Source organism: [Flexibacter] sp. ATCC 35208 (genome assembly GCF_001975825.1).
GTDB lineage: Bacteria > Bacteroidota > Bacteroidia > Chitinophagales > Chitinophagaceae > Chitinophaga.
The window spans coordinates 1-47,463 of record NZ_MTKN01000066.1; the positions used below are offsets into that span (position 1 = coordinate 1).

At 40.6% G+C, this 47,463-nt stretch carries 29 protein-coding genes, 1 tRNA gene and 1 pseudogene; 19 read left to right on the plus strand and 12 right to left on the minus strand.

Features of this window, described 5'->3' with window-relative positions:
* Nucleotides 1–18: 18 nt before the first annotated feature.
* From BW716_RS28825 to BW716_RS28850, 6 genes and pseudogenes are all read left to right on the plus strand, one after another.
* Complete coding sequence (locus tag BW716_RS28825; RefSeq protein WP_255373911.1) at nt 19–456, plus strand: PDDEXK nuclease domain-containing protein; 438 nt, start codon at nt 19–21, stop codon at nt 454–456.
* Between the two features lie 173 nt (nt 457–629).
* The gene (locus BW716_RS28830) at nt 630–1,739 is read left to right on the plus strand and encodes an HNH endonuclease (protein ID WP_220388858.1); all 1,110 of its coding nucleotides are present in this window, start codon (nt 630–632) and stop codon (nt 1,737–1,739) included.
* Between the two features lie 641 nt (nt 1,740–2,380).
* The gene (locus BW716_RS28835; protein WP_083729535.1) at nt 2,381–2,662 is read left to right on the plus strand and encodes a helix-turn-helix domain-containing protein; all 282 of its coding nucleotides are present in this window, start codon (nt 2,381–2,383) and stop codon (nt 2,660–2,662) included.
* Between the two features lie 80 nt (nt 2,663–2,742).
* Nucleotides 2,743–3,869: pseudogene (locus tag BW716_RS28840) on the plus strand (IS3 family transposase).
* 221 nt (nt 3,870–4,090) lie between these two features.
* Nucleotides 4,091–5,365: an AAA family ATPase gene (locus BW716_RS28845; RefSeq protein ID WP_083729536.1), complete on the plus strand. Its 1,275-nt coding sequence runs from the start codon at nt 4,091–4,093 to the stop codon at nt 5,363–5,365.
* 5 nt (nt 5,366–5,370) lie between these two features.
* The gene (locus tag BW716_RS28850; protein WP_083729537.1) at nt 5,371–6,051 is read left to right on the plus strand and encodes an HNH endonuclease; all 681 of its coding nucleotides are present in this window, start codon (nt 5,371–5,373) and stop codon (nt 6,049–6,051) included.
* A gap of 175 nt (nt 6,052–6,226) precedes the next feature.
* Here the strand turns inward: BW716_RS28850 and BW716_RS28855 are convergent.
* Together BW716_RS28855 and BW716_RS28860 are read right to left on the minus strand one after the other, a co-directional pair.
* A tRNA-Asp gene (locus BW716_RS28855) sits at nt 6,227–6,300 on the minus strand.
* 444 nt (nt 6,301–6,744) lie between these two features.
* Complete coding sequence (locus BW716_RS28860; RefSeq protein ID WP_083729538.1) at nt 6,745–7,002, minus strand: hypothetical protein; 258 nt, start codon at nt 7,000–7,002, stop codon at nt 6,745–6,747.
* Between the two features lie 595 nt (nt 7,003–7,597).
* On the opposite strand from BW716_RS28860, the gene BW716_RS28865 reads away from it, so the two are divergent.
* Both BW716_RS28865 and BW716_RS28870 read left to right on the plus strand, forming a co-directional pair.
* Nucleotides 7,598–8,149 (plus strand): hypothetical protein, encoded by a 552-nt coding sequence (locus tag BW716_RS28865; RefSeq protein WP_083729539.1) that lies wholly within the window; start codon nt 7,598–7,600, stop codon nt 8,147–8,149.
* A gap of 464 nt (nt 8,150–8,613) precedes the next feature.
* Nucleotides 8,614–9,510: a hypothetical protein gene (locus tag BW716_RS28870; protein WP_083729540.1), complete on the plus strand. Its 897-nt coding sequence runs from the start codon at nt 8,614–8,616 to the stop codon at nt 9,508–9,510.
* 47 nt (nt 9,511–9,557) lie between these two features.
* Here BW716_RS28870 and BW716_RS28875 read toward each other — a convergent pair whose 3' ends face one another.
* From BW716_RS28875 to modA, 3 genes are read right to left on the minus strand one after another with little or no spacing between them, the layout of a single operon-like run.
* Nucleotides 9,558–10,487 (minus strand): ABC transporter ATP-binding protein, encoded by a 930-nt coding sequence (locus tag BW716_RS28875; RefSeq protein WP_083729541.1) that lies wholly within the window; start codon nt 10,485–10,487, stop codon nt 9,558–9,560.
* Nucleotides 10,488–10,541: 54 nt separating this feature from the next.
* Nucleotides 10,542–11,204: a molybdate ABC transporter permease subunit gene (gene modB, locus BW716_RS28880; protein WP_083729542.1), complete on the minus strand. Its 663-nt coding sequence runs from the start codon at nt 11,202–11,204 to the stop codon at nt 10,542–10,544.
* Nucleotides 11,201–11,938 (minus strand): molybdate ABC transporter substrate-binding protein, encoded by a 738-nt coding sequence (gene modA / locus BW716_RS28885; protein ID WP_083729543.1) that lies wholly within the window; start codon nt 11,936–11,938, stop codon nt 11,201–11,203. Before modA ends, modB begins: the two co-directional genes overlap by 4 nt.
* Before the next feature lie 116 nt (nt 11,939–12,054).
* Between modA and BW716_RS28890 the strand changes: the two genes are divergently transcribed.
* The 4 genes from BW716_RS28890 (at nt 12,055) to BW716_RS28905 (ending at nt 17,542) form a co-directional block, all read left to right on the plus strand.
* Nucleotides 12,055–12,342: a putative quinol monooxygenase gene (locus tag BW716_RS28890; RefSeq protein WP_083729544.1), complete on the plus strand. Its 288-nt coding sequence runs from the start codon at nt 12,055–12,057 to the stop codon at nt 12,340–12,342.
* Between the two features lie 227 nt (nt 12,343–12,569).
* Nucleotides 12,570–13,187, plus strand: a complete 618-nt coding sequence (locus BW716_RS28895; protein WP_179091315.1) for a CPBP family intramembrane glutamic endopeptidase — start codon at nt 12,570–12,572, stop codon at nt 13,185–13,187.
* A 225-nt stretch (nt 13,188–13,412) separates the two neighbouring features.
* Complete coding sequence (locus BW716_RS28900; RefSeq protein WP_083729546.1) at nt 13,413–14,006, plus strand: pentapeptide repeat-containing protein; 594 nt, start codon at nt 13,413–13,415, stop codon at nt 14,004–14,006.
* A 407-nt stretch (nt 14,007–14,413) separates the two neighbouring features.
* Nucleotides 14,414–17,542, plus strand: coding sequence for an RICIN domain-containing protein (locus tag BW716_RS28905; RefSeq protein ID WP_083729547.1), 3,129 nt, complete (start codon nt 14,414–14,416; stop codon nt 17,540–17,542).
* Between the two features lie 64 nt (nt 17,543–17,606).
* Here BW716_RS28905 and BW716_RS28910 read toward each other — a convergent pair whose 3' ends face one another.
* The 7 genes from BW716_RS28910 to BW716_RS28945 form a co-directional block, all read right to left on the minus strand.
* Complete coding sequence (locus BW716_RS28910) at nt 17,607–18,518, minus strand: AraC family transcriptional regulator (RefSeq protein ID WP_083729548.1); 912 nt, start codon at nt 18,516–18,518, stop codon at nt 17,607–17,609.
* Between the two features lie 4 nt (nt 18,519–18,522).
* Nucleotides 18,523–19,434 carry an alpha/beta hydrolase gene (locus BW716_RS28915; protein ID WP_083729549.1) on the minus strand — a complete coding sequence of 304 codons (912 nt, stop codon included), beginning with the start codon at nt 19,432–19,434 and terminating at the stop codon, nt 18,523–18,525.
* 479 nt (nt 19,435–19,913) lie between these two features.
* Complete coding sequence (locus tag BW716_RS28925) at nt 19,914–20,726, minus strand: glutaminyl-peptide cyclotransferase (protein ID WP_083729551.1); 813 nt, start codon at nt 20,724–20,726, stop codon at nt 19,914–19,916.
* A gap of 186 nt (nt 20,727–20,912) precedes the next feature.
* On the minus strand, nt 20,913–32,858 hold the full coding sequence (locus BW716_RS28930; protein WP_083729552.1) for a LysM peptidoglycan-binding domain-containing protein: 11,946 nt from the start codon (nt 32,856–32,858) through the stop codon (nt 20,913–20,915).
* A 40-nt stretch (nt 32,859–32,898) separates the two neighbouring features.
* The gene (locus BW716_RS28935; RefSeq protein ID WP_083729553.1) at nt 32,899–36,414 is read right to left on the minus strand and encodes a hypothetical protein; all 3,516 of its coding nucleotides are present in this window, start codon (nt 36,412–36,414) and stop codon (nt 32,899–32,901) included.
* Between the two features lie 155 nt (nt 36,415–36,569).
* A complete protein-coding gene (locus BW716_RS28940) occupies nt 36,570–37,295 on the minus strand; it encodes a hypothetical protein (RefSeq protein WP_083729554.1) in 726 nt (241 codons plus the stop codon).
* 33 nt (nt 37,296–37,328) lie between these two features.
* Complete coding sequence (locus BW716_RS28945; protein ID WP_143709095.1) at nt 37,329–38,060, minus strand: hypothetical protein; 732 nt, start codon at nt 38,058–38,060, stop codon at nt 37,329–37,331.
* Nucleotides 38,061–39,233: 1,173 nt separating this feature from the next.
* Here BW716_RS28945 and BW716_RS37105 point away from each other — a divergent pair.
* The 7 genes from BW716_RS37105 (at nt 39,234) to BW716_RS28975 (ending at nt 46,896) form a co-directional block, all read left to right on the plus strand.
* Nucleotides 39,234–39,386, plus strand: a complete 153-nt coding sequence (locus BW716_RS37105) for a hypothetical protein (RefSeq protein ID WP_179091316.1) — start codon at nt 39,234–39,236, stop codon at nt 39,384–39,386.
* The gene (locus BW716_RS28950; protein ID WP_179091317.1) at nt 39,364–40,749 is read left to right on the plus strand and encodes an outer membrane beta-barrel protein; all 1,386 of its coding nucleotides are present in this window, start codon (nt 39,364–39,366) and stop codon (nt 40,747–40,749) included. The genes BW716_RS37105 and BW716_RS28950 overlap by 23 nt, the downstream gene beginning before the upstream one ends.
* Before the next feature lie 727 nt (nt 40,750–41,476).
* Complete coding sequence (locus BW716_RS28955) at nt 41,477–42,007, plus strand: hypothetical protein (RefSeq protein WP_083729557.1); 531 nt, start codon at nt 41,477–41,479, stop codon at nt 42,005–42,007.
* Between the two features lie 11 nt (nt 42,008–42,018).
* The gene (locus tag BW716_RS28960; RefSeq protein ID WP_083729558.1) at nt 42,019–42,318 is read left to right on the plus strand and encodes a helix-turn-helix transcriptional regulator; all 300 of its coding nucleotides are present in this window, start codon (nt 42,019–42,021) and stop codon (nt 42,316–42,318) included.
* A 308-nt stretch (nt 42,319–42,626) separates the two neighbouring features.
* A complete protein-coding gene (locus BW716_RS28965; protein WP_083729559.1) occupies nt 42,627–44,330 on the plus strand; it encodes an NERD domain-containing protein in 1,704 nt (567 codons plus the stop codon).
* A gap of 695 nt (nt 44,331–45,025) precedes the next feature.
* Entirely contained in the window at nt 45,026–46,273 is a 1,248-nt protein-coding gene (locus tag BW716_RS28970) for an AAA family ATPase (protein WP_179091318.1), read from the plus strand.
* Entirely contained in the window at nt 46,273–46,896 is a 624-nt protein-coding gene (locus BW716_RS28975) for a DUF4276 family protein (RefSeq protein ID WP_083729561.1), read from the plus strand. The genes BW716_RS28970 and BW716_RS28975 overlap by 1 nt, the downstream gene beginning before the upstream one ends.
* The last annotated feature ends 567 nt before the right edge of the window (nt 46,897–47,463 follow it).

Sequence of the window (47,463 nt, forward strand, 5' to 3'; positions counted from 1 at the left end):
TTTTAAACATGTTCTAAAATTGAAACTGCACTTATTAGCCATCTGCAACAATTTCTAATGGAGCTTGGTAAGGGATTTGCATTTGTGGCTCGGCAACAGCATATTGTTACTGATACTTCTGATTTTTACATTGATCTGGTTTTCTATAATTATTATTTGAAATGCTTTGTATTACTTGAGTTAAAAACGCATAAACTTACTCATGAGGTCATTGGTCAGATGGATATGTATGTGAGGATGTATAACGATTTGAAAAAGCGGGATGATGATAATCCTACGATTGGTATCATTCTTTGCACAGAGAAGGATGAAACGATTGTTAAATATTCAGTAATGGCAGAGAATGAAAAGTTGTTTGCCAGTAAATATCGTCTTTATCTTCCCGATGAGAATGAGTTAAGACAAATAATTGAAGAAGATAGGATTAAGTTTGAATTAGATAGAAATAGAGAATAGCGTTTTATTGATGTGTTTTTAGATCGGCATTGGGACTCTATGCCATATTACCTTTTTTTATGACAATGATTTCAAGCTTAGCGTTTAATAAGGCGATCAAAGCGATAGCCTGTTGGGATTGGTAATTGTGGTGGATTGCGGGACCAGGATATGTAAAAAATAAAAAAGCTATAATGAAAATCCCTACAACATTAATTCCGCTTGCGTACAAGATTTCCAGGGATGTGTATGATGGCAAATTGAAGAAATCTGAGGGTGCGAAATTGCTTTCTAAAAATGAGCAGATGAATATAAATTCTGCGCAGGATTATATTTCCAATTTTAGATGTTTAATGAATGGAGAACTATTTTATAGAACACTGAATACTGCTTCTATGGAATATTTTTTTTCCAATATGTTGAAAGATTATGGCGAAGCATATCTTCGTAAACCACTATTTGCTTTGATGCAGCATATTCAATACTATGAAGGGCCGCAACAAGTAAATATGCTTGCAATGCGGGATATCTATGATCGATATACTCAAAAAGCGAGTTATCTTTTGCTTATTAATAACCTTGAACAGTTGATAGTTAATATACAGACAGTTGAAAGTTATCTGGCAGGAGATAATGAAAGACAGAAAACACTTGATCTTATTCAAAAAGGTATTTGTTTTGTGGCATATAATTTTGGGGGTAAGTTGAAATTTGCCCCAAGCAGATTCATTGGTTATATCAACAACAACCTGGAACTGCATGCTAACAATCAAATTGACGGAAGGGAGACTAATCCCGCAATCAGTAGGCTTTTGGGTAACGACCCAGTTGCAGATACATTGCTTGATGAAAAATATCAGGAATATTGTGCTTCATTAAATATTAATTCCCGTTCAACAGGTTCTTTTGGTGTTGAACGAAAATTCTGGATATTAAATTTTGAAGAAGGTGATAGCCAGATTGAATTAACGAGAGATTTTCCGGAGGGGGTAATGATAGAAAGGCTTCACAAAGTGAGGGAGCGAGATCCCTGGCTTGTAGAACTGGCGAAGAGCAATTTTAAAGCCCAACATGGAAAATTGATCTGCCAGATCTGTTCATTTGATTTTGAAGAGCATTATGGTGATTGTGGAAAGGACTTTATTGAAGGGCATCATACGAAGCCAGTGAGTGAGATGGTACCCGGGTATAAGAGCAAACCTGAGGAAATAGCGTTGCTTTGCTCTAATTGTCATCGGATGGTGCATAGGAAGAGGCCATGGTTAACAATGGCGAAGCTGGCTGAGGTGCTTAGGAAGAAGTGATAGAGATAATTCAAGCATAACTATGTAGTTTGGATAGGAACTCAGATTGATCTGTTACTGGACAGGAATCATTTCGGTATTAGTATCTGGGATATGAAGCTTTTAACTTAGGAATTCTCTATAGATATAAAACTATTCTATAGATTTGCAAAACAGCCCAATTCTATCTCCACCCCCCAAACGCCAAAAGGCTTCAGATTATTAATCTAAAAGCCTTTAATATTTTGCTAAACCATCCAGTTTTTTAGCTGGTTATTAGGAAGAAGTTTTGAACTATCTAAGTGTATATAATTCAATCTTTTAAATGCTAAGGTTAATATCTGCGGGAAATAAAAAACATCTCCAAGATATTGACTTGAAGATGTTTACATTACTTGCGGCCCCAGGTATCGGAACCTCGAACCAAATTATGCAGGATTGGATGGATTTAGGGGGTGGTTAGGTTAAAAGGAGCGAATATAGTATGCGAAAGGTTCGAGGTTGGTACAGCTAGAGAATGAAATGGACATACTTACTTACTGCTTGTATTAACCTTTTTTTGGCAAGGTTTTCAAAAAATGGCAATATGTATACAATATTATAACTATTATAATATACATATTATAAGAAGTTAACTACACATCAGATATGTCAATTGCAATATGGAAAAAGGCAAAAAGAAAGCTGAGAGGAAAAGAGCTGCACTTGGTCATTTTGATCATGATGGTTTCTTAGAGCAAATAAGTAAGCGCATAAAAAAGGTTCGTAAAGCCAAGGGCTTCAAGTCGTATGAACTGTTTGCTTATGACATTGAAATATCAAGGGCTGGAATGTCCAAATATGAAGCTGGTAATTTTGATGACATCAGAATGCGGACTCTATTAAAAATAATAGACGGGTTGGAGATGTCCCCTAGAGAATTTTTCTCCGAAGGTTTTGATTAATAATATGATAAATTATAATTGACCCCGAAAAAAGGACCGGCAGTTAAGATAAAAAATTTTAATCTTAAATTGCCTACAGAATGACAAAAAAGAGCAGACGTAAATTTAGTGGAGACTTCAAAGCGAAGGTCGTGTTAGAAGCCCTTAAGGAGCGCAGCACTATGGAAGAGCTGGCGCGTAAGTATGAGTTGCATCCTACTCAAATCAATACATGGAAAAGAGAAGTGGCTGCGAAACTGGCTAGTGCATTTGAAACCGATGGAGCCTTCTCCAATACAGAACAACAAGAAGACCAGCTGGAAAAGCTTTATGCCCAGATCGGTCAATTAAAGGTAGAGAATGATTTTTTGAAAAAAAGTTGCGTTGAAATCAGTATCGTTACGTAGAGATATGATTGATCCTGGTCATTCAGGGTTAAGTATGCGTCAACAATGTCGTTTATTAGGCATACATCGTAGCGGGTTGTATTATAAGCCTGTAACAGAAACGGCAGAGAACCTGGTAATCATGCGTCTACTTGATGAGCAATATTACAAAACTTCATTTTACGGTGTAAGGCGCTTAACGGCCTTTTTAGAAGAAATGGGCTATCATGTTAACCGGAAACGTGTAAAGAGCTTAATGGAGCTGATAGGGTGGGAAGCGCTATACCAGGAACCCAATACGAGTGCGCCCAATGTAGCACATAAGATTTATCCATATTTACTAAAAGGATTAAAAATAACAAAGGCGAATCAGGTTTGGGCTACGGATATCACTTATTTCCCAATGCGGAAAGGCTTTATGTATTTGTGTGCAGTAATAGATTTATATACCCGTTGTGTTTTGAATTGGGGTATAAGTAAATCCAATGACAGCCGAATGGTGTAAATATGTTGTTGAAGAGGCTATAAGGCTAAACGGGCAACCTGAAATCTTTAATACGGATCAAGGAAGCCAGTTCACAAGTGAAGTTTTTACAGGGCCACTCAAAGGTCACGAAATACAGATCAGTATGGATGGAAGAGGACGTGCCCTCGACAACATTTTTGTGGAAAGATTGTGGCGGAGTGTGAAATATGAAAATATTTATTTGAATGTTTATGAAGACGGAGTAAGTTTGTATAAAGGCTTGAGCGAGTATTTCAATTTTTATAACAAAGAGCTATTACATCAATCGCTGGGATATAAAACTCCTGAAATGCTTTACACGCAGATCGCCGCCTGATCCCCTGCCGGGGGCTTGTACCAATTGCTTAGATGAGTAAACTCATCCAATCAATTGGCACCTCTCAAAGCGAAGAAATACCAACTGCTGGTCCTAACAATTGGGTACACCATAAATTGACAATGCTCTGAAAAGACAAATGTACATGGAATATGATATTATTTTTTAATATTTAATGCTTGTATTAAGGTTTATCAAAATAACAGAAAGACGCTGATGTTATGAATATAAAGAATTTAAGGATAAAGAATTTCAGATGCTTCCCCGAGAAAAATTGGGATCTGAATGGCCATTTTAATGTTTTAATCGGCAATAATGCAACTGGCAAAACTGCAGTACTGGATGCCATTTCAATTGGTATAGGAAGTTTTTTTTTAGGAATCGATGATGTATATGCTAAGACTATTTTATATAAAGATGTAAGAAGAAATACTTTTGCAGAGAGCCGAGAGTATCAATTACCTTGTGAAATTGAATTGAGTGCATCAATAGGAGAAGATGAGGAAATTCTAACTTGGCAGAGAAGTGTCTTAAGTATGAGAGGGAATACAAGGAGGGATAAAGACACTAATAAGCTTGTTAACATTGCCGCATCTCTTCAAAATGAAGCAAGGCAAGGAGCGAAAATTAGCTTGCCGGTATTTAATTATTATGGTACGGGAAGATTGTGGACGGAAAAGCGTAAAGTTGTTAAAACAATACCTCTCTCTTCGAAATTCGATGCATATCAAAGTGCAATTGAACCAATCCATAGTTCAGCAGTATTTACCTCGTGGATGAAGACTAGAACGCTTACAGAACTACAGACCCAGATAAAGGACGAGGCATTAGTTTTGGTTAAAGCAATTACATCCTGCTTTTTGCAAGAGGGCGAAAAAATTGAATATGACGTTAAATTAGATTCAATTATACTGAATAAAATATCTCAGGGAGGAATAAGTAGAATTGAGTGGAATGAATTAAGTGATGGCTATAGAAATGTAATTGCAATGGCAGCTGATCTTGCATATCGATGCTATACATTAAATAGTCATTTTGGATTATATGCAGCGGAAAAATCCAAAGGAGTAATTCTAATTGATGAAATCGATCTCCATTTGCATCCATCCTGGCAAAGAACAATAGTCGAATCTTTTAAAAAAGCTTTCCCCAATCTCCAGTTTATTGCAACTACACATTCTCCATTTATAATTCAGAGCTTAAACAATAGTGAATTGATTGACTTACAAGGTAAGGATATGGAAGTTGACTATTATAAAAAAGGAATAGAGGATATAACCGAGAATGAGATGCACGTTGACAATCCCATCCGGAGTGAAAAATATAAGCAAATGCTTGATGCTGCAGATACCTATTATTCAATTCTTCAAAATTATAAGCAAGGCATCATTCCGGACGCTGTTCAAAAGCAATTGGATGAAATCGAATCTGAATTTTCATCAGAACCAGCTTATGTTGCTTTGTTGAAATCTGAAAGGAAGGCAAACATCAAATAAATAGAATGAGACCAGTAGAAAAATGGCAAGTAGGGCAAAATCAGGTTGTTGCTCAATATGTTCCTCATAATTTGGCTAAGCCTAAATTATTAGAGAACTTTGGAAATGAACCTTATTACTTCTGCAATTATTGCGATCGTGTTATTCCCATGGTCAATCTGGAAATTGAGCATATTCAATGTGTGCGTTTCAATTCGAACTTAGAGCATAGTTGGGCTAATTTTTTACTTGCTTGTAAAAATTGCAATTTAGCTAAAAGCGACACAAATGTTGCTCCCGGTAATATTCTTCTACCCCAATTTCAAAATACTTGGAACTGTTTTATAATTAACAACGATGGAACAATTGAAGCGGATGAATTTAATGCTTTAGCTCATAATAGAGCTCTTCAGGTCGTAGAGCTTTTGGGGCTTAATAGGGGTAAATTCCATCCACTTCGACAGGACCAAGATGATAGATATGATGCGAGAAGACATGCACTAATGATAGCAAAACGAGCATTAAAACATTATGAAGACCAAGTCGAAAACTATCTTACAGATATTATTTTTCAAGCTACCAGTATTGGATTCTGGTATGTTTGGATGAAAACTTTTGAAAATTATCCTGAAGTTCAGGATGCCTTAATTCAACATTTTAACGGAACATATGCAAATTGTCGAACTACGAGTGTGGATCGTTTGTAACCCATGTTTCCTGAAGGAATCATCTATGATCGCAAAAATGTGGCATTTCGAACCCCGAAAGTAAATTTTTATTAATCCCCCAACAATTCAACTTGATCCCATTTCCCGACCTGCCGGGCAATACAGGTAATAAGAAAGGGACAAATCATCTTTCGATAATTTGTCCCTTTCTTAGCGGACCGGACGGGACTCGAACCCGCGACCGATGGATCGACAATCCACAATTCTAACCAACTGAACTACCAGTCCGTTGAGAGATACTTCGGGTACCTCCCGGGGCATAAACAATACAATGGATGCTTTTGGGGCTAACATTATCCAGTCATAGCCATCTGCGCCTTTTGCTACAAATGCTTCCGCTACAACCTTCAAAAATGAGGTAACAAACAAAATAAGATAAGATAACTTAAACTTCGGGGTTAAATCCTCAGGAGATTCCATCTTTCATTTCCTCTCCCGTTGATGAAACAAAATTACCACCGCGCTGCGCAGTCTTTCTACGCAGTAAAAAAAAGAACAAAAAAAAACTTCAGAAAAAATCTGAAGTCCTTAATTATCAATATATCGAATCAAAATAAGCCATCACCCGCTCCTCACTCGCCCTCCGCAACTCCACCTCCGCACCATACATCTCTTCCCTCAACTGCCTATACAACCTCACCACATGCAGCAAAGGCGCATCATACAAACAAATTAACAGCCTTGGCTCACCCACATGCTCCCCTGTAAACGCATTGAGCAAATGCCCAAACCGCTCGCATACCCCATCATCATTTCCTTATTCCCTCCAATCGCCTCCCTCGTCACCAATACAAAATCAATATCAGAATATTCATCCCGCTGACCACCAATCCATGAGCACCCAGCTGCCAACCCGACCACAACATCATCAGCAGATAGTAACGTTACTACCCGGTCAGCAAATTGTTGAAACGTTGTTTGTTTTTCCATGAAAGAAAGATACAAATGGATACCCAACTCCTGTCACTATAAATACGGCGGCAACTCCTTTGCAAACGCCGGATCCACCAAAGCCGTATCGGGAAAAAATACGTTCGCACCTGTCCCAACCAGTAAAAACTAATAATCGACACAGCCATCTTAAAATCAAGCTTCGCCCATACACCCCACAACAACATCATCCCAGCATAGTCCCTAATAACATCGCATGAGCTTTTTAAATTCGGCCGTTAATAATTGGCTCCAGCCAGGTGCATTCACCACAAAGCGCTGTTGATTATAAATTGCTCCTATAGGGAATCTCAATCCCCACCATAGGTATTCCTACCTTATATCCACAAATAGAAATTCAAGCTGATTATTCGCATCCTGCTTCAGAATATTCAACCGATATGCAGGAATATTTGCCATAAAATTCGAAAATATCCAATCTGCCTTTGACCGCTATTAGTCATTTTCAATAGCTTCTTCTTTCGCCAATTAAAAATAGAACAGTAAGCCAAATAACCATTAGAAATCCGCTAATTCCGCCTAAAAACACCTTCCCGCTTGATCCTTACCTTTATCTCTCACTTAATATATTTCTATGGCAAAACAAACTTCCATCATCACCTTTAGCGGCCGGCTCAATAAAATGATCGGGGTAAAGCGCAAAACGGGCTCTTATATTCGATGTATCCCCGAAAAGGTGTGTCAATCCCCCGGTACCAAACGTGCTGCTCAACGCTTCGGTATGGCCAGCTCTATCGCCGCTTTCATCAGGAAAGCCATTGTTCCCCTCCTGGATTTCACCTGCGATGGCGGTCACGTGAACCGGTTGACAAAACGACTTATTCCCTCAGGAGGTCAGGACATAAAAGCCATCAAAGGGTACCGCTTTACAAATAATAAATATACAGAAGAAGGCAAGATCATTGCTGTACGGATTGATTTCTCCACCAGAAAGATAATCGGTACCGGTATTTTTACCGCTGATGAAAAGATTTGCATTCCCGGAATTGGGACATTAATTATTATAAATGGAGCCGGAGAAATCATCGACATACAGGAAGAGGAAATACCTGTATTAAATGCCTCCCGATATATTGCACAAATAACAATGCCTTCGAAAAATACCCCCTTCACCCAAAGAGAATAACCCCCATCCCGCCAAACGAAATATATACAAGTGAATCCAATTAAAAAGAAACATACTTTGCATTTGCAGGCAAGCCCTGTCCCCCGCTCATTCCCCAAACATTTTTAATTCCCGCAAAAATCTCCATATTCCACCTCCACCTCAGGTCCACGTTCCTGCCGCTGCTATATCGAACACCTGTCGTGCAATCACCACAAAAAGTAGAAATGCCCCTGCTTACAGCCAAGAGTCCCGGGCAACGCCAAAATTACCGTCGGCCTGCCAGCCGTCACGATCTTGTACAAATGCAAAGTGACTGATTTAAACGCTACACAAACCAGGTAGCATAGATCTGAGGGTAATGGTTTTCTTCATTGTTTCGTTTGTGTATATAAAATAGTATATGTGAAGGTGAGCAAAAAAACTTCCCCCCAAGTGCAACCTTTTTTACTGAAACGGAACTAATATATATAAACAGTTTAACCATGACCAGGATCATCATCATTACTGCTTTGTTATTATTGCAACTACAATGTCTTGTCGCTCAATCCTTATCAGATACTATTCCTTTTACTTTAGCAGGAGCGAAGGTGCTTTTGAGTGGTAAACTCAATGATACCAGTAATGTAAAAATTGAATTGGACCTGGGGGCTGGCACCCAATGTGTGAATAAGCAGTCATCTAACCGGCTGGGGGTGAATTTTGACAGTAAGATAACTGTGAACAATACAGAAGGGGTGAATGAGGTCAGGCATAGTACAAAGAACAAATTATCAATTGGGCATTCCCATTGGGATGATCTGCCATTTGCAGAAGTCGGTAATATGAGACCAAATGAAGACCTGATTGTTGGTAATGGGCTGTTCTTAAATAAAATTATCGAACTGGATTATGATTTAAATATTCTCATTGTGCAGGATCATCTACCCGCTAAAGCAAAGGATTATACCAGTCAACCTGTTATTTATGAACAGAACCGGCCGAAGCTGGAAGTTTCATTTTACCATAACGGGCAGCACTATACATTCTGGACGTTATTTGATACAGGTAGAGATGGCACGATGCTGATAGGAGAGGACTTTACAGGACAAAATGGGAATTGGGCTCAATTACATGAATTACAAATGCTTAATGGTAAAAAGATTGTCCGGTTGGATGCGGAAGTAGGAGGGGTACGTTTCAAAGATATTGTAACGAATCCTGCTGATCCGGCAAAGCCGCAGGGAAGATGTACACTATTGGGAAACCAGTTGTTGAATCATTTCAATGTGATACTTGATAACCAGCAGAAGAGGATTTATCTAAAATTGAATAGCAGGAGGGAGGAACGGTATTCGGATTATAAACAGTATGAGGAGATGATGAAGAAGAAATCTGATTGATATGACAAACTACGTATTTCACGTATTTTGAAGCTTATGAAAATTCATTATTCCCGTTCAAACGTCACCTTATCCCCCACATTCAAACCACTATTTTCCACCAATACTGTTACATATGTTTGATTTCCTTCCTTTCGCACATCCACCACATTCCCCTGGTGTATATCCGACATAATCTCTTGGTGCGCATTTACCACGTTCCCTTTGTGTATATCCGACATATTCTCTTGGAGCACGTCTGACATATTCCCTTGGTAAGCATCCACCACATTTCCTTGTTGCACTTCCGCCATATTCCCCTTCCGCAAATCAAAAAACGCAGCCGGAGAAGCATACTCCACACCACCGCCATTTGCAATATGTATCACCTTGTCCGATAACTTCACAATCTCTTCCACATCATGACTCACCATAATAGTCGTCAAATGATATTTTCTATGCACCTCCTGCAAAGTCTCCTGCAACGACAGCCGCAGCTCCCTGTCAATCGCCGACAAAGGCTCATCCAATAATAACAGCTTTGGCCTTTGTGCAATCGCCCTCGCCAGTGCTACCCGTTGCTTTTGTCCGCCGGAAAGCGCCTGTGGCTTCCTCAATGCCAGCTTTGTCAACCCTGTTACTTCCAGCAATTCATCTACTATTCCCGTAGACTCGTTTTTTTTCAAAGCAAAAGCTATATTCTCTTGCACAGTCATATTCGGGAACAACGCATAATCCTGAAACACCATGCCGGCATTCCTCCGCTGCGGACGCACGTTTATTTTACGACTACTATCAAACCACAGTGCTCCCTCCACACTGACACTCCCTCTATCCGGTTGCATAAACCCCGCCAGCATACGCAATATACTCGTTTTACCAGCGCCTGAAGGGCCATATAAACTCACAAACTCTCCTTTCTCCAATGCCATATCCAGATGAAGTAGTAACTCTCCATCAGCAGTATGTAAATGCTTTTGCAACGATACTTTTACCATAGTAAAATGATTGATCTATGCTATCCTCGCTAAATAAACACCTCTGGAACAACACTAAAAATAATCACTCCTCCTCATTCTCCTATTCACCAAATACATTCCCAACAACACCACAAACGAAATCCCTATCAACACCACCGCATACATATTCGCCTCCCTATAATGAAACGTATCATTCAAATCATAAATCGCAATCGCCGCCGTCCTGGTCCTCCCCGGAATATTCCCCCCCACCATCAACACAATCCCAAACTCCCCCACCGTATGCGCAAACGTCAAAATAACTCCCGTCAATAAAGACGACCTGATATTCGGCAACAACACCCTTCTCAACGTCTCCCATTTCGACTTCCCCAACGAATATGCCGCCTCCCTCAAACTCTCCGGCAATGAAGCCAACCCCGACTGTATCGGATGCACCATAAAAGGCAAACTATACAACAAAGACCCTATCAACAACCCCTCAAATGAAAACGCCAGCCTTACATGCATATACTTCGCCAAAAACGCCTCCGGTCTGAAAGCCATCAACAAATAAAACCCAATCACAGAAGGCGGCAATACCAACGGCATACTTACCACCACCTCCATCACCGTTTTAAAGATAGAAGGCTTTTGTGTCAACCACCACGCTATGGGAATAGCAATAAAGAATAAAATAATCGTTGTAAACAGTGCCAGCTGCAATGTCAAAATTATAGGTGCTGCCTCTATCATTGTACAATATATCCGAATTGCTCAAATATTTTCTTTGCCTGCGCCGAGTAAAGAAAGTCATAAAACTGCCTCGCTGCCACATTGTCTTTCAATAATACCGCCGCCTGTATAATAGGAGGATAATCCTGCCGCTTCACCTCCATCCATTTACCTTTTCCCTTCATCGCATCAGATATCACAATAGACTTCGCCGTAAACCCAACTTCCGCATTCCCTGAAGCAATAAACTGACTTGCCTGCGTAATACTCTCTCCCGTCACCAGTTTCCCCTCCACTGAATGAATCAGCCCGTATTTCTTAAGAATAACCATGGTCGCTGCACCATAAGGTGCTGTTGCCGGATTCGCAATAGCAATATGATGAACCTTGTCAGCACTTAGCAACCGCATATCCGGGGTTACCCCAGGTAAGGTCGTCCATAGTACAAGGATCCCCTGTGCATAAGTCCTTGGTGGCACCACTGCCAAACCAGCAGCCTGTACCCTGGCAGGAAATGCCGTATCCGCAGAAATAAAAATATCAAAAGGAGCCCCTGCAATGATCTGCTGGGTTAACTTCCCCGAAGCGCCTGATACCACCTCAATTTCAGTCTTATTCACCTTATTAAAGGCCGTCTTTAAAGCCTCAATGGTATATTGCATATTAGCCGCGACAGCCACTATAATCTTATTTTGTGCCTGCCCTCCTAAACTAAGGAAGAACGCGCAGACGAGTAGGAGCAATCTCAGTTTCATACTTAAATTTACAAATACTTATCGCTAATATCGATAGTTACCATTGAAAAAAAGAATACGATAGCTTATATTGTAGCATACATTTTGCGCAATAAGCGCAAAGAAACATCAGAAGAATGAAAAGTTTAAAAATTGTTGCGAAATTTAAAGTCACTCCTGCCACAAAAGAAGCAGTATTAGCCAGCATTGTGAAATGTGCCGAACTGTCAAGGGCCGAAGAAGGAAATATATACTATGACGTGACAGCACATGTCTCAAATCCTGACATAATAGTCATTCTTGAAGAATGGAAATCTCAGGCAGCTATCGATTTCCATAATTCCACTGCTCACTTCAAAGAACTGGTGGAAAATATAGCAGGAAAAGCTGAAATCACTATCGATATCCTGACCCTGATCAATTAAATGTACTTTGAACCCCATGGCAGACGTGGGGTTCAAAATTTTACTATATTAGTAGCATGGATCATCAAGCATACCCCGAATTAAAATCCCTTTTGAAGCTGTTTCTGATGCTGCTATTATTCATGATCATAATCGGATTAATAGGTGGCTTTTATGTGGGATTTTCCAGGACCCCTGTAGACCCGTTAACCAAATCTCTCATAAATCTTATTTCTTATACAGCGGCTATGATCGCAACCATCTGGTATGCTGCAAAACTGAGTAAGAAAAAACAGCCAGAATCATTTGAATTGGGTTTTAATAAGATACAGCTTTGGTTGATTCCAGTATTAATCATCAGCACAATAGCATTAACGGTAGGATTGGAACGGGTATCCTCGCTGGTACCTATGCCCGATAGCGTTGCTAAATTCTTTGATGACCTTTTTAAGAATGATATCTTCTCCATCATCATGATATCCGTTGCTGCGCCTATATTGGAAGAAACACTTTGTCGTGGAATTGTGTTAAAGGGCTTATTACAAAATTATCCTCCCCGCAAAGCAATCGTATATTCAGCATTGTTTTTTGCATTGATCCATCTTAATCCATGGCAGTCTTTACCTGCTTTCTTTGCTGGTTTATTCTTAGGATGGATGTATTATAAAACAAGGTCTGTAATACCCGGAATTATTATACATGCGGTAAGTAATACCACGTTTGTATTGTTCTTATTCCTGCCAAAGGCACAGCAGGATTATTTAGGGTTGTTAGGTTTGCCGTTATATTTAGTAGTGTGTGTATTGGCAATAATCGTGTTTGTAGCAGGGTGCATGCTAATTCAAAAAAGAGCTAAAGTGGTCTGAATTTGGTCGTGGTACCCATCAACTCTAATGAGGAATCATCTTTTCAAGATACTCATTTTATCGTATATATCCAACCTGTAAGACTTTCCTAATCCCACCCTGAGGAGGATTCAGTGCCTTAACAGATATCACCGGCACAAATTATATACAATGCCTATAGTCCGTTAAAACAAAAAAGCGCCTTTCTCTGATCAAAAAGCCCCTTTTTTATTTTACCTTAACACCATGAAAAATACATGGGACGACAAAGAAGAAAAATTTTACGAAAGACAGGAATTCACGGCAATAGACTTTACAGAAACGCCACTAAAAAATTGGGAGTTCTACAAATGCAAATTCGATAAATGCATTTTCAGTAACTGCGATCTCTCCAATACCACCTTTGAAGACTGCACTTTTGATGGCTGCGATTTTTCTATGGCAGTAGTGAAAAATACCGGGTTCAGAAGTATTACATTTACCGAATGCAAATTGCTCGGTGTGAACTTTGCGCTATGCAGCAAGTTGCAGTTCTCGTTTAAATTTGAAAAATGTAACCTGAACTACGCTATATTTTTAGGCAGAAACCTGAAGAAGACTCCTTTTATAGAATGCAGTCTGAAGGAAGCTGATTTTTCAGATGCCGACCTCTCCGAATGTAAATTCACCCAATCAGATCTCACGCTCACCAGATTCTCCAATACCAACCTTGAAAAGGCTGACTTCAGGGGAGCACTGAATTTCTCCATCGAACCTGAGTTTAATAAGATGAAGAAAGCAAAGTTCAATCTCTTTCAATTAGAAGCATTGCTCTACAAATATCAATTGGATATTGATTAAGATCTTGGGGGGCATTCCTGATACCGTGAAGCATATTGTAAACTTTGTTGCTGTTGGCTCTATGCACAACTTTAGTTATCTCGGTGGCCCCATTGGCTTGATTATCGGGGGAATTTATTCCTATCGTAAACGCATTACTATTTCTAAAATTATTATAATTTAGTCCTCTATATCCCCTTATTATGTTCAAAGTTACCTGTCTACTCGTTGTACTTTTGGTTTCCTGCAATCATTCCCCTGTTGAAAGAGACAGAACCGAAAAAAAAGAAGTGAGTCTGGATAGTTTAAGTTTTGGCTCCTTACTTACCAACGAGGCGGATTCAAAATCTTTTTCTTACTGCGGCCATATCGCCGTCATTCTGATTATTTTGGTGCCGACAGCTCCACGTCTCACTAAAACTTAACCTATGAAAAAGTCACTGTACTTTTTACTGCTCCTATGTTCTTTCGTCATTAAAACCTACTCACAAAGAACATATTACATCGACTTTGGCCCAAATGATGTTACCAACGGTAACATCACCACCAGTCCCGATGCAAATGGCAATTACTGGAACAATATCACCAATACCAGTACAACCGCCGCTTCGGTATACCTGGTCACAAACAAAAACGCATTATCCGGTGCATTACTCAACATCACCTCCGGCTTTAGCTCTAACGGCATTAACAACGGAGGACTGCTATCACCCAGTGCATCGCTCCTGAATGATCTCGCTATCAACACTGCCACGCAGGATTATTTTTATACAGATAATACCGCGAGCTTTATCATCAAAGGACTGGATGTAAGCAAAGGATATATCTTTTATTTCTTCGCTACCCGAAATGACCCTGAAGTACGCAAATCAAATTATACACTTGTAGGCAATACCACCTACAGCGCTACCCTACAAACCTCTGGTACGAATCTGGGTGGAACCGGCTACAATGGTAACAACAGCACCATTCTCGTCACCAACACCCTCACCCCCGATACAAAAGGCCAGATCGCCATTACCGTAAAACGCGAAACCGGTACTTTCGCCTATATCGGCGCCCTGAAAATAGCGGAAGTCCAACTGCCCATTACCGCATTAAAAACAACCTATATTGATTTCGGTCCCAATGATGTAACCAATGGCAACATCACCACCAGTCCCGATATCAATGGCAATTACTGGAACAATGTAACCAATACCAGTACTACTGCCGCCCAGGTAAACCTTGTGGATAAAGTGAATGCATCAACAGGGGCATATGTTAAAATCACTTCCGCATTTTCTTCCAATGGTATTCTAAATGGAGGTTTATTATCACCAGATGCCAGCTTATTAGGTGACCTCGCCATCCCCACTGCCACCCAGGATTACTTTCACACCTCCACGGCTTCCAGTCTTTCAATAAGAGGACTGGATAAAACCAAAGGCTACGTTTTTAATTTCTTCGGTACCCGCAACGACCCTGAAAAAAGAGTAACAGGTTATTCACTCACCGGGGCTACATTCTACGACGGTCTGCTGCAAACCTCCGGAACCAATTTAGGCGGAACTGGTTATAATGGAAATACGAAAACCATCCTCACCTCAGATATAATCATGCCTGACGATAATGGTCAGATAAACCTGACCATGACCCGATCTGAAGGCACCTTTGGCTACCTGGGTATCCTGAAGATCAACCAGGTCAACCCTGTTACGTTTGAGCCGTATTGTACTACAAAAGACGCCAGTCGCATCGCCATCATGGGCTCTTCTGTCCCTTCAGGTACAGGTGCTACCAACAACCAGGGATACGCCCAGTTATACGCCCAGCTACTGACTACCAGGGCCAACAACGGTACCGGTCAAACCTGGAATGTATCGAACATATCCGTCCCTGGCAACAACACCATCAGTGTGATCAACCGATGGGATAAAGACTTACTACCCATATGTGGCAAATACGTTATTTACGCCCTCTCTTTAGGAAATGAAGGGATCACCACCGGCGGCCAGGCCATCTTTGATCAGTTCAGAGATAATATGAAATTGCTCATTAACAAAGCAAGGCAACAAGGCATTGAACCCATCGTCACCAATTGTTATAGTCGCGAAGATTACACGGCTACAGAATACAATTATATCAAGCAAATGAATTTGCTCATTCATTCCTGGAATGTAGCAAGTATCAATTTGCTCGGTGCACTTGACAATGGAGCCGGTAAATGGGCCACCGGTTATAAATATGATGACCTGCACCCCAATGATGCGGGGCATCTTGAATTTGAATATGCGATCGTTCCTTCTTTGTTCGATGCTTTAAAAGCAGGAAAGACACAACCCTACCAGGTAAATGGTACCTATTTAAACTTAAGCCCTTCCACGGGCTACAAACTTCAAATTAAGCCTGAGGAAACGCTTCATTCCTTTACCTACTCTTTTGATATCCAAACATCTTCCACCGGGCAGTTAGCAGAACTAAGCACCACTACGGGTTTAAAAACCTTAGTGATCAATACCTCCGGAAAGCTGGACTATTCATCAGGTATTTCTGGTACTACAGTACTGACCGACAACCAATGGCATAAAGTGACACTCACCCATTATTATGCAATGGGGAAAACACTATTATACATCGATAAGGTATTGCAGGGATCAATCGCTGAAAAGGTCGTGACCACTGCCTTTGATCTGAATGGCTCCACTGCGCCAGCTGCAAATTATCGTACGTTACTCTTCTACCGTTCTGGTATGACACCAGAAGAAATCAACGCTATGGTAGATGGTAGTCTCCTAAAATCAAGTCTTGAAATTTATTCCCCCCTTGATGGCGGCAATGCAGATCCAATTATAAATTTCGCACAGAGTACAAACAAATTAAAAAAGGTAAACATCATTGCAGGCACCTATTATCTTCAAAACCGTTTCAGCGGACTGTACATGGATGTAGATGATGGTCAGATTACGCAGGATGGTGGCAATATCCAGCAATGGAGCTTATTAAATGGTACGAATCAACAATTTACCTTTACGCACCTGGGTAATGAAGTCTATAAGATCATTTGTGTCAAATCCGGAAAATCAGTAGATGTGTCAGGCGTGAGCTCTGCAGATGGCGCCAATATACTGCAATGGAGTTATGCAGCCGGTACCAATCAACAGTTTTCAATGGTGCCTGTGGATAACGACTATTATAAGATTATACCACAGCATAGTGGTAAATTGATAGAGGTATCCAATTTTAGTACGGTGAATGGAGGGAATGTGCAGCAATGGGCAGATGCAGGTCAACTCAGTGGCCATTGGAAACTCGTTCGGTCATCATTGGCAGCACCGGCTACAATTGCCAGCGTAGTGAAAAAAGAAAATCAGTCCGGAATTTCAGTATATCCAAATCCTGCTGTGAGCACGCTTTATATAAGTGGGTTAACGAATGCAGTCAGTATTAAAGTATATAGTAGTTCAGGGCAATTGCAGTTATCCGGTTATGGAAGATCTATAGCTATTGGTCAATTGAGTCCTGGTGTGTATTTGGTACACCTGGGGACGAAGGTGTTCAAATTTGTTAAACAATAAAATACTAAAAGGGTGTATTAGAATTTCTGATACACCCTTTTAAATTATTCAGTTCCCGTATCATTTAATTGAACCTTAACCGAAACTCCAATGGTGACATACTTGTCTTCTTCTTAAACAATTTATTGAACGATTGTGGATATCCAAACCCCAATTCATACGCAATCTCTGCAACCGTTAATGTCGTTGTACTAAGATATTCCTTTGCCTTTTCAATCAGTTTATCCTGAATATGCTGCTGAGCACTCTGTCCTGTCAGCGTTCGAAGCATATCACTCAGATAGTGTGGTGAAAGACGCAGCTTATTAGCCAGATATTCCACACTTGGAAGGCCGTTTTTTAACGTTTCTTCATTATTGAAATATTCTTCTAACAATCCTTCCATCTGCGTAAGCAAAGTATGATTTGTCGCTTTGCGAATAAAGAACTGTCGCTCGTAAAAACGATTGCTATAATTTAATAACAACTCCAATTGCGCAATAAGAATATCCTGTGTATGCCGGTCAATATGCTGATACTCTTGTTCGATCTTGTGGAAAATATTTATGATATCTTTCTCTTCTCTGTCCGACAAATGCAGTGCTTCATTCACCGCATAAGAAAAGAAACCGTATTGTTTTATCTTCCCGGCCAGCGTAGACCCCAACAAAAAATCAGCATGAAACAACAACGCATACCCTGTGCCTGTTTGCTGACTATCCATAGCAAGATCACCTACGGTAATCGACTGTATCTGTTTTGGCGCTAAACAACTCAACACACCCTTATCAAAATCAAAATATAGCTGACCATATTTCACCTTGCCCTGCACATTTCTTTTCAAAGACACACTATAAAAATCGAACAGAAAATTCTCAGCAAAGAAATCAGCCGTCAGTCGTATATCTTCCACCCGAATCACACTGATCAGTGGATGCAATGGATCTGGTAGCGATAGCAACCGATGAAACTCAGATATGGAATGTATGCTTTTCATGCCACTACAAAAGTACACTATTAAAGAAAGGCACCAGTTTACCAAGCGCTTCATTAGTAGCAAAAGGCTGATCATATAAATCATAATGACCCGCACCCTGCACTACATGAATACTTTTATTGACAGCAGCAGCCTTATTATACAATTCAAATCCATCTCTGTAAGAACCAAATGCACCGACTTTATCTCCAACTATTACCATAAGCGGCTGTGTCAGCAACTGATCTGCAAGATGAAATGCATCAAATGCGATAGCGGCTCCCATACCTGTAAACCGCAACTTATTACAGGAATTTGGATGTTCTCCTCTTGGCGTTCTGTAATAATCGATGGCTGCTGCCATATCCATTTCTACAGGCCCAGCCTGCTTCGCTTCTTCAATAGATGCCGGTGTCCATTGCGTGATCAGCGGTTCCGCTCCGTTAGCTTCTGCAGTACGTTGTTGACCCACAGCCTCCAATATCTGTAATGCATTCAACTCCCGGTAAGCACGGCTAAAATTCGCCGCAACCACAGTGCCTACTGCTTTAATCCGTTTTTCAGTTAAGGCAGCATTTGCCGCATAGCCACCACCTGCACAAATGCCCAGTACGCCAATACGATCATTAGCTATAAATGCTATAGTGGTAAGATAATCCAACGCACACCTGATATCTTCCACCCTGGTAGCAGGATCTTCAAGATACCGTGGTTCGCCGCCACTCTCCCCTTGAAAAGAAGCATCGAAAGCCAGTGCTACAAACCCTGCCTGCGCTAGTTTTTCTGCATACAGACCGGCCGTTTGCTCCTTTACACTACTTCCCGGATGCACACATATAATAGCCGGATATTGATGTTGCGCATCAAAATTCACAGGTAGATGAAGATTGGCTGCTACCAGCCATGTGCTGTTCTTAAATTTTACTGATTGTTGCATGAATGCAAATTTCCCTAAAGACGGAGAAAGCGATGTTTCCAAACCGTGTAAAGGTGTATCCAAATTACTTGTAAGTCATATGCTATATTATGATGACGAGTTTACCGCGATATACCTTCGTTCTACGCTGCTCATTTACTTCAAGCACATAAATATACAACCTCTCACTGGAGCCGCTGGTAGATAATAAATGTACGGTAATCGTATCAGAGCCGGTGGTGGTGCCGGTTAAAGTGATTGTAAAACTTCCACCAGGAGAACTTTCGTATGTATTGACATGGTCTGTGATAGCAACATAATAGTCAGCAGCAGATACCGGTAAGCAATAACACGGGTAGCAATGGTTTCATAATAGTGGGGCTTTGGTATATAAAGAATATAGTTATAGTCAGATATGGGGGCGTATGTGCCTGTCTGGTATTAACTAAATTACAATATTATTTTAACTTATCCCCTGTGAAGACTCAAGCGATGACTAGCTACCTGAACTTCACTTCAAATAAATAAGGCCATTGTTTTCCGGTTATCAGAAAATTGCCTCTTGCACTATCATAAGCGATGCCATTCAATACGTCTTCATGAAGGTCTGGCAACTGATCAGGATTGAATACCTTGCCACCATGCGCAAAGATATCCGTCAGGTCAGCTTTCGCAACAACGCGTCCACTTTCCGCATTAATCTTCAAAATATTATTGGTCAGAAACTGGTTGGCATAAATAAACCCATCTACATATTCTAATTCGTTGATGTTATTAACCGGACCGTTCTGATCTGTCACACTAAGGGTCTTTTGCAGCTGTAATGTATTTGGATCCAGGTATTGCAGATTGGAGGTACCGTTACTGGCAATGAGACTTTTGCCGTCGTGCGTCATCGCCCAGCCTTCTCCGGGCCATGGGTATTCTGCGATCTTTTTAAAATCTTTCAGATCGTAAACAAAGATCTTATTACTACGGTAGGTAAGTTGGAATATTTTGTTGTCGAAGATCGCGATGCCTTCTCCAAAAATGGATTTGTCAATATAATGTTCTCTGATTGGCTTACCAGTGGTGAGGTCAATTTGAGCGAACTTGCTAAATCCTTCGCGGCCAGTGCTTTCAAATAGTTCGTTGTTGTGGACTAATAGGCCTTCTGTATAGGAGGTAGTGTCGTGAGGGTATACATTTAGGACGGTGTACTCCATAAATGCGGGTAAAGTTTCTGAAGCGGTGGTATTTTCTGCTTTCGGCTGATTGTTAACACAGGCAGCAAAAAGGAAGGTGATGGATATGGCTAATAATCTATTTTTCATAAATACCAGACTTTAATTACCCTAAAGATATATTGTAATTTCCAAACAAAAAGCCCCCGGATCTTTCGACCTGAGGGCTTAAAGCTTGCGGACTACGCAGGGAAGGTTTCGAACCAGTTTGAAGAAGATTTATCTGAAATCCTGGCCTTTATTGGAGAAATGCATCTGAGCAGTATGCCTGGCATGCTACATCTCCGTTATATATTGAATCTCAAGCATTAAACTTCTCATTCTTAACAGCGGCAATGGTTGTTGTGTAAGGTTAGAGAAAATTGTCAGGTCAAAATATAAAACAGCCTTGTTGGTTCCAGGGTTGTGTGTACTATACCAAAGATTAATACTTCCAGCCCATTCTGTAATCATATCGGCCAGTTTTTTATCGTTTGTAGTGGCCGTTGGATTAACCTGGATACCTTGTATAGGCTGCATCATGACCGGTAGGCTTACATAACCAGTAGCGGCATTCGGTTGATACATATACTGGCAACTCATCAGTATACTGATTGTATCCTGGGAGTTCTCTTCCAGCAGTGTATCAAACAGGTTAGTCAGTTGTGCAGTAAGCGATTCATAATTATGTTGCCCGGCCGGTGCATTAATCGTCGATATATCTATCGGCATATCGCTGTCGGTAGTTGGATGATAAGGATTTGAAAACTGTACCAGCCCTGTCGTGTATTTGAATGGCTCACTGCTCGGTTTATTGGGCACCAGTTCCGCATTCCGGTTAATGCATGCGGTAGTAGAAGCATCCTGTCTTGCCAGGATATTCATTGCCGGAATAACCACTGTTCTGTCTTGTATAACCTGTCCTTCTGCTGCGGATAATACCGTTCCATCTTTTGTATAATAATAACAGTAATCCCCGAAACATTTACCTGTATATGGATTGCTTTCATATCCGTTGATATTAACAACAGGCTGACCAATTCCTGCCGGAGGCAAACCATGCAATGATACAATAAGCGCCTGCACTTCATTGATAGTAGCTATTCCTTCCTGTATGTAGAAGGAATAAGGCAACACCTGCATACTATTAAAAAGTTTATTGTTACCCGGCATCGCCAGCATATTACTTTGAGCTGCAGTGACAACATTCGCTGCCAGAGTCGTGTAAGATATAAGTGCAGTAGACACTGTATCAAGCAATGGGTCGTCGTCAGCAGTGCCGGCAGTTACCTGTGTAAGCTGTGATTCAAGTACTGCAAATACAGACGGTGATACGGTTATAAACTCTGCAAGTTGTGGGAAAGCGTCCTCAATACCCATGAGCATTTTACTGCTGACATCTGCCACATTGAAGTTGATCGTGAACTCCAGTTGATCCTGCGGATAGTGTATCTGTAATGCATATTCAATGTTATAGTTCCAGTTTAGTAACTGGTTAATATTGTCTGCGTCTGGTGGTACAGTAGATTCTCCAGACTGGTTGACCATCGAAGGTGCAGTTGGGAATTCCCGCAATATCATCGGTACCTGTATTTTACCCAAATCTCCGGTAAGAGGGCTGTCGTTCGTGGATAACGGTGTAACGAAACTCAGCCAGGTGGATGCTTCGTATCCTTCAATATTGGGTAGGCTGCTGATCTGGTGTTCAATTGTACTACCTGCAAAACTCAGGTCAAGATCAACATAAGGCAATAATTCATTATCGCTGCCTCTTACCACCTGCGGTGATGAAATCAGGAATGGAATAGGGATGGCTGTGCTGGTTTGCAGGGTAAGTTTGGGAGAAGTAAAAGTAATGGAGTCGCTGTCATTACCTTCATTGATCTCTGACATTACCACTTTCGTAAGGGGCGGCAGAATTATATTTCCAGTCATGTCTGTAAAGCCTGCGCTTATTGTCACCGTTGTACTGCCTGGAATTGCCAACCCGTTAAGTTTAAGGATAACCCTGCGATTATTGTTCGCATCTATACCAGCATTGAACACACTGATTCCTTCGCTTATTGTAAAATTACTACTGGTGCCCGCAGCAGATTCGTTAGGTGGATTTGAGAATACAAGGTATAAAATTGTATTATCTGCACTATCGACCATTACATCTGCAAATTTGAAATTGCGGTTAATGCTGCCGTAAAGACGTGGGGCTATATCGATCGTTGCATCTGCGCTAACATTCGCATGAAACTGTACGGCCGCCTGAGTTGTGTAAGCGTTCGTCAATTTTACCAACAGCTGTTGCTTAAACGCTTCTCTTACTGCATCTGCATTTGGATTTTCATCTCTGAATACTGGCACCATCCAGTTTTTTACAATATCGGCAAGTGCCTTTTTACCCGCCAACAGATCTTTCAGATAAGTTGTTTGCTTTTTATTATCTACCAGTTGAATGGCTGCAGTAAATTCCGGTGACAGTACATTATCGATACTGCTGAAGAACTGATATCCCCACTGATCCATATCAATGCCGGTGAAATCAGCATATACAGATGGAGTGCTAAAGTCTATCCCCGTTTTTTCTGAGTAATAGTAGATAGGAACCTGTTTGCGGGATTCCAGTTTGTTGGAGATAGGGCGAGGTGCGAACATATCCGGATTTGCAGGATCATTGATACTATATGCTATTGGAGTCAGGAGCGTTTTGTCCAGTCCAAGTCGTACTGCCCAGGTTTCTTTATCGTTGCCAGCATTTTGCCGGTCTGTGCCAGTTGCCACGCGCAATGTGTATTTGCCGGTTTCCTGAAGTGCTGTTTCAAAAAGTGCAGCAAAAGTATCAAGGCTATGGGTATCGCCACCCTGGCTATCGGAAAGAGGAGATACTTCCGTTGCCGCCTGAAGGATACCTCCTGTGGTTTCAAGATCACCGGCAGCTGCATTCCTGGTTCGTGTAATAGTGAAGCTAAGGTCAAGACGGAATATCTGTGCCGGGTTCAGATTGGCAGGTACAATTGCAAAGGTCATCGGGTGCGACGCATCTGGAGACTCAACATCTGTAAGTCCCTGTGACCTGTTTTCGAGGAACAGGTAGATAGAGGTAAGCCAGTTTTGTACCAGGTCAGATACCTGCTCCGCAGAGAGTGTATAACCTTGCTGCAGGAGCGTTGTATCTACTGTATATGCAATGCCGTTTGGATCTGTAAGCTGGTACCATAACTGTTTATATACGGCCAGATCTTTGTTCGCCTGTTCTATAACAGTAGATGTTGTTTCTTCAGGCGATTCCGGAAAACTGAACTGTGCAACGCCAGTATACGTTTCCGTCTTATCTGTATTGCTGATATTGTTTATGCTTAATGTCAACAACAGGTTCTCCGGCACGTTATCAACCTGTATTGTCACCGTTTGTTTATCTGACCCGAGGGTGATATGGAGGATGTTTATACCTTGATCCAGGCTGTAATTGGCCGGGTCTATAGAAGATGTTTCTTCAAGAGGTGCTGTAAACCATGCAGTGATGGTAGTTGCATTGGTAACTTTCCCCCACATTAGTCCCTGGTAATAACTGTCGCCAAATGAGAGGTTTAACTGTAACAGAGGCGCTTTATTAATATCTGAAATAACTTCCCATGATGCGGCAACGGACGGCCATTGATTTAACCCGATAAGAGGATCTGTGTATCCTGTAAGTATCGGTACCATATTCAACTGGCTATTGCCGGATGGCTGAGACAGCGTAGTTATAAGCAGGTTGCCATACAGGTCCAGCCATCCATAATCTATCTGCAGCAAACCGCCAAGACCACGATAGGGGCTTTCTGCCTGATCTGGCATATCACCGGAAGTGAGTACAACATTTTTGGCAAAGCGGCTGTAGGGGATGGATTGGGAATAGCTCCAGTTGTCTCCTTCAGCCTGTGATTTAGGATAACTCATCTTATCATTTATATCCTGATCCTCATTTTCTCCTGATGGAGTGGCCGGAAGTCCGAGATTACTGGCATTAAAATAATTGTTATCAGCTATCTGGTAAGAAAGCATGTTATAGGTGTTAAGCAGGAATAGCTCACCATAATTATTCTCTGATGGGTCATCCGGAATCTCTGGTGGTACCGGGCGTTCGGCAGCAATTCCTGCCACTCCCGGTGCTACCGAAGATGAACGGATATCTGGTCCGCCACTAATGATTATCTGTTGGTTATCAGCAAAGAGGCCTGGCACTTCCTGATTTTTTCCGCCCAGTGCTGCGAGATCCTCGCTATAGTAGGAAGCGATGCTTTCGAGTGTAGTACCACCGTTGCTGGCACCGATTGTTATTGTCATTTCCGGCAGGTACAATGCAGTATATAGTGGTAATGGATCTGGCCAGCTTGTCTGTAAAGGATTTGCAGCTTTGATGGCGTCGGCAGTAGTACCGAAATAGGTGGCAATTGCATTCAGGCTTCCACCTGGCGCGCTGCCTTGTGGCCTTACTTCATAAAGCCCTTCATTGACCAGCAGTGTTTTGCCGGCCCTCAATGCAAGGGTTTGATTATCTGCTACTATGTCGGCAACATTGCCATAATACTTATATGCCAGATCGGATAACGTTTGAGTGTCATCAGCAGGAAGGCTGATCGCTAATGGGTTGGCTTCTGCAAACAATACCGCGTGGGTAGTGTCGATTGCTTCTCCGATAGCCAGCACATTCATATAGTTGTTAATGTTATTGCGTAGTAGCTCATCAACCGGTGCGGAATATAATACCAGCAGAGAAATAGTTGCTTCATTTTTATCATTGAAGATCCTGTCCGGCAAACCACTGTTGCTGCCTGAATTGTAATAATACAGGTAGTACCCGCCGCCTCTTGTAATACTTGCCTGCCATAACAAACGAATGAAGTCTGTTGTTTCATTCAGCAATACCATTTCTTCCTGCTGATCTGCTATGGTTAGGAATGACCTGGAAGAGAGACTGTCGGGAAGTGTTTCTGTAGAAAGGTTTACCTGTGCAATTCCCATTGTCAGGCTATTTAATGCGTCTGTCTGTATACCTTCTGTAGTAGTGCCGTTTGAGTCTACACCGTAGGCTAGTGTCAATGTAGCAATCAGGGACTTATCGTTGCCGATGCCACTTACCATTTTCTCGAGTACTTCTACATTGCTGCCGTCAGCTCCCATGATCTCATAAGTAGTAGCTGTATTTGGACTGTCAGTAATAACAGGCACTTTTTTAACGGTGAATGATACCAGTGATCCATACCCATAATAATTTACAGGTGTATTTACCATAGTACGACTCGCTTCATCATAACGTCCTATCTGCATTTTCATTCTGGGATTCACAGATCGGGTCTGTGGGTCAGGTAGTTGCAGCAGTGTGTCTGGTAGCTGCCAAAGACTCAGTGCCGGCACTCCTCCTGCATCTCCGCCATAGGGCATTGTGAAGGCAGAAGCACTACTCCAGTTGATCACTGATGTGAACGGATAGGTTGCCTCTTTTGTGATAAAGGCATCCTGTGCTCCTAAAAGCGACAGATTGATATCAAGAACGTTAGTTGTTGCATATCCTTTTACAGCATTTATCTGCCGGGCTTCGAACGAATCGGGCACCAATGACCACACTAATTTGTCCGGATTGCTGCCGGCAAATGTCAGCCAGCCAGGCATCGATGTGCGGGATAATGTAATATCGAACTTCTCTGTGGAAAGATTGGGTAACTGGAACTGTTGTCCGGTTAATGCATACAAGCCTGCATACGACGGTAGTGATAATGTACCACCGTTGTCCACCACCCACATGCCCTTATATGCCGGGGTAATTCCTTCTGTAGGAAGACGCAGCCCTGCCATATAATAGCGTGACGTCATACCTGATAAATGCTGCAGACCATTTGTGGCCTGTATTTCACTAATCAATTCCCCTACCTGGAATTGCTGGAGGTTTGCGATGTTAATATACTCTCCTGCCTTATCAAAGAGGTCTGCCACATTTGCATTTTCAATTGGTGCAGCCAATTGCTCCTGTGTAATATTGTATTTGGCAGCAATCGTTTTCAACGTATCTCCGCTTGCAACAATGCTATTGAACGACGGAATCTTAAAAGTGGCAACTGGCAGCAATAGTCCGGCGAGACCGGTAATGTTACCATTATTTATTAGCTCATTTACAGGTACACCTATACTCTGAGCTACGTCATTCAGTGATTGACCTGCCAGCGTTTTATAAGGATCTTTACCGGGATAACTGATTGTAATACCTGCAGATAAAGTATTGGTAGTATCTTGGTTGGCCGTTGCCAGATCAGTTCCTGTAAAACCACTGTAGAATATAGACTGTGCTGCAATGCTGTCAAATGTATCTGATGCCTGTGCCACATAAGTGCTACCTGTGATCCGCAGATTTTTTCCTGTACTCAGGGGGGCTGAAACATTGTCTGTAAATAAATCTTCAACCGAATACAGATTTGTGCCTGCTTTAACATTTACCCAATTGACAATGTCATTTACAGTTTGGTTATCCTGCAGGTAGTATTTATAGTCTTTCAGTGATTCCCTTGCTGATTGTAACATTTGCCTGCATATAAGCAGGAAATAATCGCTATAGATGAAATTAGCCATAGATTGGCCATCTTTGTCGTCCAGTTTAATCATCTGCCGGTAGTCAGACTGGTCATCTTGTTCTACCTGTACTGACAGTTCGTTAAAGTATGCTCTCAGGTATTCTGTGTATGCACTTGAGGTACTGTTATAGTCTTCAAAATTGTACGAAACACCTTTATAATCGGTACCATAATCAGGCAGTGTAAGGATCATTTCGGGTGGAACTGGAAAATATGTAGCATCAACTTCTCCTGATGTAGGTGCGTTTACTGTAACGGTAAACTGGTTATTCATAAATGTACTGACATCAGCGGCAGTAATCGGAGTTGGATTTGCAGTGTCGCTCAGAAAGTCAAGCAATGCTGCCAGTTGCAAATCAGTTACAATTATATTATCCACTTCTGCGCTGGTCATTGGAACAGGTTGTATGGCTGCAATAGCCCAACGCAATACCTGTTTGCCCAATAGCTCGAAAGAAGTATCAAGGCCTGCGCCATAAGCCTTCTGCAGGCCATTTGCTTTATCATCCTGCGGTGGTGGTACCGATTCGATAAAGAGCATAGCGATATAACAAGCCAATTGCTGACTCACATCTGTTGCGTTATCTCCTGCCATAGTAAGACCGAATCCAACATATGCAGTGAGAGGAACCGGGGATACTGCCTTCTGCAGGTTGGACCATACCGGGCTTGTGGCAGTTCGGGCGGCCATCAGCTCTTTCTGATCATAGTAAAATCTCCGTCTTCTCCTTTGCAGTACGGGGGCACCTGCAGTGAACAATTGTACCTGTTCTGTAGTTGTCCAAGGAGGAGTACCACCAATAGCTTTGATAGTGATACCTTCCTGTATTCTTGCAGAGAAGCTGAAGCTGATCTTTATTTTAAAAATTCCAAGATTAATAGTGATACGGAGTGATACGCTTACAGATGCAATTATGGATAGTTCTATTGGTTCATATGGTGCGAAGGTGATCTGGACCAGTAACCTGATATCTATATTCACATCAGCTTTTACGATAGCAAAATCTACGCTGCCATACAGTTTACCAATAATCCCTACAGTACCCCTGAACCAGAAGTAATAAGAAGTTTCCAGTTGTGTATTGTTGCCACTGCCATCAGTGATCTGATAGGGATTCCATTTTGCAAGAATTCCTTCGAGTATGGCTACTGCGGTAAGACTGAATCCGGCTTTGAGTATACCTGCATCAAAAGAATAGCCGAAACCAAACTGTATTCCAAAACCAAATACCAGTACTGGGTTGAATGTACCATTGGTGGCAGCTGGTACCCGGTTGGTAGTGGCGCTGGACAACTTGCCGAAATAAACGCCGGCAGATCCCATTACGGGAATGGGGATGCCAACGGGTGTCCAGATGAGTGTCTGGAAAGTAAAAGAACGGGAAAAATCTTCTTTCCAGGGAAACCCGATATCTACCTGGAAATCCCCGTTGGTAAATACTGAGATTCCGAATACCGGGAGTGTTATATTAAACTGCCCCATATTTATTTTGCGCATCACATCCGGCAATACTATTTCTGCCTGGTATACGCCTACACTGTCACTAATTTTTTTATACATGATCTGGAAGTCGAGACCTTTGAATATTTTTGCAGGTTCACCTTCCAGGGCAATACGTAATGCATAGAGGTAGGGATCATTAAATACTATTTGCATGGTGATAAAATATTGTGCAGCAGCGGCTGTTGAAGCAGCCAATGCTACTGCATTTGATTTATCTCCACCCAACTGCAGCAGTCCAAAGTCCATGCCTGTTAGCCAGGAGCTGTTGGCATCAAAATGTATAGCGGGTATTTCTCCCGGTTCTGTATCCGGCAGATTGGACATGCAGGCAATCGCAGCCTGTACATTGTCCGCGGTTTTAAAGCAATCGAGTGTTACATGTTGTCCTAATGCCAGCATCCGTAAGTCCAGGTACTTGTTTCCCTGTCCGGGAGGTGCTGGTGTAGTTTCAGGTTTAGCGGCATTCCATGATGGAATATCTCCCCAGGCAGCAGATACATCTAATGTAACAATTACTCCATTGTTATCAGGATTTGCATCTTTACTATTGTAGGAAACTTTGATACCATTGATGGTAACGAAGCCCAGATTGATTGGTCCTATTCCTACGTTAAAGCTTACTTTATTATCGGTAAAATCATATTCCAGTGAAAGATTATTCAGGGGAATACTATTCAGCACATTCCATGGGGCAGCCAATCCAAAACTGTTACCGGTGGCCCAGGATACCATTAATTCCACCAGGCTTCCTATTGTAGTAGTATCATTAAACCTGAGTGTGGCGATCTGGTGTATTTTTCCATCTATATTCTTATCTTCCACTTCCCCGGTCAGCATTCCCCAGATAATACCGTATGCCTGGTAGCCAGGATTAAAATTGTAGAATGCGGTAATGTTGATATTATTCCAGCTGATCTTTGCCGAGATAGCGCCGTAATAACCGGCGGTTGCTGTCTCTTCTTTTTTCCCGTACCCGATCAGTGCAGTACCGGCAATTGTAAAAGTTGGGCCAAGGAAGGGAATTGCCCATGGCGCTGCAGTTTTGGCACCAAATTCCCAGTAAGAGGTCGCTGTATTTATAGTAAATGAAAGTCCGTCTATACCATAATTATATCCTTCCGGTGGAGCCCAGCCGGTGCCGATGTAATATGAAAGCATATCACCGATCTTCACTTCCCCGGATGTTTGTTTGCTGGCAAATGTCCACCCCTTACCAGTGGCATACATTGCACTGAGTTGCATTATAATCTTCGACGAATCTGGTAACACAGTTATCTGGCCCCCAATAAATACTGTGTTGATGGAATTATTACTATTGACATTAAAGCTAAGATTATCAATACTGAATATATCGGCCACAACAAGTGGTTTGTCTGGCTCCAGTATAGCATCTATCGCGTAATACTTCTGGCTGGGAGCATAATTGTAATTAAATGCAGTAACAGAAGTGGACAAATCCAGCTCTCCACCAAATAATGCCAGCAGGTCACTGAGTTCGATAGTACCGTCTGTAAGGCCTCCATACAGTGAAAAATCGGGATATCCGCCTACCATTGTAATGGTACCTTTACCAATAGTAAATTCGCCTGTAACAAGAAAGTTAGTAGTACGGTTGCTGACATCAGCGACATTGTATACGCTGATAGCTACAGTAGGTGTAATGGTAAACAGTGGATTTTGGGAAATAGTCCATGGACTGTTTGTCGTCATTTCGAACGACATATAATCGAAACTGAAAGCAGCTGAATTATACATCAACTGAACTTCTTTGAGCCCGAAACCTGCCAGCTGGCTGAGCGGCGCAGGTAGTACCTGTACTAGATTTATACCTCCTGCTGCCTGGAAGATGGTTGCAATACCGGGATAATTACCGTCAAATGCAGCAGAAAGCAACCAGGAGTTGTCACCTACCGGATATTCAATCAGCAGGCTCACACTTGTGCCATAACTTTCTATAGTACCGAGTATTCCGCCCTGCACCGGGAAACCACCTTCATTTACCTTCATAGTGAAGCCCGGGTTACTGAATAGTATCCATGGAATATTTTCAATTGTCCATACCTGGTCTGCCGTTGCTGTGACTTGTGTGATTACCGGCCCGGACTCCGCTGTATAAACCAGTTCTATCGTCATTTTTATATTGAGGAAAGACAATGTTGTAGCTCCGGAAACAGTTACTTTCGTAATGTTGCCGTTCCCGTCTTTTTCAGCAACAATATTTTCTTCAGGTACTGCAATAGAAAAAATATTACCTGTTACTTTTGCAAAGAAGTCGCTGAAGTAAGTGGCCGGAAGTGCGCTCAACAGGTTGATAGTACCATCAGACCATGCTGCAACAAGCTGATCGTAAACTTCCTGTAGTGTAAGCGGGTCAGCAACTTCATAGAGGTCACTATCTGTAGTTCCATTATCTCCTGATATCGGGAAATGTTCTTTAAGTAGTTCACGTCTATGGTGTACGTTAAGTGATCCGGAGGCATCGGCAGCAATACCCTCGCGCGCTGCATACAGGCTACTTTCTTTGTTAACCAGTATCAGGGTATCTACGCCGACCATTCCCAGCATTAGTTTGTCGTGTATGTCTTTCTGATAATAGTTGCCCAGGTTGGTAAAATATTTATGAAGATCAGATGATATGTTGATTGATTGGAGTGTGGAAGTTGTAATAACATTGAGGGTATTTGTATAAACGACGGGGGCACTTGGTGCACTTTTCTTCAGGAATGGATGAAAAGAAAGGTCTCTTATAGCGGCCACCCATTCTTGACATTGTTGTGTAATTGCTGAATAATTACTTGCGGCGAGTGTGGATGGATAATTAATGGCAGCATTAGTTCCTTTTTTAGGTACCTGCATAAATGGTTTACCCAGGCTGATCATCATGCTGGAAGTTCCCTGACCTTCGAATATACCTGGCAGGTTAGAATTACCGTAGAAATAATTGTAGATGTCCTGAGGTACGGAACCGATGGAAATAACAAAGATTTTTTTATTGGTCGCAGTTGTCAAAGCGTCAGTTATCTGATCAGCTATGTCAACATACGCAGAATCGACATAGCTTTTCATTATCACCAGTTCGTAATGATTATCTATAGCAGGTGTAAGGTACAGTGTAAGTTGGTTGATTAGTGCGTTGAGGTTAGCAGGAGCATATGCCTGCATAAAATCGTCGGGAGGCATATAGGTGGCAGATATCTTATTTTTCAGATTAGTTAATGCTTTGATACTATTGTTAATATCTGTACGAAGGGCATCCAGGAACTGAAATATGTCAGAATCGGGTCTTGCCGGATCACTGAAATGAAGAATTACCAGTGGTTTATGGAGTTCTTGTATGATATTGAATGCAGACAACACAAGGTTAAGACTCATCTCTCCTGCATCTGCATTAAACTGGTGTAGCCCGTAAACCGGCCATAGGCTCATTTCGGATGGAGCAGCTGAATAGGCATTGTATACGGCCTGTACATTTTTGGTACGTATAGATAATGCGCTGTTGAATTTTTGCTGAATATACCATTCCCATACCCCTGATGATACGGTAGCCAGGGAAGATGCCGTGAATTTATAAGCGAGACTATTGAACTGTAAGGATTGCCTGGATAGGTTGAAGGTATCGGGGTTACCGGTTTTTTGCACTGCACTTGTTACCTTATTATTATTAATTATCTCCCACAGGTAGGGTTCAAGCCGCAGGAAATACTCAACCACCAGCTTTTCTGCGAAATTAGTACTCATACTATCAGCTCCTCCTGTAAAACCAAACTTCACTTTTGTGGCTACTATTGTATCGGAGAATGGCTTAAAAGTGATGTTTGTGCAGGTTCCATAAGTGACTTTAGTTGTATTAATAATCAGAGGATCCAGACCGGGCAATAAAATGGCAATTTTTTGAGCAGTTACTTCACCACCGTCGTAATAGACCACAATCTGGCCAGCGTATGATGTGGTGTTAATGATACGCTTCATGATATTGACAGTAGTGGCCTGATGTCCGTAGTTGAGCGAGCCATCTACGTAAAATCGTAGCTCCTGCTCTTTGCTTATTAAATCAATCATTTCTGCGATTGAAATACCGGTATACTTGTCGCGTATATCTGTAGCCTGAGTGAAGAGTGCTACTAAATCCTGGAATAAGCTCATGGTATGAGTTATTAGGTGATTGAATTTTCCATATATCCTGTTATGATAGTATGGCTGATGCTGCTTGTTTTTTATACATAGCATACCAACCCAGACCGCTTGCCTTTCCTCCGGAGTCGGGATTTCCAAATAGGTAAAACAGTGTAGAACCGTTTGGGGGAACTTTCAACATACCGAGGAATTTCAATGCTACTTCTGTAAACATGAGAAGGAATGAATGCTGGGATGTATCATAAGTGAGCCGGATTTGTCCTATCGATAATTTCATCACGTTTTGCAGGCTAATCAATTTGGCTCCGCCGCCGGTACCTGGCAATGACATGCCTATGGTCGCTTTGTAAGTTCCATCTTCTTCGCTGCCGGGCGACCATGCTATCAACAGGTATGAATCCAGGCTTAATTTACCGGCAAGTTCGCCGGGAGTACCCATGTTTAACTTAAAGCGCAGGCCGTACCAGCTGTCGGCGCTTACATCAGATAATGCGATGTCGGGTATTACAGGCAGATAGCCCATATCAGATAGCGTAGTGAGTGGTTCTGCGATTATAAGTCCCTGGAGATCCAACGCGAAATTCACAAAGATGCTGCTGTTTCGGGCCTTACTATGGCTGGTATCAAAACTGATCTGTGTAGCATCCATCGTCATAGTTTTTGATGGAGGATCCGATTCAGGGAAAGCCATGGATATACCCAGGTTATTGAACCTTAATCCCTGGTTGGGAGCATCTTCGCCGGGGTTATTACCGAAAGAAAAGATATCGAATACCGGCACAGTCTCATCACCAATCAGGTAATAATCAATAAATCCGCTCATCGCAAACCAGGACATTACATTCCCATCGTTGTCTGTATTGAGTGTACTGAGAAGTACATTGGAGATTTGTATTTTATGAATGATGTTGTTGTCGAAATAAAAAGTATTATCACCCTGACTGGAAAGATTGTACATAGTCTGGCTGTCTGTAATCTGAAGGCTTCCCTTCAGTAATACATTGTGATATACGTTATCCGGAACACTCATGCCGGTTACCGGCATTTTAAGTAACTCCGTAATGGTAAGTTGCCCGAGGCTTTCAAAACTCTGCACAGATGTATTTTCAAAAAGAACTTTCAACGTCAGCAACCGGAAGTCGTACGTTGTAGCGGTGACGGGTGCAATCGCCATATCGGTGCCATCATCAGTAAAATCAGGGTCTGTATAATAGATTAAGCCAAATATTGTACTGATATTATCTAATGCTGCATTTATACCGCTTTTCTTTACGGGGCTTATTTCCACAGCCAGGTGATGTGCATTAAATGCGGTGGGATCTGTAACGCCGGCCATAATACCGGTAAGATTATCCGGAAGCCTGCTGATATCCATCCGTAAAAATAGTATACCGGTCCAGTTTTCGTCCTGTGCAATGGTATTGAACTTTGCATAGTATTTATTATCACCTTTTGCAATTGCCTGGTTAAAATAATTTTGCAACCATTGAGACAGTATTACCAGCTGATCATTATCTGGTGGTGTAATAGTCCCGTCGTCATTGGAATTGGTCGGTGCGGCAAACACATCTTTCTGGGTCCACTTAGAGGGGTTAGCTACCAGGCTGTTAGTTACATTAGCCGGATCATACAGCTTACCTTTTTTGGCTTTAATCAACATTACGTTACGGTAGTCATTATATTTGTTCTGTTGTCCTATATTGGCGGTCATTTCCCAACTACCGATACTCATGGTATTTAAAAAAGCTGATTGTCCCGCTGTAGTGCCATTCAGCTGACCGAGACAGTCAGCGTTGGCAACAACAAGCATTAAATCCCCTGTTTGCAGCGCTTCTACGAGTTGTGCTTCCGGATTCATAAACTTTAGTAAGTATTGATTACCGGCATCGGTATTTTGCCCGAGTAATACCTCGTTCCATTGCATTTGTCCTCCGGCAGAGGTAAGTGTTACCAGTAACCCGGATGGGGTTGTAGATGTTTGTGGTGTTTCGCTTTGTAATCTTTGGGTGGCGGACAATAAGGATTTTGAAGTAGAGAGTTGCCCTACATTTTTTCTGCGGGTAGGACTTATAACCTGGTTTTCAAAAGACTCGATCTGTTCCTGTGAAAAGGAGTTGATACCATCGCCAGCTATAGCACCGTTATAAGGCACTATAGGGAAAGTGACAATATCATCGGTTGTATAAATAAAGCCGGGCGTTTGATGTCCGAACAAGTCTGTATACTTTGGCGAAATGAGCTCATCGCTGCCAAACAGCGATGAGCCTTTAGGTTGTGCTACATAGTAAATGGTATTTCCTTCGGCACTGACGAATGTAACCCATGACGTGGAAAATGTGTTGTCGAGTAATGGTGCGTTGGGTGCTTGTGGTGTTTTGACAGGAGAAGCTGCTTCGAACGGGAATTTAGGTGCGTATGCAGGTTGATTGGAAAGGAAGCGGAATTTATCGCCTTTTCCCTTGTCGGTTTTAGGTGTTATGCTGAAGAACTCTGTTCCCTGCAGACCACCTATCAGGTATTGCTGGCTACTGGTAGCTGCGTTCATTTCGATAGTGAAGTCACCTTCCGGGGTAACCAGGAATCTTTGCGTTGTAGAGGAAGTGTATTCTCCGGCGGCAAATACCAACCTGGCAGGTAGTGTATTTCCATTTGAGATGTCGGGTATCAGGTTTATAGCAGCGCCAAATACTGTCCTGAAAAATGATGCCAGTACGGTATTATTACCATCGGTATTGGTGCCGGTAAAATTGAACCAGGTGCGTCTGTTTGCGTAGCTACCGCTGATGGTGCATGTGCCGGTTTGGCAAGTGTCATATGCGGTGTTAAATACATCTGTAGGATCAATACTAGTAGTGAATCCAATAAAGTCTGTAGCCCCTTTTGTGCTATCTGCTAAAGGTATCCACTCAGAGATTGCTGTACGTTCTTTTGATTGAATAGGGCACAGGAACTGGAAGCCCCATTGAAAGTCATCATATAATGATTGCCTTTGTATGCTAATGGAAAACTGTATGGTTCCTCTCAATGCCCCGGTGAAAGAGATGTATCCGATAGCAGGGGGGCGTGTTTGCGGAGCAGAGGGGCCAGAGAAATCGATTCTGTAATTATTTTGCGAACCGTCGAGCAGCAGAGTCGTATCATCTTTCCAGGTAAGTACCATCCCGTTAGCGACGGTGAGAGAGAGACTTGTTGTAAGCGTAGCCTGTAATCCACTGGTCACATTGGTACCGTCGCTGTTGATGCCCATCAGTGGAGCTGTATCAGCATTAATATTGCTATTATCCTGCAGCCACATAAAGGCGCGGGCTGTACCAGAGCGCTTCAACACGTTGTATATATTGTTTACAAATGCGGTGGCGCTCGCAACATCATTAATAATGGGAGGTATGGCTGCAAATGCGAAGCTGCCAGAATATTTTGTATTGGCCAGAGCGTCCTTCAATTCTATTGTATCAACTCCGGAGTCGATGCCTGCTGGTATTACAAATGCAATGAAGCCAACATCGTTCTCCTCAGTTTCTGCGATATATAACTGGTCGATAAATTGTTTATTGAATAAAACCATGACGCTTAGATTTCATTTAATGAATTAGAAGAATCCGGGCAAGAAATTTCCACCCGGCCAGCGCCAGTAAAATTTATTACCCATTACAGAATACCTGTAATAAACGAATACCTTGTCCGTGCTAACTGTAGCACGGGCAAGGCATCTGCAGTATATTAATTGGTAAAGCTTGCGGAGCAGGCAACTGTACGTTGAGTGCTACCACCGGCAGCATTATAGCCGCTCATAAAAATTGCGATTGTGTAGGTTGTACCCCTGCCAATGCTCACATTATTAAATGCGGCTCTTCCTGATGAAGAATCCGGCGAAATTGGGATCGTGGACAAAGGAGCGGTGCTATAGAAAGAAGGATTTGCGCCTTTCCATATGGCAGCCCATGCACCATTGGTTTGTGGCAAAAGGCCATCGGGTAAATCAAACTGGAAGGATACAGAAGTGCTGCCAACATTGATACCGGAAACTGAAGGTGTAAAAATAGTACCCGGGTCTGCACCGGTAGATGTTGCCGGAATAAACGCTGTAGCGCATATATTACCATACTTCTGTATGTTGCCTGTGGCATTAAGAGTAGGTCCAACAGCATAGCCGATGATATAGCTGTTGTTATTTACATTCAGACCAGTGAAAGCCGCAGAACCGGACGGCGTATTTGTTGGTACCGGGAATGTTTTAATAGGTTCGGTATTCCATGGAATGGAATTGGAATTTTGCCAGATAGCCAGGAAATTACCATAGGTATTGGGCTGATTGCCCGGCATTGTGTCATAATCTACATCAATCTCTTCAGCAGATACATTTGAGATACTAAGAGCTGTCGTAAGAGGATTAGTAGCTGAGTATGCTACGAGCACTTTTTGTGCTTCAAGATTTTGTGTTTCCATTGTGTATTTTTTTGGTTTTTAAAAAAGTGATATTTATGTTTCTGAGGTGGTTGTAGACGTGTTGAAGTTAAGAATGGCTGCAGCCATTGAATTCTCTTTGCCCATAAAGTAAATGAGCGTGTAATTTGAATTAATACCCAACGGAACGTTATTCATTCCTATGGTTCCTTCGTTTGCATTGCTGTTGATATTTACGGTTGCAATGGGTGCATCAGCGTTGTAAGGAGATGCATAACCTTTCCATAGACCAATCCAATTGTTATATTGCATGGGTTGGTAACCTGCCAGTGTTTGATAATGAATAGAAAGAGAATTTATACCCAGGTAATTGAGGCTAATAGCTACTTGTGTTGGTGCAGCCAGATAACCGCCGGCAGATATAATACTGCTGCAGCAAATATTTGAGATATCAGGCCCCACTCCATAGCCTACGATATAGGCGCTTCTTGTAATGGTAAGTCCACCAATAGTAAGTGTGCCTTGTTCATAATTCTGTTCTATTGATAATTGGGCCAAAGGAGGTACTGTCCAAGGTATGATAGAGGCCTCCCATATGGCAACAAAATTCTTATAGGTTTCAGGCTGGTTGCCCGGAAGGCCTTTATAATTTACTGTTACAGTATCTCCATCAAAATAAGGAATAGTAACACTACAGGTATCAAGGTTTGTATTATTTAACTCAACCATTAACCGTTGAGTTGTAGGAAGAGTTACAGACGTTTTTTCAATCCAAATGACTCCAGGTGGTCGTTCATCGTTTTCCATAAGTGTTTTTATTAAATTATTAACTGATTTACAGCAGGAGGGGGGCTAGTCAGATGAGGGTTGTCTGATTTCCTTATTTTCTCTGGATGATCAGAACGTATTTCATAAATTATCTTTAGATTTTTGAAATTTTTATAGCATGTTAAGAAGGGGATATTTAACTAATGATCAACGGGATATCCTTAAGCTAATCACTCCTGTAGCACCAGTTCGCTAAATTGGCAAAAATCGTCGGCGTATAAATATCGACAGAAAGGTTCCGGTTGAATAAATTTAAGAGGGTTATTACCCTATATAATAAATTTATTAACCATTATGTAACCTTTATCTATCTCGCATTATTAAGGTTATTCCAAGAAGGTGGATGATTATTAATTCTATTTATTTTTGCGTGTCTTTTAACATATTCTTTATCTACCATTCTCATTTATCAATGATGATTGTTGTAGTCTTCTAATTATTTCATAAATGGAAAGCTCTTTCGGACAAGTATTTTGTAATTCAACAAGGTAAAAATTATTACTCTTGCAGAATACTCCTTGTTAGAAAGAGTATATCTTGTTAACAAGCATATTGATGTTTTGTTTATGCGAACTTCATTTATTTTTTTAATAATTCTTATCTGGTAAATAAGGGTGTCAAAGGATGGCATCTTTATGAAGGATTTCTACTCTCACCAAATGCAGATATGTCACCATAAGTAAAAGGTGGTATTCCGAACATGCAAATATTTAGTAATTAATCAACAAAGAATACCAGAAAAAAAATTAAAGGAATTCCTCAATCTGGGAAAGTCTTTAAATCCAAAGACTTAAAGGCTTTAAAGCTTGCGGGCTAGGAGGGGCAAAGTTTGAATCAGTTTGCAAATAGTTTTTAAGTGATGAAGCTTAACTTTTATCCTCTTTAGCTACATTGAACATGATAACTATCTATTCTGGAGATACATTTTTATAATTGGCAGATACAGGCACCCCGTTTACCTATTGGTATCACGCACCGAAAGCCCGGTTAACTAATTTTCTGCCCGCAATTACTCAACAAATAACCTAACCCGGAATGTGTAACCCGAAACCCTGTTTTTGATTCCCGGATCCATGAAAAATTTATCTATGTCTGTACGCTGATGCATTTTCCCTAACACATATTGTTAACTTTTTAAAGCCTCATTTTTTTATGAAAAAGATCTATGGAATCTTTATTGCCTTGTCCTGCTGTATATTCTCATTCAGCGCACAGGCACAGAAAACCCTTCATGTTTACCTTGGCGCCGGAGCCGACATCTTCGATTATGATATGGAAGTACATGATTTTGTACTGTTTCCATAAGCCTTTCAGAACGCTTTCTATTGATGTATCGCTCAATTCAAGTCAAACGAAGAATAATAGCACCAGCAACACGCTCACTACCTTTCTATCCGAAATACCTGCTGAGGTTCGCATGGATCAGCGAAATGAAACAAAGGCGACCACTACTACCATCAATCCTGTTGTTTCCTATACTGAGCCTTTAGGTCATAACCAGGCGATGGAGCTCAATTATAAATTCAGATACAACAATACCGATGTGAACAGCCAGGTGTTCCGTCTGAATAATGATTCACATTTGTATGACCTGCCAGATAGTCTTCAAACCAACCATTTTAATAACTTATACCAGACCCACCAGCTTATGCTGAATTATCGTTTAAATAATAACAAGTGGCATGTTGTAGCGGGTATTGGAGTAGAAAGAGACAGGATAAAAGGAAGTAATATTACAAGGGATAGTCTTGTATATGCAAAGTATTACAGTATGCCCCCCTCAGTCAATGCTACCTGGGGGCTTTCTGCCATGCAAAGGCTGCAGTTTAGTTATACTGGTATGCCCCTCGCGCTCTCTGTAGAACAATTACAACCTGTTCAATCGACTGTAGATTCCCTGTTTATCCAGAAGGGTAATCCGCATCTTGTACAGCCCTATATGCACAATGCCAATCTTACTTATACCTTTACTTTAAGATCAGAGCGGATGTTCTCCATTATAATGAATTTGGGGAGTGTAAGGAATGCCATTCAGTATGCGATTTCCCAGCTACCTTCCGGAGCCCAGGTAAGTACGCCAGTCAACCTGAATGGTACGTATAATGGCAGTGCCAGCATCAGTTATAGCTTCCCCATGAAGACCATGAAATCTTCTCTTAACATGTTAACTTCCTTCAACTACCAGCATACACCAGTCTTGCTCAATGATGTGAAAAGTAGTACAAAGTCATCAGGTATAGGTGAACGTATTTCCTGGCAAGGCCATATTGCTGAACAGTTTGATTATTATATCAGCTCAATGACTAATTTCTTTAAAGTGCATTATGACATGGTAAGCACCAATTACCTCACAGAACAATTAACTGCTAATGCCCGGTATTATTATAATGATTGGATGTTCGATCTTAATCTTTACTATGTATTCAATAATAATCTGGCTCCAGGTTACAAAAGAGGTATCCCACTGATTTCTCCCGCTGTCAGCAGACGGGTGTTTAAAAATCATGCCGGAGAGGTAAAGCTGTCTGCTAATGACTTGTTGGAGCAGAATTTGAATGTGTCAAGGATTACCACGGCTAATACTATTAGGGACACAATGACCAGTGTACGCCAGCGGTATGTAATGGTTAGTTTTACTTATAATTTCAGGAGTTTTAAAGGGAAATAATATTTATGGTATTTTTCTAGACCGCTCGGGGAGAGATACTCTGTGATAAAGCAGTTGTCGGAGCGGTTTAGTACAAGGACTTTGTGTCGTGTTTTAGGATGTAGTATCAGCGTATACTATAGCTGGAAGAAAGGCGAATCCAATAAGCGGGAATACCGTAAATCGTAAATTCTTGTAACCCTCTTCACTTCATTGGTATTATAATGACAGGCCAATTCCATCTCAAAACCAATAGCACTTGCATCTCAAAACAGAAAGCCCCCAGATCTTTCGACCTGAGGGCTTAAAGCTTGCGGGCTACCCGGGACAACTTTCGAACCGGTTTTCGGAGGATTTATCTAAAATTTGCCAATTGGTTGGTGAAATTTATCACTGATTTGCTATTGTTAATTATAGAAATTCAGTAAATATTTTTACTCCCCTATATATAAATGACGTCTATATTCCCAATTCTAACCCTTCTATTTCAATCAGCTATGTTCTGAGGCGACTATTAAACAGCCTATTCTTAAGTACTGATTATTCAACGACCTTATTATTATGGAGCCACTTATGCAATTATAATGTAGATCAAAACTGCTGAAGAATATAAATGTTCTTATGAAGTAGAAATGAATCTGATTTGTCATGAAAATGAAAAATTTAAATATAAATATATTAATTTTTAACAATCAATGTTTTATATTGAAATTTTGATTTAAAATTAAACTTGCAAATTAACTTATAAGTGAATAACTTTGTACTAGAAACCTGGGACGATGAATCAGATAAATGTACATTTTATACGGTACGCAAGGAAGACGCTAGGAATTCTGAAACGGATAAATTCTTTAATAAATATTCCGCGATTCCCGAGCTTAAAAAGCCTACACAAATACTATTAAGTTTTATTTTGGATAGTATAGGGGATGATTACGGAGCAATTGACTTGTTGTTCAATCGATTTGAAAATGAAGTAATTGGCTTACCCAACCAAGGGAAAGCAAAACTAGGCGAGATTACATTTTTTTATCCCTATTTTCCCTTAAGATTATACTCTTTAAGAGTAAATAATCGCTCCGATCTAGTAGTATTATTTAATGGGGGAGTGAAATCAGCATTAACAAACCAAGCAAGCAGAGATCTGAATTTGAAATGGCGGGAAGCTTGCCAATTTGCAAGAAGGATAGAAGAAGCGTTACTACACAAGGAAATCTGCATTGATCAAAAGAAGAGGGAAATAAGAGCTAATGATGGAGGAGAGGAAATCATTTTATAAAAACTATTGGTATGCGAAGTAAAGTAGCAAAACAAATTCAGGAAGAAACACCCGCGGAGGTAAGAATATTTGTAAGACAATATACAGATATTGTTATAAGGATTGAACAGATTTTGCAGGCAAGAGGATATACACAGAAAGACCTCGCGGGAAGAATGGGGAAGAAATCCTCTGAGATTAATAAATGGTTAAAAGGGAATCATAATTTCACTTTAATGACATTAGCAAAATTAGAAGCTGAACTCGGTGAACCAATTATCCATATTTCAAGCCAACGTTTACGTAAAAAGACAAGAAAGCAAATTGCCTGAAATGCCTTGAGTTGATAATTTTGAACATTTCAGGAATTGCTAATAAAATCCCATTTCATAGATTTTGAAGCATTGAGAAATTTGGTTTTTCTTTCTTAAGTTCTTCGTTAAAAGTATCAATTAGCTTCCCTGCTTCCTGCTAAACGCAGAAGTCAAAAACCCTAACTATATTATTTCATTAAGTTGGATTGTCATAGCCGTTCTTTTGAAGAAGATTAAGACTAATTCGTGTTTTTTCAAGTACATGTTTTAAGGATATATTAAAAACTAAAGAATTTCTTTGATTATTGCATTTCGAATTACATCACATGAAAAACCCCAGCTCTTTTTCCAAATCAAAAAACTATACCTTCTCAGTTTTTGGAGTGGTCGATTATAGTGAATTTTATGGCAAGTCCGCTCCCAGAGATCCGATCGATCAGCTTTCCGAATATCCTACCGATGTATTGATAATCATACTCTCAAGAATAAATGCTATCATTTTTGAATGCCAGGGCAGTCCCAATCAAATTGATACCGAAATATTTCGACTTGTATTTAATAAAATACACAAATCGGCTTATGAACGTTTAACTCAAATATTCTCAACTCATCAAGGAAAGTACACAGTGGTCTTTACTTCCCAGGCTATCGTGAACCTGATGGCAAAACTAATTGCCCGCTACAGGCCTATAAAAGATATGGACAATATCAATGAAGAAAATGAAGACCTTTTGCAAATGGCACTGTTCGACGCAATCCTTGCCATTAATGATGAGTATTACAAACGCGCCGATAATAAAAATGTGTTGTCATTAGAATTTCTTTGGAAGCTCGAATTATTTCAGCAGGAGTTCGCCAGGAAAAAAAATAATATGTATGGAGTTAATGCATTGAAAGCATTTTTATTCTTTCGTTTTATGGAAGAGCGATACGGCCCGCAGCCTTTAAAGGAATTTTCCGACGCATTTAATGTAGCATCTCCCTATAATTTCTATTTCACATTCCTGGAAACAATAGTCAATTCTTATAATGGCTTTGAATATGACAAGAAGCCCCGGTTCTGCATAACCGATAGAACATTACAACGCGTGTTCAAATCTTTTATCTATGATCCAAATTCTGCATCCAACAATGTTTTTTCCGGCGAATCCTTCGCACTCATCAACCAACCATTTTACCGTTTTTCGGAAGGCATAGCTGTCCTCGATTTTGATTTCGTCTCGCATCTAACAGATGTAAGTCTCATCTATTATTTTTATAAAGTTACCTCGCTAAATAAAAATCATGGAATAAAAGATTATAACGTATATCTGGGCATAATCGGAAAGTATTTTTTTGAAGAATACATCACGCTGCAGTTAATCAGGAAAATATTTACGCACCAGTACGACAGTATTAAAACAGACAAAGATGACCCTCAATATCCCGACATTCTAATCATACAGAATAATAAAGATGTATTTGTCATTGAAGTCAAATCAACAAGAGTAAATGGAACAGTAGTAGATAGAGCTGACACGCAAGGATTCCAGCAATTCCTTCAGGATCAGTTTGCCAATGAGAAGAAATCCATTGGAGGAAAGAACAAGGGGATTTATCAGCTAAAAAGTCAAATCCGGTATCTCCAGTCACTCGGAAGCAAATTCAGGATTTATCCAATAATTGTTTACACAGAACCGTCTCTGGATATTTCTGGGGTGAATACCCTTCTTGATGAACAATTCGAGGCCATTATTTCAGAAGTTCAAAATTCGTTCATAAAAATAAATCCACTTACACTGATTAATCTCAATTTCTTTATTAAATATTATCCGCAATTGAAGGCTGAACGCTATTTCCTGCGCGACAGAATTACAGAATATCATCATCGCAAAAAGAAAGAATTAAAAGAAGCCTTCAGACAAAATTACTCCTGGACCTATTTGTATGCCCAGTTTTCTTTTATGCGTTTCATGGAACAGGCTTATCCAACCGGTAACCCGATGAAATATTTTGAGATGGCTGCTGTTGATTTTGGGTTTAGTGAGTAATGAAAAAGGGAAAATTTGAAAATCGGACGTTACATAATTGAGACTAACTTCAATTGGGCATCAATGAAAAAGTTTATGGCAGAATGATATAACAAATTTAGATTTCGAACATCCAAAGAGTTCAGAACAAACAGCTTATGAATTTATCAATATTTATTAAAAAGCAAGACCCGCTCTATGAGCAGGTCTTGCTTTTTTGCGGGGTATCAGAGACAACTTTCGAACCAGTTTTTGGAGGATTTATCTAAAATTCGCGGATTTGTTAGTGAAATGTCTTAATATACTTCTGATTGACTATTATCATTCCAGAAAAAGTGGTGTTTTATAGCTACTTCCACACAAACAAAACTACATTTTTAGCCGTTTTGCCTAATTGCGAAGTAATAAATCAATGATGAAGGAAAAGGGAATGGTTTTCTTTTCAATAATAAGTATTTTATTGGACAGAAGATGACATTTTAAATTGAAGTAGTAATTATCCTATTGATATTCATTATTTAATTCATGTTTAATTTTTTAATTTGATAACCAATACCTATTCCAAATCTATCGCTTTCCTATTAATGAATAAAATCTTCTTGATCTGTACTAAAACACAATCATCTAGCTAATACATCAAATTTTTGACCCAATTAGTGAAATTTAATGACTAACTTTGCCTAGTTAATCTTTAATGTATTGAAAAAAGAATGGCAATGATTAGAATCATTAAATATAACCTTCAACATTACAGAAATATTCAATCAGCCAATTTGAGCTTCGATAATTACAACCTCATTATTGGTACGAATAATTCTGGAAAGTCAAATTTCATACAATCATTTTCTTTCCTCTACTTTATTTTATATGGAGGAATGGAAGATGTAACGAATGCCTTCCGCAATGGATTTATAACAACACGTTTTAGAGATATAATTCCAACGAACTGGAGGAATATAGAAGATACAGATACTCTTCCTCCAATTTCTATGGAACTAGAATTCGAAAATACAAAAACGAATCGCAAGTTTACATATCAGATTAGTTTCAAATTCCAGGTTGCTGAAAATTCAAAACTCATGAGGTCTTTTATAATTGACAGCGAAAGTCTTCATTATAAAGAATATGGTAAACCAGGAAGTCCAGTTAGAATCTTCAGCCGTACTAAAACTGAAGAGCACTATGGAAAAGATTTCCCGAATTTCAAATTTGACAACGGAGTAACTAACGCGTTCAGTCTGCTACGTGTACTTCAGATTAGTGGTGGATCGAACGAAGCCTATCTGGATTCACAACTATGCTTAAGTCAGATATTAAAAACGCCTGTATTTTATTTCTCTCACACTGAGCTAACTAAAAACAGTACTAAAGACCAGCTTAAAATATTCAACGGTCGAGTGGTTGCCTTTGACCTAAAAGAAGAAATTATAAACTTGAAAAATAGCAACAATTGGGACATCTTCAAAAGTGCGCTACATAATGTGCTAGGCATAGAAGCAGTGGATATTAATACCTATCATTTAAATATTAATAAGAATAGTGAAGAAAAAGAAGCTTTCACATTTGTACATTTCTTACACGCCAAAACATTTAAATCTCTGGAAGATCTCTCTGATGGAAGTATCCTCCTGATCGCTCTTGTCATAAAAGTCCTGAACAGCGATCACGACATATTCTTCATAGAAGAACCAGAAAATTCTACGCATCCAAAAGCACTCGTGGACCTGATCGCTTTCCTGAAAAGCTTTAGCGAGACTAAACAATTCATCATCACCTCACACTCAATTGTCCTGCTAAACAAAAGCAAGCTTGAACAGATCATTACAAGCCGTGCTGAAAGCAATGGCATGAGTATATTCGAAAACGTCAATTCACGAAAGGAGCTCAAAGCTCGCCTTCGTTCCGGAAAAGGCAATTTCGCAGACGAATTATTTTTTGAGCAAACTGAGGAGGAGTTCGACTAATGGCCAAAATAAAAAAGAATCAAAACTCAGTTCTGTTCCTATACGAAGGAGAAACAGAAGAAGATTTCTATAAAAAAATATTTAAAAAGTACATCCCCGAACGCACGATCCGTCACAACTTCGGTAATCTAAAAGGGGTCTATAACGTCACAGAAAAGGTAGGGAACAAGATCAAAAGCTACCTGGATAATGATTCGTTTAAAGATTGTGAACAAATTCATGTTTTCGTTGCCATCGACCGTGAAGGAGAACGCAATCAACCATCATTGATCAGACTAGACGAGCTAGAGAAAAAATTCATTTATAAAGATTCGCGGGTTAAGAAAATCTCACCCATTATTGCTACACAAGATCTGGAAGCCTGGTTCTTTCACGATCTTGAAGGTATTTACAAGCACTTGCAAGTACCAGTAAATCAGCGTAAAATGAATGCTTATCCAAATAAAGACAAACTAAACAACCGCATTCTCTCCGAGCTCTTCCATCGGTATAAAAAACACTACCAGAAAGGCCGTAGAGTATCTGGCTTTGTTGACAACCTCGATCTGGGTCTTATATACACGAATGTACCAGAACTAAAAGATGCAATCGCGGAGATCCTTAACCTAATTTCTGGTAACTAAATAGCTATAACATGGTATAAGGTCTTGAAGAAGTAATCGTGTCACTTTATGCCAAAGGGATGAGCATAACACCTCCCAAAGGTGGTATGCACCTCATCTACCCAATACCCCATTATAATGACCTTATGTAATTGCTTTTTATGTTTCTCTGTAGCCATATAGAGCTAATGGCACGTTGCAGTTAAATTATTTAAGAGGATTATCAATAATAGACGAAGGTGTTTAGAAGCTCTTTCACCTCTTATTTCATTAAACCGAATGAAGTTTAGTGATTTCGAACCAACAGAATCCTTTACCAGTTTGAATTCTAATTCTTTGGGGCAAAAAGAGAAAATTGGATAAAACTACAAGACCCGCTAATAGAGCGGGTCTTGTAGTTTTGCGGGCTACGAGGGACAACTTTCGAACCAGTTTGTGGAAGATTTATCTAAAATTGTTATGTTTATTAGTGAAATTCATCATCAATTCTAGGATTTATAATTAAATATAGCTCAGCGGATGTATTACAGCTAATGATTGATGGAAACGAAATTTAAAAAATTTACATGGTGTAATCGGCAGATAACA

Coding starts and splice junctions, on each gene's coding strand:
- BW716_RS28830 (WP_220388858.1), top strand. CDS start 630: ATGAAAATCCCTACAACATTAATTCCGCTTGCGTACAAGATTTCCAGG.
- BW716_RS28835 (WP_083729535.1), top strand. CDS start 2,381: ATGGAAAAAGGCAAAAAGAAAGCTGAGAGGAAAAGAGCTGCACTTGGT.
- BW716_RS28845 (WP_083729536.1), top strand. CDS start 4,091: ATGAATATAAAGAATTTAAGGATAAAGAATTTCAGATGCTTCCCCGAG.
- BW716_RS28850 (WP_083729537.1), top strand. CDS start 5,371: ATGAGACCAGTAGAAAAATGGCAAGTAGGGCAAAATCAGGTTGTTGCT.
- BW716_RS28860 (WP_083729538.1), bottom strand. CDS start 7,002: ATGGAAAAACAAACAACGTTTCAACAATTTGCTGACCGGGTAGTAACG.
- BW716_RS28865 (WP_083729539.1), top strand. CDS start 7,598: ATGGCAAAACAAACTTCCATCATCACCTTTAGCGGCCGGCTCAATAAA.
- BW716_RS28870 (WP_083729540.1), top strand. CDS start 8,614: ATGACCAGGATCATCATCATTACTGCTTTGTTATTATTGCAACTACAA.
- BW716_RS28875 (WP_083729541.1), bottom strand. CDS start 10,487: ATGGTAAAAGTATCGTTGCAAAAGCATTTACATACTGCTGATGGAGAG.
- modB (WP_083729542.1), bottom strand. CDS start 11,204: ATGATAGAGGCAGCACCTATAATTTTGACATTGCAGCTGGCACTGTTT.
- modA (WP_083729543.1), bottom strand. CDS start 11,938: ATGAAACTGAGATTGCTCCTACTCGTCTGCGCGTTCTTCCTTAGTTTA.
- BW716_RS28890 (WP_083729544.1), top strand. CDS start 12,055: ATGAAAAGTTTAAAAATTGTTGCGAAATTTAAAGTCACTCCTGCCACA.
- BW716_RS28895 (WP_179091315.1), top strand. CDS start 12,570: ATGATCGCAACCATCTGGTATGCTGCAAAACTGAGTAAGAAAAAACAG.
- BW716_RS28900 (WP_083729546.1), top strand. CDS start 13,413: ATGAAAAATACATGGGACGACAAAGAAGAAAAATTTTACGAAAGACAG.
- BW716_RS28905 (WP_083729547.1), top strand. CDS start 14,414: ATGAAAAAGTCACTGTACTTTTTACTGCTCCTATGTTCTTTCGTCATT.
- BW716_RS28910 (WP_083729548.1), bottom strand. CDS start 18,518: ATGAAAAGCATACATTCCATATCTGAGTTTCATCGGTTGCTATCGCTA.
- BW716_RS28915 (WP_083729549.1), bottom strand. CDS start 19,434: ATGCAACAATCAGTAAAATTTAAGAACAGCACATGGCTGGTAGCAGCC.
- BW716_RS28925 (WP_083729551.1), bottom strand. CDS start 20,726: ATGAAAAATAGATTATTAGCCATATCCATCACCTTCCTTTTTGCTGCC.
- BW716_RS28930 (WP_083729552.1), bottom strand. CDS start 32,858: ATGAGCTTATTCCAGGATTTAGTAGCACTCTTCACTCAGGCTACAGAT.
- BW716_RS28935 (WP_083729553.1), bottom strand. CDS start 36,414: ATGGTTTTATTCAATAAACAATTTATCGACCAGTTATATATCGCAGAA.
- BW716_RS28940 (WP_083729554.1), bottom strand. CDS start 37,295: ATGGAAACACAAAATCTTGAAGCACAAAAAGTGCTCGTAGCATACTCA.
- BW716_RS28945 (WP_143709095.1), bottom strand. CDS start 38,060: ATGGAAAACGATGAACGACCACCTGGAGTCATTTGGATTGAAAAAACG.
- BW716_RS37105 (WP_179091316.1), top strand. CDS start 39,234: ATGAAAAAGATCTATGGAATCTTTATTGCCTTGTCCTGCTGTATATTC.
- BW716_RS28950 (WP_179091317.1), top strand. CDS start 39,364: ATGATTTTGTACTGTTTCCATAAGCCTTTCAGAACGCTTTCTATTGAT.
- BW716_RS28960 (WP_083729558.1), top strand. CDS start 42,019: ATGCGAAGTAAAGTAGCAAAACAAATTCAGGAAGAAACACCCGCGGAG.
- BW716_RS28965 (WP_083729559.1), top strand. CDS start 42,627: ATGAAAAACCCCAGCTCTTTTTCCAAATCAAAAAACTATACCTTCTCA.
- BW716_RS28970 (WP_179091318.1), top strand. CDS start 45,026: ATGATTAGAATCATTAAATATAACCTTCAACATTACAGAAATATTCAA.
- BW716_RS28975 (WP_083729561.1), top strand. CDS start 46,273: ATGGCCAAAATAAAAAAGAATCAAAACTCAGTTCTGTTCCTATACGAA.